Genomic DNA, 57,671 nt, shown 5'->3' with positions numbered 1-57,671 from the left:
ACATGAAGAGCACCACCCTTATGAAGGCGGGACTCGGTGCCATGCTGGCATTCGGCATCGCCGCGGCCCCGCTGGCGCTTCCGCCGGCACAGGCCGAACAAAATTCCGCACCGGCGAACCCCACCACGACGGCGGCCCTTGCGCCCACAGGCGCCCTGCCCGCCGCCGTCACCGCCCAAACCCACGTGATCATCAACGAGGCCTACCTCAACGGCGGCAGCGCGGGAGCCAGCTACAAGAACAAGTTCGTGGAGCTGTACAACCCCACGGATGCGGACGTCAGCCTCGACGGCTGGTCGCTGCAGTACCGTTCAGGAACCGGTCTGGCCGCCCCCAGCAACGTGGCACCGCTGGGCGGCACCATCAAGTCCAAGGGCTATTTCCTGGTCAACGGCGGTTCCAACGGAGCCAACGGCCGGGACCTGCCCGCCACCGACTACACCGGCACCACCATCAATCCGGCGGCCGGGGCAGGCACCGTGGTCCTCTCTGACCAGGCCGCGAAGCTGCCGGCGGACCTGCCCACCGGATCAGTGGTTGGCCGGGCCGGAATCGTTGACCTGCTCGGCTACGGCACGTCCAACACCTTTGAAACTGCCCCGTCAACGGCGGCGGGCGTCACTACGTCGTTGAACCGCACCGATGCGGCCGACTCGGACAGCAACTCCGCGGACTTCACCCGGGACGCCCCGACACCGACCGGCACCCAGGGCGGCGACGCACCGCCACCTACGGCAGCATCCCCAGCCGCCCGTTCCTGAACCTGGGGCTGTCCTCCAACATGTCCTACACCTACGACTCGGCACGGAAGCTGGGCGACCGCGTCACCTCCGTCACCATCAACGGCGTACTCCTTGATGCCAAGCGCTCCTACCGCGTGGGCACGTTCAGCTTCCTGGCCACCGGCGGTGACAACTTCAGGGTGTTCACCCAAGGCAGCAACACCAAGGACTCGGGCCACATTGACCGCGACGCCTGGATCAAGTACCTCGGCGAGCAGTCCGCCAAGGCCCCGATCGCCCCCAGCTTCGCACGCCGCGGCGTCGAAGTGGCCGGCAACCCGGCCAAGGTGGATGCCAAGGCAACCGTCAGTTTCCAGCTCAACAAGCTGGACCTGACCTCCCTGGGCAGCCCGAAGAACACGTCCGTCAAGGTCGAGTTCACCGACAGCAAGGGCAAGCGCACCGTGGTGGACACTGTGGGCGTGAGCAACGGCACAGCCAAGGTCGCGTTCAAGCTGCCGGCAGATGCCCGCACCAGCGGCACAATCACCGTCAAGGCCGCACCCAGCGGAACAACGGTGACGCTGCCGGTGCGCATCACGAACCCGAACGGGAACGGCGGCCACGGGAACCACAACGGCCACGGCGACCACGGGAACCACAACGGCCACAAGGGCCACTGCCGCATGGCGCCGCTGGCCTAGCAAGCCTGTCCCTGCCGACGGATTTGGTGCCAACCCGCCCCAGCCAACAGCGCTGGCGGCGGGTTGGCACCGTTTTTGTAGTGGACCGTTTTCCTGGTGGACAACCGCCGGCTTCAGGCCAAAATGTCCGCCGCGATGGCGTCGGCGTCCAGGACGGTACGGTAGCCGCTGCGGTATTCGGCGTTGGCCTGGGCGGCAATAGCGGTTCCCCACTGCACCGAGGAAAGCTGCAGCCCCAGCACGTACAGCCCTTCCACCGGCAGGCCGGCACCATCGAGGGGACGGTATGGCGGGGCCGAAACGTCCAGGCCGCTGGTGACGACCGGGCCGCCGTCGGACGCCAGCATGACGCGCGGCCGGACCAATCCGTCCGCCTGGAGGTTGTTCAGCAGCCGGGAGGCCGTGCCCTGGATACGGTTTGCAGGGGCCAGCGCCTCTACTAGGTGCCTGGCCTGCCAGGGCTCGTCCGCCACCCAGGGGGAACTGGCCGAAAAGATGCCGTGCTGGATCCTAAACACGGGGTCGGGGCCGGCAAAGTGGACCACGCCGGCACGCACCAGCGCGGCCAGCTGCTCCATGCGCAGGGCTGGCGGCCCGCTCGCAAGGCCCTCCACAAAGCCCTCGAACCAGCCGCGCAACTCGCCCAGCCAGGACTCCTGCGTGATGCCGCGGTCCGCGACGAGGGATTTGATGACCGCCCGCCCGGCGTTGAGGGCGCCAATGGCCATCTTCACGGGGTCGTCCTCCCCCCGGGCCGAGCCGGCGGCGTCGTCGGACAAATACGCCAGGACGGCCGCATCCAGCTCTTCCTGTGAGCCGAAGCGGTGACTCCCGCCGGGCCGCAGCGGGTGGCGCTGCAGCGGCCGGGCCAGCGCGGGCAGGTCCAGCGCCAGGCCCGCCGCCATATGGCTTCCTTCCAGCGACTTGAGCTGCTCCGCCCAGTCACGGGCGTCGGTACCGGCCCCGGAATGCAGCAGCGCGTCCAGCGCCGGCAGGAACCCCGGGGACACAGCGTCCGGGCGGGTCCGCGCCAGCGTGGTGTAGTAGGCCCAGAGCGCGTCCCGGTGCAGCAGCGGCCAAATATCGTGGTCAAAGCCGGCTGTGGCGCCCATGTCGCGGATCCTGGTGACGGCTTCCTCGCACAGAAACCGCAGCGCCACGCCGGCCGGGTAATAGCTCGCCAGCTCTGCCTTGGCCCGGTACGGGGTGCCGCGGCGCGACGCCCCGACAATCACCGGTTCACGGCCGCCGGCAAGGTACCTCAGCGCGTCGCCGGGCCCGCGCCCGGTCGCCTCAAAGCGGCCGCCCCGGCCTTCGGTCAGCTGCCCAAGCACGTCGAAAAAGTTCAGGCCCATGCCGCGCACCAGCACGGTTTCTCCTGCGGGAAGCTGGTCCCAGTCCACATCGTTGGGCACGGCCGGCGGAAGGTACGTCAGCCCGTGGCTGCGCGCCTCGTCCCGCAGTTCCCGCTGCGCCGGGCTCAGCCGCGACTCCACATGGCCCAGCGCCAGCACCACGCTGTCCGCGCGAAGGGTTTCCCCGTTGAGCAGTTCGACGCCGTACCCGCCCCTCTCATGGTCCCGCGCCACCCGCTTCGCCTCCCCCGCATGGAGGGTGACCTGGACGCCGTCGGGCAGCTTTTCCAGCAGCCGGGCGAAGCACCAGGACAGGTACCGGCCGTAAAGGGCGCGGCTGGGAAAGCCGGTGGCGGCGAGCGCGGCAAGTTCGGTGCGGTCGCCGCCGCTAAGGGTGTGGTCCGGTGTGGCGCGCATCGCTTCGCGCCACTGGTTGAAACTGCAGCCGGCCAGGGGCGCCGCGGCCACGCCCTGGTCGGGAATGAGCGTGGGAAAGAACGCCTGGGTGTTCATCAGGTACAGCCGGGACTGTTCCGTCCGCCAGACATGTCCGGGGCCGGGCGGGAACGGGTCCACGAGGTGGATGTGCAGGGGGCGCCGCGGCGCGGTGGCGTTTCGGGCGTCCCGGCCGGCGTCCGCCTCCGCCGCGTACCGGGCCAGCAGGCGTTCCATGACGGAGGTGCCGCGGGGCCCCGCACCCACGATGACCACTGCCTGCCCGCCGAAAATTTCCACTCCTTGAGCTTAACTGATGGCCCCGCGCCGGGTTGCCTAGGATTGGTGCATGAACCACACATCCCCAGACGCCCCAGACCAGCCCGACATCGCCGGGCAGCCCGACGACGAATTCCTCTGGCTCGAGGACATCCGCGGCCAGGATGCCATGGCCTGGGTCCGGGAGCGCAACGCCCGCACCGACGCCGCGCTGGTGACCCCGGCGTACACGGCGCTCGAGGCCTCCGTGCTGGAGGTGCTCGATTCCCGGGACCGCATTGCCATGGTCACCAAGCGCGGGGACTGGTACTACAACTTTTGGCGGGACGAGGCGAACCCGCGGGGGCTGTGGCGGCGCACGGACTGGGACAGCTACGCTTCCGGCACCCCGGACTGGCAGCTTCTCCTCGACGTTGACGCGCTGAGCGCGGCTGAGGGCGCGGAGTGGCTGTGGGCCGGTGCCTCGCTGCTGCGGCCCGCGGCCGGGGAGGAATACCGGCGCGCCATGGTCGCCCTGTCCCCGGACGGCGGCGACGCCGTCACCTACCGCGAATTTGACCTGCCAGCGCGCGGGTTTGTGCCCGGTGGCTTTGAACTTCCGACGGCGAAGACGAGCCTGACCTGGGTTGATGCGGACACACTGTACGTGGGCACCGACACGGGCGCCGGCTCCATGACGTCATCCTCCTACCCGGCAGCAGCCCGGGTGTTGCGCCGCGGCGAGACCCTGGCGGAACTGGCGGCGAAGGCGCCGCTGTACTCCGTGCCGCTGGACCACCTGAGCGGCGGTGTGTCCCATGACAGCACGCCCGGCTTTGAACGCGACCTGGCCTACGACGTCCTGGACTTCTTCAACTCCCGCAGCTACCTGCGGGTGGGCGACGACTGGGTGCACCTTGACGTCCCCGATGACATGAACGTCTCGCTGCACAGGGAGTGGCTGCTGCTGCGCCCGCGCACGGACTGGGCCGTCGGCGGTGTCTCCGGCGCGACGCATGCGGCCGGGACGCTGCTGGCCATTGGGCTGGACGCGTTCCTGGCCGGGGACCGCGGCGTGCGCACCATCTTTGCACCGACGCCCACGCAGTCCCTGCAGTCGTGGAGCTGGACGCGGGACTTCCTGCTGCTGAACCTGCTCGACGACGTCTCGTCCAAGATCCTGGTCCTGGACCCGTCCCGCGGCTGGGCTTCCGTTGAACTTGACGCCTGCCCGCCGCTGCACTCCGTGGACGCCCACGCCGTCGACGACGAGGACGAGGTGTGCGGCAACGACTACTGGCTCGTCGCCACCGGGTTCCTCACCCCGTCCACGGTGTACCGCGGCACCCTGGCCGGCGGGGCTGCCGCCCCTGGCGCCCACTCCCCCGGCACCGGCTCTGCGGACGGCGCGGGCTCTGCCAACGTCGCGGGCGGGCCGGCCTCGATGGTGCGGGCGTCGCCGTCGTTCTTCAACGAAGCGGGGTACACGGTGGAACAGCACTTTGCCGTGTCCGAGGACGGAACGCGCATCCCGTATTTCCAGGTGGGGCCCGGGGATCTGGTGTTCGACGGCGGCAACCCGACGCTGCTGGGCGGGTACGGCGGCTTTGAGATTTCGCGGACGCCGGCCTACAGCGGGGCCGTGGGGCGCACCTGGCTGGAGCGCCGGACGGTGGTTGACGGGGTGGAGCGCGGCGGCGTGTACGTGGTGGCGAACATCCGCGGCGGCGGCGAATACGGGCCGGGCTGGCACACTGCGGCACTTCAGGAAAACCGCCACCGGGCCTATGAAGACTTTGCCGCGGTGGCCCGCGACCTGGCGGCCCGCGGGGTGGCCCGGCCGGAACACCTGGGCTGCGCGGGCGGCAGCAACGGCGGGCTGCTGGTGGGCAATATGCTCACGCAATATCCCGAGCTGTTCGGGGCTGTTTCCTGCGGGGTGCCGCTGCTGGACATGCGCCGGTACACGAAGCTTTCCGCCGGGGCATCCTGGATTGCCGAATTCGGCGACCCGGATGTGCCCGAACAATGGGAGTTCATCAAAACGTTTTCCCCGTACCACCTGCTGCGCGGCGACCTCTCCTACCCGCCGGCCTTCATTTGGACCGCCACGTCCGACGACCGCGTGGGTCCGGTGCAGGCGCGAAAGATGGCGGCCCGGATGGAGGGGCTCGGGATTCCCGTCTGGTTCCACGAGGCCCTTGAAGGTGGCCACGCGGGTGCCGGAAACAATGCGCAGGCGGCGCGGCTCCACACGGCGTCGCACGAATTCCTGTGGCGGGCGCTGACGGGCGGACTGTAGAAAAAGGGCCCCGTCCGCCAGTCATTGTGCGCCGCCGTGCCCGTTTTGCTTTGTACCCCTTCCACTAGGTAAAGTTTGGGATGCTGGTCAGGGGCTTCTACCCTGGCCAGTGCTGGAGACGTGCCAGAGCGGCCGAATGGGCTTCACTGCTAATGAAGTGTGGGGCACAACTCCACCGGGGGTTCAAATCCCCCCGTCTCCGCATCACATAAAGGCACTCCCGAGGAATTCGGGGGTGCCTTTTTGGCGTCCCGCCCGGTGCCACCCGGTGCCACCCGGACAAACATCAGACCAATACAATTGACCCATGGCTGTTACAGACGAGGCGATCACCAAGATCAAGGACATGATCCTTTCCGGCGAACTGTCCGCGGGCGACAGGCTGCCGCCGGAGAAGGAACTGAGCGAAAAGCTGGGCCTGTCCCGCAGTTCCCTGCGCGAGGCCGTCAAGGCGCTGGAGATCATCCGGGTGCTGGATGTGCGGCGCGGCGACGGCACCTACGTGACCAGCCTGGAGCCCAAGCTGCTCACCGAGGCCATGACGTTCATCGTGGACCTGCACCAGGACAAGTCCATCCTGGACATCTTTGAAGTGCGGCGCATTCTTGAACCAGCAGCGGCCTCAATTGCCGCCGGGCGCATTTCGCTCGAACAGCTCGCCGCCCTCCGTGCCACTATGGAGGACATCAGTGAGGCGACGAGCGTTGAATCCCTCGTGGAGCACGATCTGGTGTTTCACGGACTGATCGCCGCCGCGGCCAACAACTCCTACCTGAGCAGCATTTTGGATGCGCTGTCCAGCAGCACCGTCCGGGCACGCATCTGGCGCGGCCTCACGCAGGAAAGGGCTGTGGATCGCACCCTGGCCGAACACAACTCCATCATCGAGGCACTGGAACGCGGCGACGCCGAGCTGGCCCGCGCCCTCCTCACAGTGCACATCAGCGGCGTGGAGAACTGGCTGCGCCAGGCTCTCTAGACTCCCCCTGACTCGGAAATTCAGCGGGAGTAAACCCGCTCTGCCGTTGCGTGCCAGAGCGCTGCAGCCTCGTCCAGACTGAGTGAACCGATGAGCGACGCCAGCACAGCCGTGGTCTCCGCGTAGGGTGCCCCGAGCAGGCTCACCGGCCAGTCGCCGCCGAACATGAGCCGGCTGGGCCCGAAGGCCTCCAGGGCAATGTCCCAGACCCGGGTCAGGGAACCAGCAGAGAATTCGACCCCACCACAGTGCAGTCCGGACACCTTCGCCACCGTATTTGGCAGGGCGGCCACCGCGCGCAGCTGCCGTTCCCAGGGGAACATTTCTCCCCCTGAACCCGCCCGCGGCGGCTTCCCCAGATGATCGACCACCACCGTCAGCTCCGGCAGCTCGGTGGCCAGTGCGGCAACCTGGCCGAGATGCCGTGGGAACGCATCCGGAACCTCAAAGGGGATCCCCTCGACAGCCAGCAGTCCCAGGGATTCGCGCACCGGCGCCAGCCCGAGCACGTCGGGCCGCTGGTCGTCATGGATCAGGGTCCGCACGCCGCAAAACTTAGTGTGCGCCCGCCACTTTTCCAGCATGGCGGCGGCGGCAGCGGGATCCTCCAGCGGCAGCCACCCCACCACCCCGGCAATCCACTCATGGGCGTTTCCATGGGCCAGCATGGCCTCCGTGTCCGCGGCGGTGTCATCCGCCTGTACCAAGATGGCGCGCTGGACGCCTGCCGCAGCCAGCGTTTCACGCGCCTCCTGCACCGAATACGTTCGGTACAGCTGACCGTGTTGCGGCCCCAGCCAGGGGTACCGCCCCTCCCCCACTTCCCACAGGTGCAGGTGGGAATCAAGGCGCACGACGCCGTCTCCCACCTGCGCCGTTTAGCCCGCCATGGCGGAGGCTGGCATGGTTGCGGCCAGCTCAACCATGGACGAGTTCCTTGGCGAGCAGCCCCCGGTCCACCAACGTGTCCCAAAGCCCGGCCGGGATGTCCGCCGCCATGCGCTGCGCTGTTTGGGCCATCTGTTCGGCGTTGGAGGCGCCCACAACAACCGTGCATACGGCAGGGTGGTTGAGCGCAAACTGCAAAGCGGCGGCCGGCAGTTCAACACCGAATTCGCCGCAACAGGCAGCCAGTGCCTGGGCCCTTGCCAGAATACCCGCAGGCGCAGGCACGTAATTGTAGTGGGCGTCGTCGGGGACCACGGGGCGTGCCAGCAGTCCGGAATTGTAGACCCCCCCGTTGGCCACGCCCACGCCCCGTTCGACGCAAAGAGGCAGCAATTCCGTGGCGGCAGGCTGCTCCAGGAGCGTGTACCTGCCCGCCAGCATGATCACGTCGAGGTCGGCCCCCAAAATGCAGTCACGCAGCGCATCGGCCGAGTTGGCCCCCACGCCAATGTCCCCCACGAGTCCTTCGGCACGGAGTTTTTCCAACGCCGGCAGCGCCTGGTTGATCCCGGCGGACAGGTCGTAGACATCGGGGTCGTGCAGGTACGCAATGTCGATCCGGTCCAGGCCCAGACGACAAAGCGACTCCTCAATGCTGCGGCGAATTCCGGCTTCGGTGGGGTCCCAGCGGCGCACGGTGTCTGCAGGCACGACAAAGCCCTCTCCGTCGCGGGCACCGGACGGGTTCTCCACGGGCTCCAGCATGCGGCCGACCTTGGTGGAAATGAAAAATTCCCCCCGCGGCTTTGTGGCCAAGAACGCACCCAGGCGACGCTCCGACAGACCCAGCCCGTAGTGGGGCGCGGTATCAAAGTACCTGATGCCCGCATTCCAGGCCGCTCCCAAGGTGGCGGCAGCAACGGCGTCGTCCATGGCGCGGTACAAGTTGCCGATGCCTGCGCCGCCAAACCCCAAACGGCCCAGCCGGCCACGCAGCGGAACGCCGACCCTCATGGCAGTTCCCACACTTTCGCCAGTCCCCTGTCAGTACCGGAATAGTCGTCCTCCACTTCGAGGAGTTCCGCCATGACGGCCTGCCATGCGATGTTCACCGGGTTGGCGGCGAGCTGCCTGCGCATGGCCTGGTATTCGGAGACCCTCACCACGTGGAAAAGCTCGCGGCCGCTGCGCCAGATATTCCAGCCGGTGACGCCGGCGGCGCGCAGGGCGTGGTCAAGCTCGCCGCTGATCCGTGCGTGGACGGCGTCGTAGTCAGCCTCTTTCCCCGGTTTCAGGCGGGTGTGCAGGGCGATGGTTTCGGACAAGCTACGCCCCCGGATTCAAAAAGAGTTCGATGACGGGAAGCGCGACGTCGGGGCGCCGCACGGGCAACTTCAAGGTCAGGGTCCCGGCGGGCTGCCCGCCTTGGGCGGTGTTGATGGCTGCCCGGTCGGGGCCAAGCTCCTGCATAGCCACCTCCGAGGCGTCGTTGAGCAGCTGGGCGTAGGCCACCTTGCCGGCCAGATCGGGCAGGTGCACGTACTCAAAGGGCCACGCAAAGAGGTGCAGGTAGAGATGATCGCCCCGTCGCGTATAACGGGCGTCCGCCGGCGGAGTCCAGTCCGCTTCTCCGGCGCCGTAGACGGCACGGGAGTGCAGGCGCATCCAATCACCAATTCCGCGCAGCGACTCGACGGCCCGGGGATCAAAATTGCCTCGTCCTGTGGGACCGACATTGAGCAGCAGGTTCCCGCCCTTCGAGACACCGTCAACCAGCATCCGCACCAGCAGGTCCACGGACTTATAGTCCAAGTTGTCGCGGTCATAGCCCCAGCTGCCGTTAAGAGTCTGGCAGGCCTCCCAAGGAACCTCCTCACCGTCCACCACCATGGGCCCCGACGGTTGATACTGCTCCGGAGTGACAAAGTCGCCAGGAATGTCCAGCCTGTCATTGACAATAATGCCGGGCTGAAGCTCACGGACCATCTCCAGCAATTCAACGGAGCCCCACGCGTCACTGCCCTTGCCGCCCCAGACGTCCTGGTGGTCCTCGGACACGTAGGAGAAGTCGAAGAACAGGTAGTCGATCTGCCCATAGTTGGTCAGCAGCTCCCGGACCTGGCCGTGCAGGTAGTCCCGGTATCGAGCCATGTCACGGCCCACATTGAGCTGCCCTGCGTCCGGGTTGTCGCGCTGCGGGTGGACACCGTCAATGGTGAAGTCGGGATGGTGCCAGTCGATCAACGAGTGGCAGAAGCCAACCTTCAACCCGGCGTCGCGCAAGGCGTCCACATACTGCCCCACCAGGTCTTGGCCGGAAGGTGTTTTCGTGGCCTTGAAGTCGGTCAGGGCGGAGTCCCAGAGACAGAACCCCTCGTGGTGCTTGGTGGTCAGGACAACATATTGCATGCCGGCATTCTTGGCTGCAAGCGCCCATTCACGCGGATCATACAGGTCCGGGTCGAAGTGGTCGAAGTACTTTTCGTAGTCTTCCCCGGCGATGCGTTCCCTGTTCATCACCCATTCGTGCCGGGCGGGCAGGGCATACAGCCCCCAGTGGACGAACATGCCAAATCGGGATTCAGTGAACCAGGGTGCGTGCGGAATCATGGGGTTTCTCCTCGTTGCAGAGCGGTTGTCATTGATTTGTTGTAGCTGGTTTCGGGCTGTTTAACGGCCGCCCAGGCCGCTGGTCACGATGCCTTTGACCAAGTGTTTTTGCAGCAGCACCAATAGCACAAAGGTCGGTGCCATAGAGATGACCGAAGCGGCCATCACCAAATGCCACTGGCTGCCCTGCTGGCCAAAGAACATCTGCAGGCCAAGCGGAATGGTGCCCAGGTCGTTAACATCGTTGATGACGATAAGTGGCCAAAGGAACGAATTCCAGTAGCTGATAAAACTGAAAACGGCCAGAACTGCCATCGTTGGCTTGGCCAGGGGCACCATGACCAGGAGGAATGTCTTGATGGTTCCGGCACCGTCCACCCTTGCGGCGTCGTCGAGCTCCTGTGGCACTCCCATGAAGAACTGCCGCAGCAGGAACGCACCCAACGCCGTGAATGCCCACGGAATGATCAGTGCCTGAAAGGTATTGACCCAGTCCATCTTCTGCATCATGACGAACATCGGCACCACCAGGACTTCCTGTGGGATCATCAGCGTCGCCAGAAAGACCATGAAGACAAGATTCCGTCCACGCCAGCGCTGCCGGGAGAATGCGTAACCGGACAAGGCGGCCACGATCAGGTTCACCGCGGTTCCAAGCACTGCCACCAAGAGGCCGTTACCCATGAATTTCAGGAACGGCATGTACGTCAGGGCCTCGGAGTAGTTGCTCCAGCGGATGGAGGAGCCGATCAGTGTTGGCGGGATGCTGAAGACGTCTGCCGGCGGCTTGAGTGATGTTGCCAGCATGTAAATCAGCGGCGAAAGGAAGGCCAGTGCGATCAGGCAGAGGATGCCATACCCTATGGCCTGTCGAATGCGGCCGGGCCCGGACCGGTGTCGCTTTGCCATTGGGCCCTGCGATGGCAGCTTGGGCCGTTCGCTCTTTCCGGGGGCGAGAGCCGTCGCTTCATGCGTCATAGTGCACCCACTTTTTCTGGCCGAGGAACTGGACCGCGGTGATGCCCAGGATGATCACGAACAGGACCCACGCGGCAGCTGACGCCATGCCCAGCTGGTGAAATTGGAACCCCTGGTTGTAGATAAAAAGGACGATGGTGGAGGTTGAGGTTCCCGGGCCGCCCTTGGTCATGATGAACGGTTGGGCAAAAACCTGAAACGACGTTATGAGCGTCATCATGGTGGCGAAAAAGATCGACGGCGAGATCATGGGCAGCTTGATCCGATAGAACACCGTCCAGGGCCGGGCCCCGTCCAGTTCCGCCGCCTCGGTGAGGCTCTCGGGCACAGCGTCCAGTGCTGAGGAAAAAATGAGCATGTTGTAGCCGAATCCCTGCCAAACGCTCATGACCACTATGGAAAACATGGCCCAATGTTCGTCGCCGAGAAAGTTTGGCGCGTGGATTCCCAGGGTTGACTGCATCAGTCCGTCAATGAGGCCGCCTGGCTGGTACAGCATCCGCCAGACCACCACGTTGGCCACGACCGGGGTAATGGCCGGAATGAAGAAGATGATCCGGAAGATGTGCCGTCCCTTGATCTTTGGTGTCAGCCAGGCTGCCAGCCCCAGCGACACCACCAGGTTCATCGGAACGTAGAGCACCACGAACAGTAGGGTGTTCAGCACCACCTGTCCAAAGATGGGGTCGGCCAAGAGGTGTTGATAGTTTCCGAGCCCCAGCCATTTCTGCTGGCCCATCATGGGCCAGTTGTGCAGGCTGATCCACAATGACGCCCCTATGGGCAGCAGTGTGAAGAGTGCCAGACCTACACCATGTGGCAGGGCGAAGAACGGCCCCCAAGCCGTCTGCCGGCCGAGCCCACCGGAATCCTTCCGAGCCGCCCGCCGCCTGACGGACACGGCCGGCCTTTTCTGCCCGTCGGGTTCTGGATCGGGCGCGTCGGACCTTTTCAGGCCCGGGCTTGCTTGAATCGCCATCTCTGACTACCTCTTCCACAAAGTCTCGTCGCGGCAGGACTCGCCATGCCGAATTCGTCTGCATCGGAACCACCCACCTACTGCGGAAGCTGGCTGGCGATGTCCTTCATGACTCCGGCAGCGGAATCCTGGCCGTTGAACGACTTCACCAGATACTGGTTGAACAGCTGACCCAGTTGATCGCTGTTGGGGCTGCTTGGCATCGGAACGGCGGTGGTCGAGGCAGCCTTGATGGTGGCGTCCGCACCGGGAATGGCGGCATGGTCAAACCAGTTGGCCTGCTCGGCGGTGCGCGCGGACAATGCCCGGCCCGCAGTGGCAAGTTCGCCGAGCATGCCGGGCCCGGTCATGGTTTCGAGCGCCTTAAAGGCCTGGTCCGGGGTCTTGCAGTTCTTGGAGATTCCCCAACCGCTGCCGGCACTAAATGTTGCCGTCCCGCCGGAGCCGGCCGGCAGCGTTACGATGCCCACATTGAACTTTGCCTTTGCCTTCGCGTCAAGGAGCGACCACGGGCCGTCAATGTTCATGGCGGTACTGCCCGCCAGGAACTCGTTGTTGCCAAATGATGAGTCCCCGCCGGCAATCGGTGCGGCCACCTTCTCAACATTTGTCAGGTCGGATACCCACTGCAGTCCTTTGGCGAACTGGGGATCCGAGGCGTTGATGGTGCCATCGGCGCCGACCACCCGGCCGCCGTTGTAGGCCAATACCTGAGATTCAATATTAAGGTCAGCGGAGTTCTGGGCGATGGCGTACTTGCCTGCTCCCGAGAGCTTTTTGGCATCAGCCAGAAACTCCTCGGTGGTCCAGCCTGGTTTGGGGTCGGCTAGCCCGGCAGCCTTGAACTTGTCCTTGTTGTAGAACATGACCATGGGACCGACGTCGTATGGCAGTCCGTACAGATTTCCGTCAGCCGAAAGCCCGGTAATCATCGATTTGTCAAAGTCCGCCAGATTGACATTGTTTTTCTTCACCAGGTCGTCGAGGGGCAACAGCCCGTCCTTCAAGGCTGTCGTGCGCAGGCTTTGGACTGCCACCAGGCACGGGGCCGAATTGGAACTGAGCTGGGTGCTCATTTTGGTGAAGTAGTCAGCGAACGTTGATCCCTGGAGGGTGATGTGGACGTCCGGGACCTTCGAGTTGACGGTGTCGGCAACCTTTTGCCATGCGTCCTGGTCAGCCGTCCCGCCGACCCACATGGCCCATGTCATGTCTGTCTTGCCACCGGCGTTCGACGGCTCACTGCCGCTGCCACAGCCTGTCACTCCGAGCAGTCCCAGGGCCAAAACTCCGGCCAACAACGCTTCTTTGCGCATAGTTCCTCCATACGGGTCGTTTATTGCTGATTTGATGAAATTTCAGGGGTGGGGCTTAGGCGCAAACCGCCTCGGCGGCCACGTGTCCGGACCAGACTGGCCCGTGCGGGAACCCGAAGGTTTCTATCACCCCTGGCAGCATTTCGCTGCCGCCGCCCGGGGCCAGCGGCGGCCAGTAGCAGCCATCGTGGACGTGTATCGGGGTGACGAAGTGCTCGTGCAGGTGGTCAACGAACTCGATCATGCGGTCATCCTTTTGTCCCGACACCGCCACAAAGTCGAACATGGACAGGTGCTGGACGGCCTCGCACAGGCCCACGCCGCCGGCATGAGGGCAAACGCGGACGCCGAACTTGGCAGCCAGGAGCAAGATGGCAACGTTCTCGTTGACCCCGGCCACGCGGGCGGCGTCAATCTGCAGCACCTGCAGTGCGTCTGCCTGGAGCATCTGCTTGAACATGACCCGGTTTTGCACGTGCTCGCCGGTGGCCACCGGGATCGGGGCAACACCGCGGGCGATCGCGGCATGCCCGAGAATGTCGTCCGGGCTGGTCGGTTCCTCAATCCACGCGATGTTGAAGGGGGCCAGGTGGGCCATCCATTCGATGGCCTCGGCCACGCCCCAACGCTGGTTCGCGTCAACGGCAATTCCGATGTTGGGCCCGACGGCGGTGCGCGCGGCACGCAGCCGGCGCACGTCGTTCTCGAGGTTGCCACCAACCTTGAGCTTGATCTGCTTGAATCCGTCGGCGACGGCCTCCCTGGCCAGTCGCGTCAGTTTCTTGTCCGAATAGCCCAGCCATCCCGGCGTCGTCGTGTAGGCCGGGTAGCCTTCGGCCAGCAGTGTTGAGGTGCGCTCCGCCCGGCCGGGGACGGCGTCGCGCAGAATCCGGAGTGCCTCATCGGGGCTCAGGGCGTCGCTGATGTAGCGGAAGTCCACCAGGTCCACGAGCTCTTCGGGTGTCATCTGGGCCAGAAGCTGCCACAGCGGCTGGCCGGCGCGCTTGGCCTTCAGGTCCCAGAGCGCGTTGATGACGGCTCCGATGGCCATGTGCATGATGCCCTTTTCCGGGCCCAGCCAGCGCAGTTGCGAATCGTTAATGAGCTCCCTGTAAGTGGCGCCCATGTCTGCCAGCAGACCTTCGGCGTTGCGGCCGAGGAGGTAGGGGGTCAGTGCTGTGATGGCAGCCGTCGCCACATCGTTGCCGCGACCGATGGTAAACACAAAACCGTGGCCTTCGAGGCCGTCACCGCTGTCCGTGACAACGCGCAGGTACGCCGCGGAGTAATCCGGGTCCGGGTTCATGGCGTCAGAGCCGTCCAACTGCCGCGACGTGGGAAAGCGGACGTCGCTCGTCTCCACCGCGATGACTGTACTCACAGGACTGCTCCTCAAAATTGTCACGGAACCAAAAAATCTAACGCAAGCTAAACATCTGATGTTTTGAATGTCAATAGAGCAATTAATGACGAAATTCCCCAAACATGTGAGTATTGTTGATTGAAAGCTCAGATGTTAAGGCCGGATCGAAGTGATTCGCACCGACCACGGACATCCCTGATTTCAAACTTACGAGGATTCATTTTCATGAAGATTGCACGTCTTGGCGGGCAGGGGCGGGAAGTCCCCGTTGTCATCGCCACCGGTTCCAACGGGGTGGAGCGCAGCTACGATGCCCGGCCCCTCACCCACGACATTGACGGAGCCTTCCTGGCCGGGGGCGGGATCGCGAGGCTGCGTGAGGCCGTCGTCCGCGGTGAACTCCCCGAGCTGGAAGGCGCGGGCGCCCTGCGGATCGGTTCCCCGCTGGCACGGCCCAACAACGTCGTGTGCATCGGCATGAACTACGCGGCGCACGCCGCCGAGTCCGGGGCCGCACCGCCCACCATTCCGGTGGTGTTTCTCAAGCCGAACAACACCGTGGCCGGCCCGTTCGATGCCTCTCCCATCCCGCCGCTGTCGGCCAGGTATGACTGGGAGGTGGAACTCGCTGTGGTCATTGGCCGCGACGTCAGCTACCTGTCCAGCGTTGGGGAAGCCGCCGGCGCCGTGGCCGGCTATGTCATTGCCAATGACCTTTCCGAGCGTGAGTACCAGATCCCGGGTGCTGCCGGGCAGTGGACCAAAGGCAAGTCCCTGCCCAAGTCCACACCGCTGGGTCCGTGGCTGGTGCCCGCCGACGAGGTCGACGCCGGTGCGCTGCAGCTGCGCAGCTGGGTCAATGGCCAGCCGCGCCAGGATTCCAACACCGTTGACCTGATTTTTGACGTCCCCACCGTCATCCACCACCTGAGCCAATATATGGTGCTCGAGGCCGGTGACGTCATTCTCACTGGCACCCCCGAGGGAGTCGCGCTCTCCGGCCGGTTCCCGTACCTCCAGGACGGCGACGTGGTGGAACTTGAAATTGCCGGTCTGGGCCGCCAGCGCCAGGAATTCTTCCGTGCCGGCGCTGGACCCACAAACACCGCAGCTACCGCCCGGGAGGCCTAAATGAGCCAGGAAATGACCAATCTCACCGCCATTGTCACCGGCGGCGCCTCCGGCATCGGCGCCGCGATCGCGGCCAGGCTCCAGGGCATGGGCGCCTCCGTGGCGGTCCTTGACCTGAACCCGGCCGGGCTGCCTGCCGGCCAGCTCGGCTTTGCCTGCGACGTCTCCGACGACGCCTCCGTCAAGGCCGCCATTGAAGGCACCGTGGCGGCGTTTGGCGGCGTGGACGTCGTGATCAACAACGCCGGCATTGGCGCCCAGGGCACCGTTGAGTCCAACGACGACGCCGAATGGCACCGGGTGTGGGACATCAACGTGGTCGGCATGGTCCGTGTGGCACGGGCCGCCCTGCCGCACCTGCGCAAATCTCCGGCCGCCGCCATCGTGAACACCTGCTCGATCGCAGCGACCGCCGGGCTCCCGCAACGCGCCCTGTATTCCGCCACAAAGGGCGCCGTGCTCTCTCTGACCCAGGCCATGGCCGCCGACCACCTGCGCGAGGGCGTGCGTGTCAACGCCGTGAACCCGGGCACGGCCGACACCCCGTGGATCCGGCGGCTCATGGACGCCTCCCCGGACCCTGCAGCCGAACGGGAAGCCCTGAACGCCCGCCAGCCGCATGGCCGCCTGGTCAGCGCGGAAGAAGTAGCCGGCGCCGTGGCCTACCTGGCCAGCCCGCTCTCCGGCTCTACCACCGGCACCTCCATCGCCGTCGACGGCGGCATGCAGGCCCTCCGCCTGCGCCCCGTCGGACTGTAGGCAACGCCGCGATGGCGCAGGCTGCCGGGCGGCGATGTATCCCCACGCAACATGGCGGCGGGGTTGGTGTTCACGTAGACCGCGTAAAGGAGACTGCAAGGCCGCCCGCGGCCGTCAGTCGAATAGTCCCCAAGCGCTCCCACTGCTCGCAAGCTCTCAGGGGGTCCCTCGCGGCAGTGGGCCCCTGCGGCGGGCCCTCACGCTCGCGGGCCCAGCCGAGTGAATGCTGGCTCCGCCGCCTTGGTTACCCGGCCTGGGCGAGCACCAGCGGGAGGACCTGGCCCACGCCGGCCTGGCGGAGGGCGCGGCCGGCCACGGTCAGGGTCCAGCGGCTGTCCACCAGGTCGTCAATGAGCAACACGGGTCCGCCGCCGTAGGACGCGATGGCGGCGGCCAGGTCCGGGCCCACACTGAACCTGTCCCACACCCCGGCCAGCCGGTACGCGCTGTTGCCGCCGCGTTCGCCCGTGGGACCGCCAAATTCCAGCGACAGCTGACCCAGATATGGCAGCTGGCCGATCTCGCACATGGCCTGCGCCAGCGAGCCCACCAGCTGCGGCTTGCTCCGCGACGGCATGGCCACCACGGCGACCGGACGCCCCTGGCCCGCCCAGCGTGCCTGCCCCCAGTCGCGCAGGACGGCGACCACGGCCTGCGCCATGGCCGGGTCGACGGGCGCGTCCGGGGCGCCGGCGGCAAACCTGGCCCGCAACGCATTGCCCCAGCCAAGGTCCGTCAGCCTGGCCAGCGCCCGCCCGGGTCCCACCTGCTCCTCCGGCTTGAGCTTGCCTTTGACCTGCACGCCGAGACTGTCCATGCCGGTGGGCCACAGGGTGCGCGGGTCAACGGGCAGCCCGGCATGGCTCAACGATTCGCTGGCCGCGGCCGCGGCGCCGGAGCCGATTTCCGTGGGGAACCAACGCCCGGCGCAGCCGTCACAGCGGCCGCACGGCGCGGCCGTGGAGTCGTCCAGCGCGGCGGCCAGGTACTCCATGCGACAGCCGGTCATCTGTTCATATTCAACCATCGAATCCTGCTCATCGACACGGGCCTGGGCAATGCGCTGGTACCGCTCGGCGTCGTAGGCCCAAGGCTGTCCGGTGGACTCCCACCCACCGGATACCCGCCGCACTGCCCCGTCCACGGCCAACACCTTCAGCAGCAGTTCCAGCGGCGTGCGGCGCAAGTCCACCCGGGCCTCCAGTGCAGGTGTGGACATGGGTCTGGCGGCCTCCCCCAAGGCCCCCAAAACAGCCATGGCCTTCTCCTGGGAAGGCATGGAGGCCGTGGCAAAGTACTGCCAGATGTCCTTGTCCTCGCTGCCGGGCAGCAGCAGGACATCGGCGTTCGCGCTGCCGCGGCCGGCACGGCCCACCTGCTGGTAGTACGCCACCGGGGACGACGGGGCTCCGAGGTGGACCACAAACCCCAGATCCGGTTTGTCGAAGCCCATGCCCAGGGCGCTCGTGGCCACCAGCGCCTTGACTTGGTTGTTCTTCAGCGCCTCCTCGAGTGATTCACGGTCCATGGGGTCGGTTCTGCCGGTGTAGGAGCGCACCACGTGCCCGGCCTCTGCCAGCAGGCGCGCCGTGTCCTCGGCGGCGGACACCGTCAAGGTATAGATGATGCCGCTGCCCGGCAGCTCGGCCAGGTGTGTGAGCAGCCAACCCAGGCGGTCCCTCGAATCCGACAGCCGCAGAACGCCCAGCCGCAGCGACTTGCGGGCCAGCGGGCCGCGGATGGTGAACACGCCGGTGCCCAACTGTTCCTCAATGTCCGCAACCACCCGCGAATTGGCGGTGGCCGTCGTCGCCAGCACAGGAACCGACGCGGGCAGCTGGGCAATCAAGTCCGCTATGCGGCGGTAGTCCGGGCGGAAGTCGTGGCCCCAGTCGGAAATGCAATGGGCTTCATCAATGACCAGCAGGCCGGTGCGCCGGATCAGGGTGGGCAGCTGGTTTTCACGAAACGACGGATTGGTGAGCCGCTCCGGGGACACGAGCAGCACATCCACCTCGTCGGCGGCCAACGCGGCAGAGACCAGGTCCCATTCGGTGGCATTGGCGGAGTTGATGGCCATGGCCCGCACACCGGCACGCTCGGCGGCCGCCACCTGGTCCCGCATCAGGGCAAGCAGCGGCGACACAATCAGCGTGGGGCCGGCGCCGCGGGCACGCAACAGCAGCGAAGCGACAAAGTACACGGCCGATTTCCCCCAGCCCGTGCGCTGAACCACCAGTGCGCGGCGCCCGGCGTCGACCAGCGCCTCGATCGCCTCAAACTGGCCGTCATGGAAATCCGCATCGGCACGCCCCACCAAATTGCGCAGAACCACCAACGCCTGATCGCGGGTGGATGCAGGATCCTGGACGGCAGGATCCGTGACGGCGGTGGGCTGCTGGAGCGGGGACTGGCTTGGTGTCATGTCCCCCAGTATTCCAGTGGGGGCCGGCACCCTGCCCAATCACGGGCACGTCGGCAGCGATCTGTGGACAACGCGAGACTGTGGACAACCAGCCCGGGCACTTTTCATGAGTCCCGCCGCTTCCCTGCGCCCCGGCATGGCGCCCGGTAGCATGGAGGCGTGACTACTGCAGAAAATGTACCCGTTGACCTGTCCATCTCGTTCAAGGCCTACGACGTGCGAGGCATTGTGGGCGAGACCATCACGGCCGACTCCGTCCGGGCCGTTGGCGCCGCGTTTGTAGACGTGCTGGGATTGAACGGCGAGACCGTTCTGGTGGGCGGGGACATGCGTCCTTCGTCCCCCGGTTTTTCACAGGCCTTTGCCGAAGGTGCTTCCGGGCGCGGGGCCCGTGTCCAGCTGCTGGGCCTGATCTCCACCGATGAGCTGTACTTTGCCTGCGGCGCCTTGAACGCAGCCGGCGCAGTGTTCACGGCAAGCCACAACCCGGCCGAATACAACGGCATGAAAATGGCCAAGGCCGGCGCCGTTCCCGTCTCCTCCGAGACCGGCCTGATGGACATCCGGGACCTGGCCCAAAAGTACCTGGCGGAGGGCATCCCCGCTGCCACCGGCGCCGGCACCATTGCGGCCACCGACGTGCTGAAAAAGTACTCGGAATACCTGCGCAACCTCGTTGACCTCTCCGGTTCCCGCCCGCTGAAGGTTGTGGTGGATGCCGGCAACGGCATGGCCGGCATGACCACCCCCGCCGTCCTCGGCGACACTCTTTTGCCGGGCCTGCCCTTCGAGATCGTTCCGCTCTACTTTGAACTGGACGGCACCTTCCCGAACCATCCGGCCAACCCGCTGGAGCCGGCCAACCTGCGCGATCTGCAGGCCGCCGTCGTTGCGCATGGCGCGGACATCGGCCTCGCGTTCGACGGCGACGCGGACCGCTGCTTTGTCATCGACGAGCTCGGCGCACCCGTTTCGCCGTCGGCCGTCACTGCGCTGGTGGCCCGCCGCGAGATCGCCCGCGCCCAGGCGGGAGGGGAGGAACACCCCGCCGTCATCCACAACCTGATCACCTCCCGCGCCGTGCCGGAACTGATCGCGCACGACGGCGGCCGCCCCGTCCGCACCCGCGTGGGCCACTCCTTCATCAAGGCCCGCATGGCCGAGGAAGGGGCCGTGTTTGGCGGCGAGCACTCCGCCCACTACTACTTCCGCGACTTCTTCAACGCGGACACCGGCATGCTGGCCGCCATGCACGTCCTGGCCGCCCTCGGCGAGCAGGAGGGCCCGTTGTCCGAGCTGGGCCGCGAATACGAGCCGTACGCCGCCAGCGGGGAAATCAACTCCCAGCTCGCCGACGTCCCGGCCGCCGTGGCCCGGGTGCGCGCCGCCTACACGCGCGACGACGTCACCATCGACGAGCTCGACGGGCTCACCTTCACCGCCGCCGACGGCACGTGGTGGTTCAACCTGCGCGCCTCCAACACCGAGCCGTTCCTACGTCTGAACGCCGAGGCCGTGGACGCCGTCACCATGGCGGACATCCGCGATGCCGTGCTGGAACTGGTCCGCCAGTAGCCCCGAATCCCAACAAATTTTCAGGAGCATTCAATGGATGAAAACACCGCTTCCGGGACACCCGGGACAGCCGATGGCGAAGCCGACAGGCTGGTCCAGGAAGACCTGAACAAGCTGATCGGCACCGCCCTGGGTGTTGCCGGCGACCAGATCGAGAGCCATGGCGCCTTCGTGCCCGTGGGTCTTGTGGTCAGCAACGACGGCGACATCAGTCTGGTGGCCGTCTCCCCCACCTCACCCAACGGTGGGGCCGGCGAGGCGGAAACCGAGCTGGACGCGGATGCGATGATCGCGGACCTCGTTGAGGCTCTCACGCAACAAAAGGGACAAAACCGGGCGGCCGCCGTCGTGTGCGACATTCATTTGCCGGACGATTCCACGGACGCCATCCACGTCATGGCCGAGCACAGCAGCGGCGTGAGCGTCTCCGCCGTGCGCCCATACCGGCAGACGCCCGGCGGGTGGGATTTTGGCAATCCCTTCCTGGAACCGGGCGAGAAACAAATCTGGGCCTAGCCGGTGCGGATCAACGCGTTTTCCGATGTGAGCCTGCGCGTGCTCATGGTGCTGTCCACGGAGCGGGAGCTGCTGACCACCCGCACCATTGCCGATGCCGTGGGCACGCCGTACAACCATGTCAGCAAGGCGGTCCTGAAGCTGCGCCAGATGGGCCTGGTGGAGGCTGTCCGCGGGCGGGCCGGCGGGGTCCGCATCTCGGATGCCGGCCTGGCCGCCACGGTGGGCGGCGTGCTGCGCATTCTGGACGACCGCCAGGACGTTGCCGACTGCCAGACCGACATGGGTGACTGCCCCCTGGCGCATGGGTGCGGCCTGCGCGGGGCACTCACCCTGGCCAGGGAGGCATTCTACGCTTCGCTGGACAATGTGACGGTCGCCAGCCTCGTCCGTGCGCCTTCCCCCGAGCCCGTCGAGGTGACCTTGCTCACGTCCCGGCTGGCCTGATCCGCGCCGTCCCGGCAATTTTTCTACGTCTTGTAGAAATGGATGGTTTTATTTAACTTAAATGTCGCATTTGAAATGCTACTTTGGGACTATCAGCCGCAATGCAGCCCAAGGAGTAACGATGCTTTCGGAAAAATCCCGCCCGTTGATAGAAGCCACACTGCCATTGGTGGGTTCCCGCCTGGGTGCCATCACGCCAAACTTTTACAGCCGCATGTTTGCCGCCCGCCCCGAGCTTTTGGACGGACTGTTCAGCCGCGCCAACCAAAACAACGGCGAGCAGCAAAAGGCGCTGGCCGGCTCCATCGCCGGTTTCGCCTCCGCCCTCGTGGCCAATCCTGATGTCATCCCGGAACAGATGCTCAGCCGCATCTCCCACAAGCACACCTCCCTCGGCATCACCGAGGACCAGTACGACATTGTGTACAAGTACCTGTTCGAGGCCATTGCCGAGGAGCTGGCCGACGTCATCACGGCCGAGATCGCCGAGGCCTGGACCGAGGTGTACTGGCTCATGGCCAACGCCATGATCAAGATTGAAAAGGGCCTCTACGCCCTGCAGGCCAATGACAAGATGTGGATGCCGTGGACCGTGGTGGAAAAGAACCCGGCCGGCACCGACTGCATAACATTTGTGCTTGAGCCCGCCGACGACACTCCCGTCACGGCCGGCCGGCCCGGCCAGTATGTCTCGGTGAAGGTGGCACTGCCGGACGGCCTGCTTCAGTGCCGCCAGTACTCCCTCTCCGCCGATGCCGCATCAACCACACACCGGGTGTTCACCACCAAGCGCGACGACGGCGGCGAGGTCTCGCCCGTCCTGCACCGGGACGTGTTGGTGGGGGACGTCGTCGAGCTTTCCAACCCCTATGGCGATGTCACGCTGGACGACAGCGACGGACCGGTCGTGTTTGCCACGGCAGGGATCGGCTGCACGCCGTCCGCATCGGCGCTGCGCTCCCTGGCCGCCAACGGTTCCGGCCGCGAAGTCATGGTCCTGCACGCCGAAAAGAACCTTGAGGCCTGGGCGCTGCGCGAGCAGATGACCGGTGACGTTGACGCCCTCGACGGCGCCGAACTGCAGCTGTGGCTGGAGGAACCCACAGAGGGATTCAACACCGGGTTCATGACCCTGTCGGGATTGGACCTACCGGCGGACGCCTCCATGTACGTGTGCGGGCCGCTGCCGTTCATGAAGGCCATCCGCAACCAGGCCATCGACGCCGGGATCCCGGCCGCGAAGATCCACTACGAGGTGTTTGGCCCCGATCTCTGGCTCGCCGGCGCGAACTAGCAACCCCAACTAAGACGCAGTAGTTGCTGAAAACGGAATCATTTTCAGCAACTACTGCGTCTTAGTTGTTTAATAGGCGGCGAAGCGGGCCTTCAGCTCGGCGAGCTGGCCGGCCATCTCAGCCGGGAGGGAATCACCAAAACGGGCGTACCATTCCTCGATGCCCTTCAGTTCCTCTTCCCATTCGGCAGGAACCACCCTTAGTGCCTCTTCAACGTCCGACGCCGCGACCTCCAAGCCGCTCAGGTCCAGGGAGGCGAGGGTGGGGACATACCCGATCGGCGTCTCGACCGCGTCTGCCGTGCCCTCGATGCGCTCGATGGCCCACTTGAGCACGCGGCTGTTCTCACCAAATCCGGGCCAGGCGAAGCCGCCGGTGGAGGTGCGGCGGAACCAGTTGACCAGGAAAATCTTGGGCAGCCGGGCCTGGTTGCCATTCGCCGAAAGGTCCAGCCAGTGCTTGAGGTAGTCCCCGGCGTCGTAGCCGATGAACGGCAGCATGGCCATGGGGTCCCGGCGCACGACGCCGACGGCGCCGGATGCTGCGGCGGTGGTCTCCGAGGACAGCGTGGAACCCATGAAGATGCCGTGGCTCCAGTCGCGGGCCTGCGTCACGAGCGGGATGGTGGTCTTGCGGCGCCCGCCAAACAGGATGGCGTTGATTTCCACACCCTCCGGGGAGAAATAGTCCTTTGAGAGCATGTCCACCTGGTCGATGGGCGTGCAGAAGCGGGAGTTGGGGTGCGCGGCGGGGTGGCCGGACGCGGGTGTCCAGCTGTTGCCCCGCCAATCCGTGAGGTGGGCGGGGACCTCGTCGGTCATGCCCTCCCACCACACGCCGCCGTCGTCGGTGAGCGCAACGTTGGTGAAGATGGAGTTGCCCTTGGAGATGGCCGCCATGGCGTTAGGGTTCGTGGACCAGCCGGTGCCGGGAGCCACGCCAAACAGCCCGGCCTCGGGGTTGACTGCCCGCAGCTCGCCCTCCTTGCCAAAGCGCATCCAGTTGATGTCATCGCCCAGTGTCTCGGCCTTCCAGCCCGGAATGGTCGGATCCAGGAGAGCCAGATTCGTCTTGCCGCAGGCCGACGGGAACGCCGCGGCCACATGGTAGGACTTGTTCTCCGGGCTGGTGAGCTTGAGGATGAGCATGTGCTCGGCCAGCCAGCCTTCGTCGCGGGCCATGACGGAGGCGATGCGCAGGGCAAAGCACTTTTTGCCCAGCAGCGCGTTGCCTCCGTAGCCGGAGCCGTAGGAGAAGATGGAGCGCTCTTCCGGGAAGTGCACAATCCACTTTTCATCGCTGCACGGCCAGGCAACATCCTTGTCGCCCGGTTCCAGCGGCGCACCGACGGAGTGGAGTGCCGGGACAAAGAACGCGTTGGTCAGTTCGATCTGGCGCAGCACGTCGGTGCCGATGCGGGCCATGATGCGCATGGAGGCGACCACGTAGGCGGAATCGGTGATTTCGACCCCGAACTTGGGGTCTTCGGCGTCGAGCGCGCCCATGACGAACGGGATGACGTACATGGTCCGTCCGCGCATGCTGCCGGCGAAACGGTCCTTCAGGATCGCCTTCATCTCCGCTGGATCCATCCAGTTGTTGGTGAAGCCGGCATCGTGCTTCTTTTCGGAGCAGATGAAGGTGCGGCCTTCAACGCGGGCAACATCCTTGGGATCTGAGAACGCCGCGAAGGAATTCGGGAACAGCTCCGGGTTCAGCCTGGTCAGCGTCCCGGCTTCCACCATTTCGTGCGTGAGCGCCGCATACTCTTGCTCGGACCCGTCAACCCAATGGATTTCCTCCGGCCCGGTGAGCTCCGCAATCTCAGCGACCCAGGCGGCGAGGCCGGGGTGGGTGGTCATTGCCTGCTCAACAGAATCCTGCACTGGCGCGTGGCCCATCTTGTATCCCTTCATTGGGTCAGTGGTGTGTCTAAATGCTATGGCCCGAAAATCGGTGTATTCGGGCATTGGACATGGGACCTACGGCCATGCCTCCTTCCTGCAATGCCTAGAATCCGGTGATTTAATGCTTTGCCGCCTGCGCGAGATGTGAGACAGATCACCTAGACCGGTATAGTGCCGGGGAGCACCGGACTTTCGATTTGTACACACAGCCGTGAACAGGTTAGAGTTATTCACGGCCCGAGGGTCGAAAGTAAAAGAAACTGAACATGCGTGCGTAGCTCAACGGATAGAGCATCTGACTACGGATCAGAAGGTTGGGGGTTCGAATCCCTTCGCGCGCACTTTGCAGGAATGAGTCCCGGGCTTCGGCTTGGGACTCATTTGTTTAAACACCCAGGCCGGAGTCAGCTGGTTGGGAGCCTGGCGGGTTGGCGGGCAAAGTACGGGCAAGGCCCAGAAGAGGTGCGGTTGATGGTTCCGCACCGGCGGCTCGGACGCTGACCCCTCAAGCTGGTGCCAGCGTCTGGGGCTGGTGTTAGCACCTGGGGCTGGTGTTAGCTTCCAGACCGGTAGTTGGAACGCCGTTTTTGGACCAGACACCAGCACACGTGTGCCCGAATCGCCACGACCCACTGGACGGGCGGATCCGTGCCACCGTCGCAGGCGGGCACCGCCGGGACCGGCAGGCACCGGAGACATAGGCTGGCTGGCGCCGCCGTCACGGGCAGATGCGTGCCGCCATCGTCATTCGCAGGGTGCCGCCGGGACCGGCAGGCGCCGGAGCCGGGCGGCATCTCCTTGCCAAGCAGGCAGCCCCCGCTCTCGGGGCAACGGGATGAACCGGTCTACCTCATGTTGGGAGCGCCGGCGGGCCAGCCGGGCTGGGCCCAGGCCGCCACCGGTTCAGCGTGGCGGGGCTGCCGGATAGGCGGGATCCGCCGTCTTGCCCATAACCGGCCCTGCCCCGAGTCGCGCCCGTAACCGGCCCTGCCAGGAGTCGCGCCCGTAACCGGCCCTGCCCCGACCCTGTGGGCGCCGAGGGACTGCCAAGCCTTGCTCCCCAGCCAGACCCTAACCTCGCACGACGCAGACGCGCCCGCGGGACCAAACTCGACAAAGGACGGGTCCACGCGTACGACTCGACACCGGACAGGCCCGCGCGCACGACTCGACACCGGACAGGCCCGCGTACGAGTCGTCAGTTCGCTTCCACGAACTCCTTGATCTTGTGGCGAATGCCGTCAAAGTGGCGGCTCAGGAGCTCCGAGGCGGTGACGGCGTCCTTGGCGGCGACCGCGTCGTAAATGGCACGGTGCTGGGTTGCAGTGTGGACCAGGTCGGTGGTGGTGATGCCGATTTCCAGGTGGATCTTGCGGTAGACCTTCCAGAAGACGCTCATCAGGTTCATTAGGAGGTCGTTGCCGAGGGGCTCGAAGAGGAGCCGGTGGAATTCGGCGTCGGCTTCGGTGAAGGTTTCACCGCGGCTGGCCAGCGTTTCCATCTTGGCCACCGCTTCCTCGATGTGGAGCAGCTGCCGGGCGGTGGTCTGGCCAATGCAGCCGCCAATCAGGCCGGACTCCAGTGCCTGGCGGATGTCCACCAGCTGCAGCGCCTCAAGCCCCTCGTGGCGCAGGGACAGGCGGCCGCGGAACGTCAGGCCGTCGGCCAGCGCGTCAAAATTGCTGGGGGCCACAAACATGCCGAAGCCGTGGCGGATTTCAATGACCCCGAGCGCCTGCAGGACCTTCAGCGATTCACGCAGCGTGTTGCGCCCAACGCCGAGGACCTCGGACAGTTCATTCTCCGTGGGCAGGGGGTCGCCGGCATCCAGGTCCCTGTCCAGGATGAGCTCCATGATGTCGGCCTGTAGGGCGCGCAGGCGCACTTGGGCACTGAAACGTGCACGCGGTACTACTGTGGAAGTGGCCAACGGAACTCCTAGTTTTTGGCGAGTGAAGTGTCGTTTCTCACGTTAGTAGGTGAAATCCGGCGATGGTGACTTAAAACATAGAATATCGGATGTCCCACCACTAGCCTACAGCGTGGCCCGAAAGGCCGACATCCAGCTGCGTCCCAGGCCACAGCACCCGTCCACTCGGGCCGGATCGAGGCCGACAGGGAAGGGCGCGGGACCGAACGGGAATGCAATGTCCTTCCGTTCGCACCGCGGGCCACCATCGGCGAATGCGGCCAGTCCGGCCAACACGGGAACAGCGCGGGACCAACTTGTTGCCAAAGCGAGACCAACATGGCACTTGACCAATTGCTGTGACGGCAATTACAGTTTCCTCATAAGCATCGGACGTCCTACATCCGATAACTAGCAAACGAAATGGTGAGTCAACCGAATGAGCAACTCTCTTCAGAACCTGCCTTTGAACCAGGCGTCGCGGCGCACGTTCCTCAAGGCCGCCGGCGTCCTTGGAACCGCAACCGCATTCACCGCCACGCTGGCAGCCTGCGGCGGCCCGTCGAAGTCGACGGCCAAGGGCGCAGCCAACACGGGCACAGTCAACAAGGACCTCTCCATTGAGGCCGGCATCTCCTACTCACTGTCAACCGGCTTCGACCCGATGAGTTCCTCGGGCGCAACGCCGCTGGCCGCCAACCTGCACATCTTCGAAGGCCTGGTGGAACTGCACCCGGCCACGCGCGAGCCCTACAACGCCCTTGCGGCCTCGGATCCCAAAAAGATTGACGATAAGACCTACCAGGTCACCATCCGCGACGGCGCCAAGTTCCACGATGGCTCCGCCGTCACCACCGACGACGTTGTCTATTCGTTCGAACGCGTGCTGGACCCCGCCAACGCGGCCCTGTTCGCCCAGTTCATCTTCTTCATCGACTCCGTGAAGAAGGTTGATGCCAAGACCGTCGAGTTCAAGCTCAACACCCCGTTTTCCGGCTTCGGCCCCCGCATCTCCGTCGTCAAGGTGGTCCCCAAGGCCCTGGCCGCGAAGGACCAGAAGGCCTTCGACGCCAACCCCGTGGGCACCGGACCGTACAAGTTCGTTTCCGCGGCCAAGGACGACAAGATCGTCTTCGCCCGCAACGACGCCTACAACGGCCCGAAGCCGGCACTGGCCAAGGACATGACCTGGTTCCTGCTCGCCGACGCCAGCGCCCGCGTGACAGCCATGCAATCCGGCCGCGTCCAGGCCATCGAGGACGTCCCCTACCTGGACGTTGACGCGCTCAAGAACAAGGTCGACGTCGAGTCCGTCCAGTCCTTCGGCCTGCTGTTCCTGATGTTCAACCTGTCCAAGGCCCCCTTTGACAAGAAGGAAGTCCGCCAGGCCCTGCACTACGCCCTGGACAAGGAATCCATCATCAAGACGGCCATGCTCGGCAACGCCACCGCCGCCTCGTCGTACTTCCAGCCGACGCACCCGGCCTACCAGAAGGCGTCCACCGTCTACGGCTTCGACGCCGCGAAGGCCAAGTCGCTCCTCGCCTCCGCCGGCGTGACGAACCTGAAGCTGACGCTGACCACCACGGACACCGCATGGGTCAAGGACGTCGCTCCGCTGATCAAGAAGAACTGGGACGCCATCGGCGTCAACACCACGCTGGAGTCGCTGGCTTCGGCCGCCGTGTACGCCCCGGACAAGGTCGGCGGACTGAAGTACGACGTCGTTGCCGCCCCCGGCGATCCCTCCGTCTTCGGCAACGACGCGGACATCCTGCTGAGCTGGTTCTTCCGCGGCGACACCTGGGCCAAGAACCGCTTCGCCTGGAGCGGCTCGGCAGAATACAAGGAGGTCCAGACCAAGCTCAACGCCGCCGTCGCCGCCTCCGACGCCGATGCCAAGGTCCTGTACAAGGAAATCGTTGACATCATCGCCGACGCCGTCCCCCTGTACCCGATCTTCCACCGCAAGCTCCCCACCGCCTGGGACGGCAAGAAGCTCAAGGGCTTCCAACCGCTGCCCACCACCGGAGTGGCATTCATCGGCGTGGGCCGGACCTCCTAGGTCCAGACACGCATCACAGACCAGGAGGGGCTGTGGCCTTCCGGCCACGGCCCCTCCCGTCTCACACCATCTTTACTATGACGCAGCACACAGTGCCCACTGGACCGGTGCACACTGACGCCGTGTTGAAATTCGAACCGGAGTAAGTACATTGGCAAACTTTTTGCGACTGCTTGGCCGCAGGCTCGCAGCGCTTCCGTTGATGATCCTGGGTGTCACCCTGCTGGTCTTCGTGGTGCTGCAGTTCGCTCCCGGCGACCGTGCCGTTGCCGCACTGGGTGAAGGGGCCACACCCGCGGCCCTGGCGCAGTACCGCGCGGCCAACGGCTTCAACGACCCCCTCTTCATTCAATATTTCCGCTACCTGGGGCACCTGATCACCGGCAACTTTGGATCCACGCTGCCGCCAGCCAAGCCCATCACCGAAGTCATTGCCAGCGCCTTCCCCGTCACCTTGGAGCTCACGTTCCTGGGCGTGTTAATCGCGGTTGTCATTTCCCTTGTCTTTGGCGTTCTTGCGGCCCTATACCGGGACACCTGGGTGGACCAGCTCATCCGGGTCTTCTCCGTGGCAGCCATCGCCACCCCCTCCTTCTGGCTGGGCATCCTGCTCATCCAGTGGTTTGCGCTGGGCGACAACTCCTGGTTCCCGTCCGGCGGGCTGGCCGACCCCTCCGAGGGCTTCTCCGGCTGGCTCAGCTCCATGGCCCTGCCCGCGCTGGCACTGGCCATCCCAGTATCAGCCTCCCTGATCCGCGTGGTCCGCACCTCCATGGTGGAGGAACTGGACCGCGACTACGTGCGCACGGCGATCGGCAACGGCGTCCCGTACCGCACGGTGGTTTCCCGCAACGTCCTCCGCAACGCCCTGGTCACCCCGGTGACCGTGCTGGGACTTCGCATCGGGTACCTGCTCGGCGGCGCCGTCGTGATTGAAATGATCTTCTCGCTGCCCGGCATGGGCCAGCAAATCCTCAACGGCATCACCAACTCAGACACGAACCTGGTCCAGGGCGTGGTCCTGGTCATTGCCGTGACATTCGTGATCGTGAACATCTTCGTTGACCTGCTCTACCTGCTCATCAACCCCCGAATCAGGACGGTCTAAGCCATGCGCAGCAAACTTGCCGAACGGCTAAGCGCACCGGGCCTGCGGTTCAAGGCCCTCACGCTGGGGTCCAAGCTGGCCCTGCTCTTTCTGCTTTTCATTGTCATCGTGGCCATATTGGCTCCCTGGATTGCCCCGCACAACCCGCTCGAGACCGGCGACCCCGCGCAGGCGCCGGACGGCACCCACTGGTTTGGCACCGACAGGATCGGCCGGGACGTCCTCTCCCGCCTGCTCTACGGAGCCCAGGCATCGCTGATGATCGGCATCGGTTCGGTGGTTCTGGCCATCGCGCTGGGCGCCACGCTCGGCGCCGTGGCGGCGACGTCGTCCAAGACGGTCAATGAGATCATCATGCGCGTCATGGACGTCCTGATGGCCTTCCCCGGCATCGCCCTGGCCGCCGTGCTGCTGACCGCGTTCGGCAACTCGGTCCCCACCATCATCCTTGCGATCGCCATCATCTACACGCCCCAGCTTGCCCGGGTGGTGCGTGCCAACGTGCTGGCCCAGTACGGCGAGGACTATGTCAGGGCCGAACGCGTCATCGGCGCCGGCCGCACATACATCATGCTCAAGCACATTGTGCGCAACACCGCCGCCCCCGTGCTGGTGTTCGCGACGGTCATGGTGGCCGACGCCATCATCCTGGAAGCCTCGCTGTCCTTCCTGGGCGCCGGCATCCAGGACCCCGATCCCAGCTGGGGTAACGTCATCTCCTACGGCCGCAACCTGGTGCTCTCCGGCGGCTGGTGGGCAACCACCTTCGCCGGCCTGGTCATCCTGCTGACGGTGCTGGCTCTGAACATCCTGGCCGAGGGCCTGACCGACGCCATGGTGAATCCCCGCCTGCGCAAGGCCGCGCCGGTGAAGGACGACGACGGTTCCGCCGCGGCCGCGCTGGCGCTCGCCAAGGCCGATGCCGCCGCCCGCGCAGCCATCGAGGACCCGTTCGCCGCCCTGGACAAGGAACTGCTGCTGCTGCAGGCCGTGGAAACCCGGCGCACCGACCGCCTCCCCCAGGTGGCCCCGGACGCCCGGGTGATCCTGGAAGTCAAGGACCTTTCCATCCGCTTCCCGGGCCGCTACGACGAGACCCCCATCGTGGACAAGGTCTCCTTCACCGTCCGCGAAGGCGAAACCATGGGCCTGGTGGGCGAGTCCGGCTGCGGGAAGTCCATCACGTCACTGGCTATCATGGGACTGCTGCCCAAGACGGCCGAGGTCACCGGCTCCATCAAGTTTGACGGCCTCGAGCTGCTGGACCCCGCCACGAAGCACAGCTCCGCCAAGGCCTACACCGGCCTGCGCGGGGAGCAGATCGCCATGGTCTACCAGGATGCGCTCAGCTCACTGAACCCGTCCATGCTGATCAAGGAGCAGATGTTGCAGCTGACGCGCCGCAACGGCCGCAAGACCCCGGCGGAACTGCTGGAACTGGTCAAGCTGGATCCTGTGCGCACGCTGCGGAGCTACCCGCACGAACTGTCCGGCGGCCAGCGCCAGCGCGTGCTGATCGCCATGGCGCTCTCCCGCTCGCCCAAGATCGTGGTGGCCGACGAGCCCACCACAGCCCTGGACGTCACGGTGCAAAAGCAGGTCGTGGACCTGTTGAACGAGCTGCGCGAACAACTGGGCTTCGCCATGGTGTTCGTCAGCCACGACCTGGCCCTGGTGGCCTCGCTGGCCCACAAGATCACGGTCATGTATGCCGGCCAGGTGGTGGAATCCTCGCAGGCTTCGGAGCTGCTGGCCTACCCCACGCACGAATACACCCGTGGATTGCTCGGCGCCGTACTCTCCATCGAGTCCGATGCCGTCCGGCTCCACCAGATTCCCGGCACGGTCCCGTCCCCGCGCGAATTTGCCTCGGGTGACCGTTTTGCCAGCCGCTCGCAGCGTCCCGATGCCGACCCGGAGCAGCAGCTGTCCTTCGTGCCGATTACCCGTGACGGCGTCAAAACGGAGCACTACTGGGCCAGCCACAAGCGCGAGGACGCCCTGGCCGGCGCCGCCTCCGCCCGCGTTGGCGAAACGGAAGGTTCAAAATGAGCAAGCACGCAACGGCTCCGGCCGCCAACACCCCGGTCATTGAGCTGAAGGACCTGCACGTCCACCACCGCACGCGTTCCGGCGGACTGTTCAAGCCCAGCTACGTCAAGGCCGTCAACGGCGTGGACTTCACCATCAGCCGCGGCGAAACCGTGGGCATTGTGGGCGAGTCCGGCTGCGGCAAGTCCACGCTGGCGTCCGTGCTGGTGGGGTTGCAGACACCTACCTCTGGCCAGGTGCTTTTCCATGGCAAGCCCGCCATCAAGCGCAACGCCGCCATGCGCAAGGAGTTTGGGCGTTCCGTCGCTGTGGTCTTCCAAGACCCCTCGACGGCGCTGAACCCGCGCATGACCATCCAGGACATCCTGCTTGACCCGCTGGTTATTCACGGCATTGGCAATGGCGCATCGCGTCTGGCCAAGGTGCGCGAACTGCTCTCGCTAGTTGGCCTGCCGCAGTCGGCAGCCGAGGTCACGCCGTCGCAGGTTTCCGGTGGACAGCGGCAGCGCGTGGCCATCGCCCGTGCCCTGGCGCTGGGCCCGGACATCATGGTGGCCGACGAGCCGACCTCTGCGCTGGACGTCTCCGTCCGCGCCCAGGTGCTGAACCTGCTCTCGGATCTGAAAAAGGAACTGAACCTGGGCATGGTGTTCATCAGCCACGACATCCAGACGGTCCGCTACGTGTCCGACCGGATCTGTGTCATGTACTACGGCGAGATCGTCGAGCAGGGTCCGGCGGAGCAGATCTTCGATCACCCCACCAACGACTACACCAAGAAGCTGCTCGGCGCCGCGCCGTCGCTTCTGCATATCTAGCGCTTCTGCGTGTCAGGCATTCCCCCAGTTTCCCCCTATTAATCAACAGCAATTTTGGAGTAATTCTCGTGACTACTGTCGCTTCCCGTTTCCAGGGCGTCATCCCGCCCGTCGTCACCCCCCGCACGGCCGACGGCGCCATCGACGTCCCCTCGCTGGAGAACGTCACCCGCCACCTGCTCAACGGCGGTGTCACCGGCCTGTTCGTCAACGGCTCCTCCGGCGAGGTCACCCACCTGACCAACGACGAGCGCGACACCGTTCTGCGCACCATCGTGGGCGTCAATGCCGGCCAGGTGCCCGTGCTGGCAGGCGCCGTGGAACAGACCACCAACCGCGTCATCGAGGAAGCGGCCCGCGCCGTGTCCCTCGGCGCCGACGGCATCGTGGCCACCAGCCAGTACTACGCCATCAGCAACGCCGAGGAGAACGGCCGCCACTTCCGCGCCGTCGCCGCCTCCGTGGATGTCCCGGTCTTCGCCTACGACGTTCCCGTGCGCACCCACTTCAAGCTGCCCACCGGCCTTCTCGTCGAGCTGGGCCGCGAAGGCATCATTGCCGGCGTGAAGGACTCCTCCGGCGACGACGTCTCCTTCCGCCAGCTGGTCCTGGCGGCCAGGGACATCCCGAACTTTGACATCTTCACCGGCCACGAAGTGGTTGTTGACGGCGCCCTGCTGGGCGGCGCGCAGGGTGTTGTGCCGGGCCTGGGCAACGTGGATCCGGCAGCCTACCGTCGCCTGTTCGACCTGTCCGTGGCCGGCGACTGGGCCGGTGCCGCCGCCGAGCAGGACCGCATCGCCGACGTCTTCAACATCGTGTACACCCCGAAGGCCGGCCGGGTCTCCGGCAACGCCGCGGGCCTGGGCGCGTTCAAGACGGCCCTGATGCTCATGGGCATCATCAAGACCAACGTCATGAGCACCCCCATGCTCGCCTTGGACGAGGACGAGACCGCAGCCATCAAGGTCATCCTGGCACGCACAGGCTTGATCTAATCCCCACCCGCTCCCGACGCTCGCAAGCTCGCGCTGGGTCCCTCGCGGGCGTAGGCCCATCCACGCCCTCCCCCAACCGAATCCGCTGGCGCGAATTCGGTTGGGGGCCCTCGGGCGCGTGGGCCCTCGGGCCCTCGGGCGCGTGGGCCCAAAGGAACAGGTGGGGAGCTCTCGTTTTTGTTTGATTCCTTCTTTAAAGGACATTTTTCATGCGGTACGTAGTTGGAGTAGACCTGGGCGGGACCAAGACGGCGGCCGGCGTGGTGGCCGAGGACGGCTCCGTGCTGCTGCGAGGGGAGATCCCCACGAAGAACCGGGACGGCGGCGCGGCCATCCTGAACGCCACGGCAGTGCTGGTGCGCTTCCTCATGGACCGTGCCGCCGAGCAAGGCGCAACCGTTGACGCCGTGGGCGTCGGATCGGCCGGCGTCATCAACGCCGCCGAGGGAACCGTCATCTCGGCCACCGATGCGATCCTGGACTGGGCCGGAACCCACATCGCGGCGGGGTTTCAGGAGCGGCTGGGACTGCCTGCCGCCGTCGTCAACGACGTCCACGCCCACGCCCTGGGCGAGGCATGGCTCGGTGCCGGCGCCGGCACCGCCACATCCCTCATGGTGGCGTTTGGCACCGGCGTGGGCGGCAGCTTTGTGGTGGACGGACAGCCGCTGCTGGGCCACCACTTTGTGGGCGGGCACGTGGGGCACTTCGCCTCGCCCTACGCCTACCACGACGGCGCCGCCATCCCCTGTTCCTGCGGGCACGCCGGCCACGTCGAGGCGATAGCGTCCGGCCCCGCCATCCACGCCTCCTACCTGCGCTTTGGCGGATCGGCCGAGGTACCGGACACGCGCGCCGTGTTTGATGCCGCCCGCGGCGGCGACGCCGCAGCCCTGAAGGCGGTCGGGGTTGGCGCCGGTGCCGCAGGACAGGCGGTGGGCGGGCTGGTCAATATCCTCGATCCCCAGGTAGTGGTCATTTCCGGCGGACTGGCCGATGCCGGCCCGCTCTGGTGGAATGGCATGGAGCGTGCGCTGCGGGCCGAGCTGCTGGCACCCCTGGCGGGCGTTTCCGTGGTCCGTGCCGCGTTGGGGAACACGGCCGCCGTGGTGGGCGCAGCCTCCCTGGTCCTTACGTAAAAAGTCCCATCCCTTGGCAGGAGCCACAATGACACTGAATCTGATTGATCTCAATTCCCTCGCCGGCCAGCTGGTGGTTTCCGCCCAGGCCTACCCGGGCGAGCCCATGCGGGATCCGCGCACCATGGCCCAGGTTGCGGCGTCGGCCGTCGTTGGCGGAGCGGCCGCCATCCGTGTCCAGGGCATTGCGGACATCCAGTTCACCCGCGCCGCCGTCGAGGTGCCCGTGATTGGCCTTTGGAAGGACGGCCACGACGGCGTTTTCATCACGCCCACGCTGCAGCACGCACTCTCCTGCGCCAGTGCCGGCGCGCACATTGTGGCCATTGACGGCACCCGCCGGCCCCGGCCGGACGGCCTGTCGCTCGCTGAGACCATTGCGGGCGTCCACGCCGAATCCAACGCCCTCGTCATGGCGGACTGCGGCTCCCTCGACGACGCCGTTGCCGCCGCAGCAGCCGGTGCGGACCTCATTGGCACCACCCTGGCCGGCTATACCGGCGAGCGTCCCAAGACCGACGGCCCGGATTTGGAGCTCATTGCCCAGATCTCCGGCGCCAGCCTGGGCAGGCCGCTCATTGCCGAGGGCCGCATCCACTCCCCCGCACAGGCCCGCCAGGCGCTCGACGCCGGCGCGTTCGCCGTGGTGGTAGGCACCGCCATCACACACCCTGCCTCGATCACCGGCTGGTTCAAGGACGCCCTGCGCGCCTGATACGGGGAAGGCACAGCTGTGGATGCCTGGCCCCGGCCGCATCGAATGTAAAGATAAGGCGTCCGCGCAGCCGCGTCCCCGCACCCGCCCAGGCCGTAGCTGAACTCTCGGTCGGAATCCGGGCGTTGGGCACGGCGGGGCACGGATGGGACGGGCCTGGACATGTGGAAAGCTTGCTTGTGGGCTGAAAGACAATTTTTGCACTGACCAGTCAGTTCTGATAACTTTGTCAAGCTATTCCCACTGCCAAAGGAGCACCCCTTGCTCACCGCCAACCAGTTGCACATCGACGGACGCCACCATACGCTGCTGCCGCCTACCACGGTGGAAGCGCAAAGGGCCCAGGTGCTGCTAATCCAGGCTGATGGGCAGGAGCGCCGCACGGCCCTGTCGCTGGCCTTGACGGGGCGGATGAAGCCGAGCACGGGAACCGTCGTTCTGGGCCACGACCCTTCCATGGCGACCTTGCGCAAGCGCAGCGCCATCGTCGACTCCCCCGAGGTCAACGCCCCCGAGAACCACCTGAGCGTCCGATCCCTGGTGTCCGAGGATCTGGCGCTGGTGCCGCTGAAGTTCCGCGACCGCACCCGTCCCACGGCCTGGCTGGTTAAGCGGGGCTTCCGCGACATCCTGGAGAAGTGGGTCGAGGAAGTCGAACCCAACCGGCTGTTGCACCTTCAGTTGGAACTCGCACTGGCCAACCAGTTTGTTGACTTGCTGGTGGTTGATTCCCCGGACCGCCACACCGCCGACACCAACGCCTGGCTGCCACTCCTCGAGCGGACCGCCGCCGGCAAAATTGGCCTCGTCCCCGATGCCAATGCCAATGCGGGCACACTGCCCCGAACGCTCATAGTCATTGCCGTGGTCGGCCGGCTTCCCGACGGCTGGACAGGTCCAGCGACGGTGGCCGGTGCAGCGACGGTGGCCGGTGCAGCGGCGGAGGTTGTCGAACCTCTCGATCACGCCGGGGACGGCACAGCTGATGCGCCCGAGCGCGGTGCCACCGCACCGGGCACTCGGGACGCGCCCGACACCGAACCCCCTGAGGCTGAGCCGGCCAAAACCGCCGAAGCCCCTGTGGGTGAGTCCACCGAAATTCCTTTGACTGACGCCTCCGAAACCCCGGAACCCCCGGCCACCGCAGAAGCTGGCGGCCATTCCCCCGGATCCCGGCATGCTCGACCACCGGAGGCGCCCGGGCCCAACGAGTCCCCGGATACCGCTGGCGCTGGCGGCGCTGGCGTTGGCGTTGGCGGTGAATCCGCTGGATCGCGGCCTGCCCTACCACCGGTGCCGGCAGCCGAAGAAGCAAGGAAAGTGACCGGCGTCGCGCCTGTCGATGCAGGCGAGGTCCCCACCACCGAAGGCAAGGAAAAGCAATGACCGTGTTCCGACTGGCGCTGTCCGAGCTCAAGCGCATGACCGGTGGAATGCTGCCGAAGCTGACCATCGTGGCCCTGGTGATGGTGCCCTTGCTCTACGGGGCCGTCTACCTGTATGCCAACTGGGATCCCTATGGCAACCTCGACCAGCTCACGGCGGCCGTTGTGGTGGAGGACCAGGGCGCCGTGACCAAGGACGGCAAGGAGCTCCATGCCGGCCAGGACGTGGCCAAGAACCTGGTGGAGGGCAAAAAGTTCGGCTGGCAGCAGGTGGATTCCCCGGCAGAGGCCGCCGCCGGGGTGAAAGCCGGAACTTATGCGTTTGCCCTGACCATCCCCAAGGACTTTTCGAAGAATCTGGCCTCGCCGGAGAACTTCAACTCCGCCACGCAGGCCATGATGAGCGTGACCACCAACGACGCCAACAACTACCTGCTGACCTCCATCGTGGACAAGGTGGGCACCCAGGTGCATGATTCAGTGGCAAAGGAGGTGGGTGAGCAGACCGCCAATTCGCTGCTGACGGGGTACGGGACCATCCACGCCCAGCTGGTCAAGGCCGCGGACGGGGCACAGCAGCTGGCCGACGGCGCCGCCACGCTGGATACGGGCGTCGCCACCCTCAAGACGGGCACCGGCAATCTCGTGACCGGTGCGGATTCCCTCGTGGCCGGGCAGGAGAAACTGTTGTCCGGGAGCAACCAGCTGGTGGCCGGAAGCGCCGCGCTGAACAACGGACTGGGCCAATTGGAATCCCAGACCGCAACCCTTCCGGCGGACACGAGGAAGCTCTCCGACGGCGCTGCCGCCGTGGCGGCTGGAAACGCCACACTCAACACCAAGGTCCAGGGCGCCATCGGCACCGCCGACCAGCTGGACAAGGCCGGCAGGGCGGATGTCCAGTCCACCCTCGACACCCTGGTTGCCGACGGCGTGCTCACCAAGGACCAGGCAGCAAAGATCACCGCTTCCCTGAAGTCGGCCGCCTCCAGCGGGGCTGTCACGGGCCTGAAGGACAAGCTCGCCACGGACGCCGCGGACATCCAGAAGCTGGCGTCCGGCTCCCAGGCGGTGGCCGACGGCGCCAACAAGCTGGCCGGGGCGACGCCGGCCCTCACCTCGGCCGTTTCGCAGGCCCACGCGGGGGCCGGCTCACTGTCCACCGGCGCCGCAACGCTCGCGGCCGGGCAGGGCTCTGCCCTGGACGGTGCCACGCAGCTGGCCGCCGGGGCCAGAAAGCTGGACACCGGCGCCGCCAGCCTCAAAGACGGCTCGGGCAAGCTGGCCGCCGGGGCCAAAGACCTGGCAACCCAGTTGCGAAGCGGCGCCGGCTCCGTCCCGGACCCCAACGACAAGGAGAAGCAAAACGCCGCCGGCGTCATTGCCGACCCCATCCGCGTCGATTCAATCTCGCAGGCCAAGGCCGCCAACTACGGCTCCGGGCTGGCCCCGTTCTTCCTGGTTCTGGCCCTGTGGATCGGCGCGTTCATGCTGGTCCAGGCCATGCGCCCGCTGACCTTGCGCGCGCTGGCGTCCAACGCGCCCTCCTGGAAGGTTGCGATCGGCGGCTGGCTGCCGTTTGCCGCTGTCTCGACGGTGCAGGCCCTGCTGCTGTACGGCGTCGTGGTCCTGGGGCTGGGGCTAAACCCGACGTATCCGTGGCTGACGCTGGGGCTGCTGCTGCTCGCCTCGGTCGCCTTCACAGCGCTCATCCAGGGCATCGTGGCCTTAATGGGCACGCCCGGAAAGTTTGTGGTGCTGATCCTGCTGGTACTCCAGCTGGTGTCCTCCGGCGGCACGTTCCCCTGGCAGACCACGCCGGAGCCCCTGCACCTCATGCACCAAATCCTGCCCATGGGCCATGTGGTGGAGGGCATGCGGCACCTCATTTACGGCGCCGAGCTGGCGCCGCTGATTCCGATCGTGCTGGGGCTGCTCGGCTACACGGCGCTGGGCCTGGTGTTTGCCTGGGCGGCCGTGCGTAAGCACAAGACCTGGACGCTGAAGACGCTCGTGCCGGAAATCGCGGTCTAGGCCGCCCGACGGGGCGGACTACCGGGGCACCACAAAATGGGTGACGCGGGCGTCCTGGCCGTCCAGCGTGGCCCAGTCGCCGCCGTGTTCAAGCACCGTGAACGCGCTGGTGGGGTAGCCGTTGGCCATGTTCATATAGGCGTCCTGGTCTGAATCCCGCGAGGCGAGCGTGAGTGCCAGTTCCTGGATGCCGGGCATGTGGCTGATCACCATGAGCGTCGTGACGGTTTCCGGGACGTGGTTGACCACGGACAGCATCCGGTGGGGGCTGGCGGCATACAGCCCGTATTCCAGCTTCGGCGTGGGGGCCTTGTCGCCGAGCTGCTGGCACACCCAGGTGCAGGTCTGCCGGGTGCGCAGGGCAGAGGAACACAGGATGAAGTCGGGCACAATGCCGTTTTCCAGCAACCACTTTCCGGCCAGTGGCGCCTCGTTGTGGCCGCGCTGGGCCAGGGGCCGCTCATGGTCCTCCACGCCGACAGGGAACGCCGCCTTGGCGTGGCGCATCAGGATCAGCCGCTTGATGTGGTGTTCACTCATGCTGACAGTTTAGTAAGGGAATCCCAAGGCACGACGACGGCCGGGGCCCACACCGGCAGGGCTCCCTGCCCGAGCTGCGAGGCGAGGGCACCGGTGGGGAGCAACGTGGGGTGCGTGGCCGGCGTCGGACAGGCTAGATGGAGTATTCGGGGGCGGCCCAGACAACCACTTCGGGATGTTCGTAGAAGCGATAGCCTTCGCCGCGGACGGTGCGCACGGTGTTGGCCAGGCGGCCCAGCTTGGATCGCAGGCGGCGGATGTGGACGTCGATGGTGCGTTCGTTCGGGACCTCATCGGCGTTGCCCCAGAGCCCGTCGAGGAGTTCGTCGCGGCCCACGGTGCGGGTGCCGTTTTCCACGAGGTAGTTCAGGAGCTCAAATTCCTTGAATGTGAGGTTGAGCGTTTCGCCGTCCAGGTGAACTTCACGGCGGGCCAGATCGATGAGAACCCCGGTGGGGCGCTGTTCCGCAGCAACGGGGGCGCGGACTGGTTCCTGGCGCTGACGGCTGGCCGCGGTGGGGTCGCCGAAAGTGGAGCGGACCACGTCCAGCGGGCTGCCCACCGCGTCCGATGGCGCAATCGCCACTGCCGCGTAGCTCTGGGCCTGCGGGACCAGGGACTGAGCGTAGGCGCGGATGTCCTGGGCCAGCTTGGCAAGTGACGTTCCGGCAGCGGCAGCCGTGTCCTCGTCAACGCCCACGTACAGCACGAACCCGCGGGCCACGTTGTCGGGGCTGACGCCGCGGAGCGTGTCGCTGCCGGCGATGACGGGGATGGGTGCCGTCATGGGCGCTGATTCGGCGGCGGGGACGGCGCGCAGCCGTGGGGCGGCAACGTCGCCCTCGCGGCGGTATGCCGCCGGGTTGCCGTAGGACGGGTAGTCCAGGCCGGCGGGATGGGGCAGCGGATTTTGCGATGAGCTGCGGGCAACGGCCTTGGCGGCGTTGCGAACGGAGATGTGGACGTATCCGGATGCGACAGACATTGAACTACCTAGGTGTATGGCCGTATGCTACGGCGCGAATGCTTTCCTCGGGTTCTGGGAGCCAGAACTGGATGCCCGGTTACGGGCTGGCCGGGTTGGCCGAAACTGCCTAGAACAAGGGTGTGGGCCAGGCCTACATTCGACAACGGCACAGGTGCCGTCCGCTTGCGGAGTACGGTGCGGTGGCTGCGGCTGCAGGGTTCACTGAGTGGGTGTTCACAGTGCCAGTGTCCTACGTAACAAATGAAACTCGCAAGTAACAATGGGGACAAACGTCCACATTCTGAGATAACAAGGCGCTTTGTGATCAAACTTACAATGTCTATTTCGTCTCGCTTTTACCACCTAATGCGGTTGACGCTGAATATAGTCATTCATAATCGAAGCATCGGGATGAATAATTCGATGACCTAGCGGATATAGATGAATTAGTTCACAACCGTTTTCCCCGGTCAGGTAACGAGCCCAAAATCAGTCCGGCAGCGTCCAGCTTCTGTCCGGTTATTGATGTTATGGACGGGTGGGGCGGCTCCTGCGCTCCCGAGCGTACAGCCATGGCGGGCTGTGAGCGGTGGAGGCCGCCACAGCCCTACCCTGGACGGATTACCGTCTCACCGAGGCCGCCACCACTGCGCCAAGCGGCCATCCGGAGTGGGCCGGCAGCAGCTGCGCGAGCCGCATGGAGCTACCTGCCCGCCGCGTGGGCCACGGCGAAGGGGCGCAGGCTGCGGACCTGGTCCCTGAGGCGGACGTGGTTGCGGCGGTTCATCATGACCAGTGCGACCAGCCCCGAGACGACCGCGACCACGGCCCCGATCCCCAGGGACCATCGCGCGCCAAATTCTGTGGCAATCCAGCCCACCAGGGGCGCGCCGATCGGGGTTCCCCCCTGCAGGACCACCATGTACACGGCCAGCACGCGCCCGCGCATGGCCGAATCGGTGGTCAGCTGCACGGTGGTGTTGCAGGCGTTCATGAAGGTCAGCGAGGCCAGCCCGACCGGAACCAGTGCCAGCGCATAGAGCGCGTAGCTGGGCATGAACGCGGCAACGGCAACGGTGGCGCCGAACGCCAGTGCGCCGCCCACAATATAGAGCATCCGCATCTTCTTGCGCCGCGCGGCCAGCAGTGCCGCGGCCAGGGTGCCAACGGCCATGACGGATCCCAGGATCCCGTATTCGCCCGGGCCCAGGTGGAAAACCGTCGTCGCCATCAGCGCGTTGGTGATTTGGAAGTTCATGCCGAATGTTCCCACCATGAACACCAGGCCCATGATCATCATTAGGTCGGGGCGCTGCCTGATGTAGCGGAAACCTTCGCGGATCTGTCCCTTGCCGCGAGGCACGCGCACCACCGGCTGAAGTTCGGAGACACGCATGCGCCACAGGGAGAAGATCACGGCCACAAAGCTGGCGGCGTTGATCAGGAACGCCGGGCCGGTGCCAAACAGGGCAATCACCAGTCCGGCGACGCCGGGACCCGCCAGGCGCGCCAGGTTAAAGGAGGCGCTGTTAAGGGCGACGGCGTTGGGCACGTCCTCCTTGGCGACGACTTCGGAGACGAACGCCTGCCGTGACGGCGCGTCAAAGGCGCTGGCAACACCGAGCAGGAGTGCCAGGACGTAGACGTGCCACAGTTCCACGGTGTGGGTGACCACCAGCAGGCCCAGGACCAGGGCGCAGATTCCCATGGCCGTTTGCGTGCACAGCAGCAGCCTGCGCTTGTTGACCCGGTCGCCCAGCAGCCCGGCAAAGGGGCCAAGGAAGACGATGGGCAAGAATTGCAGTCCGGTCGTGATGCCGGCGGCAGTTCCGGAGTGGTTGGTCAGGATGGTCAGCACCAGCCAGTCCTGGGCCACGCGCTGCATCCAGGTGCCGATGTTGGACACCAGCGCCCCGGTCACCCAGAGGCGGTAGTTGAACACCTTGAGCGCTCGAAACATGGAATTCACGTGGCGCTCATCTCCTGGAGGATGCGGGCCGCTTCATGAAGCGTGGCGCGTTCTTCGGGCGTCAGCGCTGCGACCCGCTTGGCGAGCCACTGTGTCCGCCGTGACCGGGCGCGCTGCAGCACGGCGGTGCCCGCCTCCGTGACGTGGACCAGCACCTGCCTCCGGTCCTGCGGGTTGTCCCCGCGGGTCACATAGCCGGCCGTTTCCAGTCCGTTGACGATCCGGGTCATCGAGGGCGCCTGGATTTGTTCACGTTCGGCCAGCTCCCCCACTGTCAGGGGTCCGTTGAGGATGCCGGCCAGGACGGAATACTGGCCTGGGCTGATGTCGCGGGAGGCTGCCTCGGCCCGCAGGCGGCGGGAGGTGCGCATGACCGCCACGCGGAGCTCGGCGGCAAGCAGGCCCGCCCCGGCGGGGCGTTTTGCCGGAGTCGGAGAGGTTTTGGCCGGGGCGCCCATGGACGCCGCCGCGGCTTTCGGGCCAGCACCCTTCGGTCCCGCACTCTTGGCCGATGCATTCCTGGCGGGCGCCTTGGGTCCAGGCGGGGCGGCGGAAGGAGGGGCCGGCGTCGTGCTGGCGGGCACGGTGCCCGTGGGAGTTTGAGTCATTTTTTGTATCAACCTGGTGCAATAAGTTCCGTATATTCTGATACTTAGCATAAGTCATTAGCATTGCTAAGTAAATGTTGGCCTGCCCACAGCCGTTACCAAAATGTGACAATCGTGCCCGGGTTCTGTAATGTGGGGTGGGTGCCCGCCGAGCCAATCACGGTTCCTTGGCGCAAATGGACGGTTCGCCGAGCTCTGCCGCCGCCCATTTCCCGTTCACACAGATGGCAGAGACGGGGGACCCAATTTTTGCGGGCCTCTTCCCATGGAAGTCCTTGGGGTTAAGCCGAAAGTGCATGCAGCCGCTGCTGTCTGCCGCCCGGCCGGATGCTCCCATCCGTTCCCGACAGCTCACCTCGGAGGCGTGGAGAGGCCCTACCCCATGTCTTCAGCACCCCAGCACGGCCGACGCCGCGCCGAACCCGCACGCAAGCCGTCCCGCCGCGAGGCCCTCGCGGCCGACGCCTCCGTCTCAATTACCCGCGGTCCCGCCCGCCGCATGGCCGTGGTTGCCGTTGCCGCCGCTCTGCTGGCCGGCGGAGGCCTGGCCCAGGCGGCCACCAACAGCGCACAGGGCGGGGTTTCGGCGGCGAGCCTGGTTTCCGGGGCTGAGGCCACCGCTTCCCCGTCGGCCATTTCCGCCCCTTCGGACATCGCGGTCAGCTTTTCCCGCATCGATGTCAGCTCCGCAGCGAAGGCGAAGGCCAAGGCCCCTGCCGTAAAGAGCGAGGCCGACGCCGTGACCCCGGTTGCGAGCCCCGCCAAGGCCGCCGCTCCCGTGCTGGTTGACGATCCCGCCGCCGCACAGGCGTATGCCGCAGGCCAGCTGGCCACCAAGGGCTGGGGCGCGGACCAGATGAGCTGCCTGAGCCAGCTGTGGACGCGCGAATCCAGCTGGCTGACCTCGGCGGAAAACGCCTCCAGCGGCGCGTACGGTGTTGCCCAGTCGCTGCCGGCTGAAAAAATGGCCAGCGCCGGCGCGGACTACCGCACCAACTACAAGACGCAGATCCGCTGGGGACTGTCGTACATTGATGGCCGCTACGGCACCCCGTGCGGCGCCTGGGCCCACTCGGAAGCCGTCGGCTGGTACTGATCGGCAGGCCATCCCCAGCCCTCTTAACGTGAATTAACGTGAAAACGGGGCCAACCCGCGAGACCGGTGCTCTAAAACCACCGCCCTCGCGGGTTGGCCCCGTTTTCGTCGAATCTTCTAGTCAACGACCCCGTAGAGGCGGTCTCCGGCGTCGCCGAGGCCCGGCACAATGTAGGCGTTTTCATCCAGGCCCTCGTCGATGGCGGCGAGGACCACGTGGACGTTGTCGCGGTTGCCGTGGGCGGCCTCGAGCTTGGCCAGGCCCTCGGGGGCGGCAAGCAGGCAGATGCAGGTGATGTCCGCGGCGCCACGGTCGAAGAGGAACCGGAACGCCTCGATCAGCGTGCCGCCGGTGGCCAGCATGGGGTCCAGCACATACACCTGGCGGCCGGTCAGGTCCTCGGGCAGGCGTTCGGCGTAGGTGATCGCCTCGAGAGTTTCCTCGTTGCGGGCCATGCCCAGGAATCCCACCTCGGCGGTGGGCAGCAGGCGGGTCATGCCCTCGAGCATGCCCAGCCCGGCACGCAGGATCGGCACCACCAGCGGGGTCGGCTTGACCAGCCCCGTGCCAACGGTGGGACCCACCGGGGTTTCGATGTTGACGGGCTCGACGCGGACTTCGCGGGTGGCCTCGTAGGCGAGCAGCGTGACCAATTCCTCCGTCAGCATGCGAAAAATCGGGGACGGAGTGTTCTTGTCCCGCAGGACGGTCAACTTGTGGGCAATCAGCGGATGATCCGCAACCAGTACGCGCATAGATAAAAGCTACCATTGAGCCGTGTCCCCCAAATCGAATTCCCGCCAAATCGAGACCCCCGCCACGGCACGGCATGCCGGGTGGATGGGCATTGCCCTGGCGGAGGCACGGCGCGCCCTGGAGACCGGGGACGTGCCCATTGGCGCCGTCGTTCTGGGGCCCGACGGCGGCGTGCTGGGTTTGGGGCGCAACGAACGTGAGGCGCACGGGGACCCGACGGCGCACGCGGAGATGGTGGCCATCCGGGAAGCGGCGCAAAAACTGGGGTCGTGGCGGCTTGAGGGCTGCACCCTGGTGGTCACGCTGGAGCCCTGCACCATGTGTGCCGGGGCCATTGTGCTGGCGCGGGTGCCGAAGGTGGTTTTCGGCGCCTGGGATGAAAAGGCCGGTGCGGCCGGCTCAGTGTTCGACGTGCTCCGCGAACGCCGGCTCAACCACTGGGTTGAAGTATTTCCCGGCGTCCGGCAGGAAGAGTGCGCCGTGCTGCTGACGGACTTCTTCGGCGGCCACCGCTAACGGGATTTAGGGTTCAATCAAGAATTTCTGCACGCTGGGCGCGCACGACACCCGCTCGATCGCTGGCGCCGTGGCACTCCGTCCCACCCGGTTGTTCCGTCCGGTGTCGTCGCACCAGTCGAGATTGTACGGGTAGGCTTCCACGGCAGCCGGGCCGGGAGCTGCGGCGGCCGGGATGTGCAGCTCGACGCTGAACCCACCCTGGTCGTTCATCGGGGCAAGCTCCTTTACGATCTCCACTCCATTGCTGTCCCGCAGGGTCACCTGGACTTGTGCCGTTTTGCCGTAGCGGGGGTTGCAGGTGGCATCGCTGGCAGCCACCGTGACGGTGGCGCCAGCCGTGGCCGTGGTCGCCGAAACTGAAAACGGCGGGGGCAGGCATGGCTGCGACATCGGCGAAGACGAACATCCGCCCAGCCCGGCGCCGGCCAGCACTATAACGAGCACTGCCGCCCTGTTCCCCGTCCCCACCGCTCAACCCGCCGCCTGGTTGAGCGCGTCGATGCGCTTTTGCCGGCTCGACGGCGAGTCCAGGCTGAAGCTGCGGAAGTCGCCCAGGTCCTCGCGGATGAAGGCCTCGACCTCGGCAATCCGGTGGGTGACCGCGGGCGTGGGCGCGTCGAACAGCCAGTGGGCGATGCGTTCCTCGCCCGGATCGTACTGCCACAGGCCGATGATGCGGCCGCGGTCCACGATGGGGTGGTCCGGGAGGTCGGCCTGCAGCGCCAACTTGGCGCTGAGCAGCTGACGGTCCCCGTCCCCGTCGGCAAAGTGGTCCGCGGCGTTGCGCCGGAGCAGAAACAGCGAATCCGTGCCGGCCAGCAGCTGGATCTGTTCCTCCTTGGGCACAGTGAAGTTTTCCCGTGCGTCGGCGTCCACGGGGAGCATCCACAGCCCGCCCACCTCAAGGGCACCGGCGCCGGCGAGCGCCGCCTTGGTCTGTGCCACGGTGAATGAGGTGAACCACTGCGTCTGCCTCAGTGTGGCTCCCCCGGTCCAGCCGAGGTGGCGCTCCATCAGCCTGGCGCGGGTTTGCTCGGGTGTCAGCGGCGACGCCTCAAGCCCCCACGCCGTGTAGGCGTAGCGCTGCTGGTCCAGCCGGCCGTTGACGGGAACCCGCCGGATACGCCCGTCCGCCTGCAGCAACCCCAGCGCAGCGGGCAGCGTGGTGGAGGCGCCCTTCTTCTTGCCGGCCTCACCTAAGCTACGCACGGCATCGCCGAGTTTGTCCTTGAGTTGTTTGGGATCCAGCGCTTGAGGCTGGTCCGGGCCATGTTCGACGCCGGAGCCCAGGACCGTGAGCACCGCATCTTCCAGCGCGGCCACCTCTGCCCGGGGGACATCAAGCTTGTCCAGGACCTTTGCCTGCGCCTCTGCCGCACCTTGCCCAAGTGCCAGCGCCCACGCGAAATCGTCCGCGCCCAGCACATAGGTGCAGCCGCGCGCCGTCGGAAGTTCATGGATGCGCAAGGCGGCCACGTCGGCGTCGGCCTGTTCCCGGCGGATGCCGGCGCGGGAGAAGAGCGTCAGGTAGGGGTTGGCGCCGCCCACGGAGCGGGCCCACCCCGCTTTGCCGAGGACCTGATCGGCGGTTTGCCCCGCGAGCGATCCGTCCAGGCCTTGTTTGTGCCAGCTCCAGGCACGCTGCGTTGCCCTGTCCATGTCCATATCCTGCCCCATTCACTGCCCGCATGTGCCCTGCATTTTTGAACTGGCCGCTCCACCCGGTAGGATCTTTCGAGTTGGTGACGTGTCCGAGCGGCCGAAGGTGCAACACTCGAAATGTTGTTCAGGTGAGAGCCTGACGTGGGTTCAAATCCCACCGTCACCGCCAGTGAAAACCCCCGGGTTACCGGGGGTTTTCGTCATTTCAAGAGTTGCGTGGTGCATTTATGGTGCAGATTTCGTATGCACCACCGTAAAGTTCCGCGCCAGGTCCCGCGTGGTGCGTCCGCGCTCCATCTCGTCGTCAAGCCTCAACATCGAACGATCGCAGACCGCCGCGAAGCAGCGCCCACCAACATCTGCGCATCTTGGTAGGAACGCGGCGAACGCCCCGTACTCCCGAGGTGGCCGCGTAGCGTGGATATCTTTGGAACCCGCGGTACTGCTCGTCGCCAGGAGCCGCAGTGATCATAAACCGGTTTCAACAGCAGGTTTCCCGTCTGCCTGCACTCGCTCAGCCTGATGATAATGGTGCGTCGGTAGGCCCGGACCGTCCCGGATAAGATCACAAGGAGGTAGTGCGATCCCGGCCTGCCATGTGAGGAGTAACAACGTGTGTGAACCGTGGTCGTCTGCCGACGGCAATTCAGCCTGCCCCAGCGGCAAGCGCATAATCACCAAGAGTCCGGCGACACACGATCGGTTCACATTCACGAAGGAAACACATTCATGGTGAAGCTCAACTTGAAAGCCGTCGAGGAGCGCGTTGCGCCGATCGGGGGCCGTGAATCCTACGATCGAGAGTTCATTTTCAGCCTGCTGCTGGCCTACGGCAAGCCCCAGGGCAACGTGACCAGGTTGCGCAATGGTTCGCTCAACGTTGCCCAGGACCCGTCCACTGAGGTGGCGCAGAAAAACGTCGTCTACTTCAAGGAGACTACCGGTGATCCTCTCGCGGTCATCGACGACCTTAAGACTTCACCGCTAGTCGTCCGGTACAACACCCGCTTCGTGATCGTCACCAACTACACGGAACTGCTGGCCATCGACACGAAGACAGGCGAGAACCTGCTGATCCCGATCCGGGACATCAATCAGTACTTCACGTTTTTCCTCCCCTGGGCCGGCATGGAAAAAGCGCAATACGTTGCCGAGGCGCATGCTGACGTCAAAGCCGCCGAACGAATGGGCAAACTGTTCGACGAGCTCCTGTCGGCGAACCCTGGAATGCTCGACATGGCGCACGGACGCCATGCGCTCAATGTATTCTTCACCCGGCTCCTGTTCTGCTTCTTCGCCGAGGATACCGGCATCTTTGACAAGAGCGGGTACACCAACGCTGTCGGCTCGCATACTCAGCCTGACGGCTCTGACGTCGCTGAGTTCCTCACTGAGGTCTTCAGGGCGCTCGATACTGAAAACGTCGGAGAGAAACCCGTGCACCTGGCACGGTTCCCGTACGTCAACGGCCGACTGTTCACTGTGACGTCCGAGCATGTGGTGCCTCAGTTTACGAAAAAAGCTCGTGACCTGCTCATCGAGTTGGGCACGCTGGACTGGAGCGACATCAACCCGGACATTTTCGGCTCGATGTTCCAGGCCATTGTCACCCCGGGCAAGCGCAGCGATCTGGGCCAGCACTACACATCGGTGCCGAACATCCTCAAGACCATCGAGCCGTTGTTCCTGGATGGTTTGAAGGAACAACTTGACGCTGGGTTCGACTCCGTCAAGAGGCTTGAAGCGCTGCTGGAACGAATAAGTGCGATCAAAGTGTTCGACCCGGCCTGTGGGTCCGGCAATTTCCTCATCATTGCCTACAAGGAACTGCGCCGGCTGGAGCACGCAATCCTTGACCGCCTGTTTGAGATCGATCCGAAGCACCAGATGCTGTACGCCGAGTCGAAGATCAGCATCGAACACTTCTACGGATTGGAGATCGACGACTTTGCCGTGGAGGTCGCGATCCTCTCCCTTTGGATTGCCAAGCACCAGATGAACGCTGAGTTCAAGGAGAAGTTCAATCTCGCCATCCCGCTGATCCCGCTGAAGGAGACAGGTCAAATTCAGGCGGGCAACGCGATCACGGCGGATTGGGAGGCTGTCTGTCCGTACGATCGCGTTTCCGAGATTTACGTATTGGGAAACCCGCCATATTTGGGCAGTCGCAATCAATCGGCCGACCAGAAGAAAGATCTTGCGACGGTCACGGAGAAGTATAAGAGTCTCGACTATGTATCCGCATGGCTAATCAAGGGTGCCGACTATATTCGTGGCACAGCTACGAAGTTGGCGTTCGTCACGACAAATTCCATCACACAAGGCGAGCAAGTCGGGATTCTCTGGCCGCAGGTCTTCGGTTCTGAACTTGAGATTGGTTACGCATACACCTCGTTCAGGTGGTCTAATCACGCCAAAAATGCCGCAGGCGTCACCTGTGTCGTGATCGGACTTCGCAACATCTCCTCCGAACCCAACTACATCTTCAGCGACGAGATCCGACTTGATGCCAAACGGATCAACCCCTACCTTGCGGATGGCCCAGATATATGGCTCGGCCGCCGAAGCGCTCCCTTGTCTGCGGACCTACCGCGACTTGGCTATGGATCAATGCCGAATGACGGCGGGAATCTGATACTGAGTGACCGGGAAAGAGACGATTTGATCGCCGACCACCCGGAAATCGAAAGATATGTTAAAGGTTTTTGTGGCGCTGCTGAATTTATAAACGGGAAAACGAGATGGTGTCTTGTGATTCCAGATAAAGATATGGATTCTGCATCGAAGGTAGATGTTATCAAACGTCGACTCGAAGGCGTCACGTCTCACCGTCTGAAGAGCACTGAGAAGTCAACCAAGGCATTGGCTGACTATCCAAATCGATTTTATTACTTCGCCCACAAACCTTCAGATTCGATCATCGTTCCTAGTATCTCGTCCGAGCGCCGCCCCTATGTGCCAATTGGCTATGTTGATTCCACCGTAGTTGGATCCAACAAAACCTTGGTCATGTATGAAGCTGAGCCATGGGTCTTTTCGATCCTAACGTCTCAAACACACATGGTGTGGATGCGCGCTGTTGGTGGACGAATGCGTGAGGACTACCAATACTCAAACACGATCGTCTACAACAACTTTCCTGTACCCCCGCTCACTCGTTCAGCGAAGGAACGGCTCGCGCTTGTGGCCCTACGCGTACTCGATGTGCGCGAGTACCACTGTGAGAAAACCCTCGCTGAGTTGTATGACCCCGATTACATGCCGGCCGACCTGCGACAAGCCCATGCCGAGATCGACTCCTTGGTGGATTCCATCTACTCCAAGCGCGGCTACGAAACTGATGAGCAGAGATTGTCGGACCTCTTTGCTTTGTATGAGGAAATGACAGCAGCAGAATCCGCAAAGGGGAGCAAGAAGAAGTGAGCAAACCCATAAACGTCGTTGACGTGACCTATGCGCGTACGGGAGCGTCGGTACATACCGATGCAATGGGCATGCGAGAGATGCAACAGCGCGTCTTCGCCAAGCGAGATGCCCGGCACTTGCTCGTCAAGGCCCCGCCGGCGTCAGGCAAGTCGCGTGCGCTTATGTTCGTGGCCCTCGACAAGCTCTATAACCAGGGCCGCAAGAAGGTCATCGTCGCTGTCCCAGAACGCTCGATCGGGGCGTCCTTTGCCTCGACGAAGCTCACTTCGCAGGGATTCTTTGCTGACTGGGAAATCAAGGACGAGCACAGCCTCTGCGACCCCGGTTCCTCGCAAGGCAAGGTTGGAGCATTTATCAAGTTCCTTGACGGCCCTGATGCTGTGCTCGTGTGCACACATGCGACCCTGCGGTTCGCCTTTGAGAAGCTCGCGCCGGAGGCGTTCAACGGTACGGTGTTGGCGATCGATGAGTTCCACCATGTCTCCGCTGATACTGAGGCCAACCGACTCGGGGCGCTCCTGCGTGACGTCATGAACGGCTCTGACGTGCACATCGTTGCAATGACCGGCTCATACTTTCGCGGCGACTCTGTGCCAGTTCTATCCGCGGAGGACGAGGCGCAGTTCACTCCGGTCGCGTTCAATTACTATGACCAGCTCAATGGCTACGAGTACCTGCACTCGCTCGGCATCGGACACCACTTCTATCAAGGCCGCTATACCGATGCCATCGGCGAGGTCTTGGACTTGGACAAGAAGACGATCGTGCACATTCCGAACGTCAACTCCGGTGAGTCCACCAAGGACAAGATCGAAGAAGTCGGGTTCATCATCGACGCCATCGGCCATGTCGAAAGCACCGACCCGGTGACCGGGATCATCAGCATTCGCCACAAGGACACAGGTGAGATTCTTCGGGTCGCCGATCTCGTGGACGACACGGATCAGAAGAAACGCGCTGACACGCTCCACTATCTCACCGGTGTCGCATCCAAGGAGCGGGAAGCTGTGGACATCATCATCGCCCTGGGCATGGCAAAGGAAGGCTTCGACTGGCCCTTTGCCGAGCACGCCCTGACCGTCGGGTACCGTGCCTCGCTGACGGAGGTTATCCAGATCATTGGCCGCGTCACCCGCGACAGCCCAGGCAAGGAGCATGCCCAGTTCACCAATCTGATTGCCGAGCCAGACGCCTCTCAGGGCGAGGTGAAGGTCTCGGTCAACAACATGCTGAAGGCCATCACGGCATCGTTGCTGATGGAGCAGGTGCTCGCACAGAACTTCACCTTCAAAACAAAGAAGTTCGATGGTGACGACGCGAAGATCCCCGGTCAGCTGAAGATTAAGGGCTTCAAGGAGCCCTCGACGGAGCGTGTCAAGCAGATCGTCGAGACGGACCTGAACGACCTGAAAGCTACGATCTTGCAGGACGACACGTTCGCTCGCGCAGCAGCGGGCTCGATTGACGCAGAGACCGCCAACAAGGTCCTGATCCCAAAGATCATCCGCGAAAAGTACCCGGACCTCACCGACTCACAGGTCGAAGAGGTGCGACAGCAAGTCGTCGTGGACTCGGTGATCAAGAATGGTGAGGTTCGCGAAGTCGGAGACAAACGGTTCATCAAGATGGCCGAGAGATTCGTCAACATCGACGAGCTCACCATCAACCTCATCGACTCGGTGAACCCCTTCCAGCGCGCCTTCGAGGTCATGTCCAAATCGGTGACTCCCTCAGTACTCCGGATCATCCAGGACCAGATCACAGCCACACGCGTCGAGTTCACCGAGGAAGAGGCGCTAGCACTAGTCCCCCGGATCAAGAACTGGATCAAGGTCAACGGCCGGCGGCCAGACGCGCGGGCAGAGGATCCGGCCGAGAAACGGTACGCGGACGCGCTGCTGTGGCTCCAGCGGGCTAAGCAGAAGCTCGAAGCCCAAAAGCGCGCGACTGAAATGGTGACGGGAGAATGAACGAGAACGACGACATCCTCGATGCGGTACCTACCTCCCTGCAGGACTTCATCGACAACGACCTCGACGGGCTACTCGACGCGCCCGAGAAGCCCAAGAAGGTCACCTCGTCCGATCGACTCGAGCGTGCGTTCCTGGAGGTCGTGGAGTTCCGCCGGGCGCACGAGCGCCTGCCGAGCTCGGCGACGCGGGAGATTGCCGAGCGGAAGCTCGGCGCCCGGCTCGATGGCATACTCGCCAACGAGGAGAAGATCGCGGCGCTCAGACACCTCGACACCGAGTATGAACTGCTGGCCGTAGAGGCAGCTCCCGAGTCGCTCGACGATCTTCTCGAGAGCGATGACCTGGACGATCTACTGGGCGACGAAAGCGGTATCCTCGACGTGTCGGATCTGCCCGTGATCAAGCGTCCCGAGTCTCCGGACTCGGTCGCTCAGCGGGTGAAGGCCGAGGACTTCGAGAGGTTTGAACACCTCTTTAAAGCCAAGCACGCGGAGCTGGCCGATGGCACGTTCCAGCTGACCACGTTCACGGGTCTGGACCTGATCCGCGAGGGTGTGTTCTTCGTCCTCGCTGGCGTCATGTGCTTCGTCGCCGAAGTCGGTGAAGACGTGGACCTCGTCGTCGGCGGCAAGCCTAGGCAGAAGCAGCGCCTGCGGGTCGTATTCGAGAACGGCACCGAATCGAGGATGTACAAGCAGAGCCTGATGACTCGAATGTACGAGCAGCAGGGACAAGTTCTGGCGCGCACGGGCATCGACACAAGCGAAGTCCTAGATGGTGACGTGGAGAGCGGTCACATCTACGTGCTCGAGTCCTTGAGCGATGACCCGCAAATCGCCGGGCTCAAGGAACTCCACAAAATCGGGTTCTCGACCACCAAGGTCGAGAACCGCATCAAAAACGCGGCGAATTCTCCGACCTACCTGATGGCACCTGTGAAGGTGCTGGCGGACTACCAGCTCTACAACGTGCGTGCGTCATGGCTGGAGCACCTCTTGCACCGAGTTTTCGCCGAGGTGCGTCTGGACCTGACGCAGGTCGACCGGAAGGGACGCGACTACGACCCCTCGGAGTGGTTCGTGGTGCCACTGGAAACCATCAACAAGGCCGTCGCAATGATCATGTCCGGCGAGATCACCGACTATGTTTACGACGCCGAACTCAAAAGGCTCATCGAACGTTAACTAAATGAAATAGCAACCGAGCCATCCAGCTGGGTCTCAACGCTGCGTGGTCTCCCGTCCGTGCCCAAGCCATAGCTGACTACGAGCCCCAGGTTTGGGTCTTGATGAGTTCGACCACGGTTTCGACATCACCTCCGTCGCGGAGCCACGCGATCGGCGTCTTGCGGCCCTCAGCGATGAGGCCCTTCTGGGGTGCATTCATGTAGCCGTGGATGATAGTTGAAGGCCACTGGGGATCGATGACTTCAATGATTTTTGACACCCCGGGAAGAATCCTTCCAGGAAGGATTATTCCCAGAGGGATCGATTCGAATTGCCAAGAGGGGAGGCGGGTAAGGCCTAACACCTCGACAGCGTAGAGACGTCCGTCGGCGACCGCTTTCAGAACGTCCTTTTCGTTCCAGCCCAAATGGCCTGCAGTGGCGTTCAGTGAAAAAGTATTGCGAAGATGCAAGTAGTCGCCCTCGGTCATCACGAGCTGCACCTCGATCTTCCCTCTGGGAGATCGGGCGTCATGCTTCCCTGAAACTACGAAAGCGCCAGTTTCAATCAAGTAGGACACCTGCTCAGCAGTCAACTCGTGACCTGCGAGACGGGCCTCTATCGCAAATAGCATTTTAGTCAGCGCTTCAATGAGCGCGGGGTCGCCGGCCAAATTAGCCGCGGCGTCCGTGAGTTCGCGAAGAGCGTCCGTCTGATTCGATAGCTGTGCATCAGGGGTCATAGTGGCACTTTACGGTGCACCGGGTGCTGAGAAAATCCCCGGTCCGCCGGGAGATTTTGTCCCAAAAAAGCTTTCGACTGGTAGACGAGTGGATCTCGCAAATTTATCTTCCGGAAGATCTCCAGCGCGAGTAGCGTCACAGAAGGTAATAATCTCCTGACGCCGACCTTTGCAAACGGCAAAGTTAGAGGAATCCGTGTCACGCAGTGTAGCTATCGTTGACGAAGGCCTCAGCTGCGCCGATGACGGCACGGGAGCGCTGCTGCTGGATGCAGAGCACCGGTAGTTCCTCGCCCAAGCGCGGGTTTGCACCCATCAACCACGCCAAAGCGACGTGCTTGCCCTCAACCATTTCGAGCGTTCTCCACACCCTGTATCCGAGGCGCAATCGCGCCTCAACCTCGGGGCGAGGTTCCGGACCGTCAGGCTTGGCCCATTTGAAGGGGGACGTCCGGTCTTTCACCCCGGCCATGGTCTGCACGACCGAGGCACCCACGTTTCCGTTCAGCTCTCGCACCAGGTCGTGAATATTCATCCTGGTGGCATCGAAGTGGATCCCGTTTCGAATAGTTGCTTCCATAGGCTGATACTGTCAGATCCAGCCACCTTGGGCAACTTGAAAACAACTGAAAAACAACTGAAAAACAACAATTTAGCGACTGAACAATGCAGTCAGAGCTGCCTGAAGGTGAAGCCAGCCGTCGAATGTAGCCGGCGAATCCGGACCACGTGAATGGCTACCACTACCGGTAAGCGAAACCGGCAGGAAGTCCGGTGAAAAGTTGACGCACTTCCCAGGAAGACCTAACCGGCCGATGTGCAAATGCGTTTCATCCATTGAAACGGTCATCGATCATTGCCTGGGCGGCCTTCATGACCTTCTTGGACTCCAGATTGCTGATGGCTTCGATGGGCGAGCTTTCATCCAGCCATGGATTTGCGCCGATGAACCAAAGACGGCCCACGTGCTCACCTTCATTTGTGGACACGGCGATCCATGCCCGGTGCGCCAGCAGCAGTCTCTGCACTGCGTCGGGTCTTGGCTCTGGGCCGGTGTCCCTGGCCCACTTGTAGCTGATCCTCGGATCTTTGCTGCCCGTGAGTGCCGCAACGAGGGTTGCACCGAGTCCGCTATTGAGCTGCCTCACGATTTCGCGGATCCCGAGGCGTGCAGTCCCTGCGAATCCAGAGTTCTGACTGGGTGAGATGATCGTGCCCTTACCTTTGAGGCCATTGTTTCAATTCCCGACTCTATGCGATTCGACACGGTTAGGCCACAGAAAAGCCACGGCAAGACCAAACCCCAGCCCTCCTTCAGCCCTCCATACGGTGTCCAATGGCACGCCGCATGAAGTGGGACTGCGGCTGCACCTACGTTCGGCTGCTCCACCCCTTGGGGAAAACCTCGTTGAGGGCTTCGAGGCGCCACGGGAGTATTGTCCCTTCCGCCCGGGTTTGGTGCTGATTGTGAAGCCAGACGCCGAGGACGCGCTCGTGCTCGCTGGCGTGGGTCCGCCACCGCGGCACCCGTCCGTTGGTGGCGACGAAGTCCTTGAGCTAGCCGAAACGTGCCCGCCAGTTCTCATCCAGCAGGGCCTGGCGGGGTGAGGCATCCCACCCGGGGAGGTCGCCCATGAGAATTCTTTTGGCGGTGGAGAGCTCCCCGCGGTTCGCGGCGAGTTGTTGCACGGTGATCCATCCAGCCAAGGACTGTTCAGCGATGATGCTGCTGTTTGTGTCGGGGAGCCGCCCATGGTCGTCGACGAAGTCGACTGCTTCGGCGTGCCTGCGCCGCCAGCCAGTGGTTGGCCGGTCGTTCCCGCGCGCAGCCAGAGCGGTCTCGTGCATGGTGCGCAGGTCTGGCTGGTACTTGTCACGGACCTGCAGGTGGAGGCGGACGGTGGTGTCGTGCTGGTGGCACCAGGTGGCGATCTCCCGCACGGTCAGCCCGGCAGCTTACATCATGTCCCACTCCGGATGCCTCGACACGTCCCAGCCCACCATGGGCTCACGCTAGCCCTCCGGGCACGGCTTGCACCAGCCCCACGGGCCGGATTGTGGACAACCGTCACCAGCGGAAAGGCGGGAACAACCAAACCGTCGCCCGCCCGAGGTGAACCGGGACGGGCATCAACTCGTCGACGAAAATATAGGCAGCCCAGACTAGATCAAAAATCCTGTGAGCCTGAACGGGCTACCATCGGGGGTGGGGGTGGCTTACACCCATAATCGTGTAGATGGAGGGACTAAGTTGGACAACAAGGAAGTCATCGCAATCCAGAGGCGGCTCGACGAGGCCTGTGAATCGGCGCCGGAAACGGACGTCGAGTTTTGGTTTGCGCGGAACCTGCAAGAGGTTCTTGGGTATAGCCGGTGGGAAGCGTTTGCGCAAGTCGTTGGCAAGGCGATCGAGTCCTGCCGAACGGTTGGTATATCCGAAGACGAGCATTTTCGTCAAGTGACGAAAAAGGTCCCCCTTGGATCAGGCGCGCAGCGCGAAATTGAGGACTTCATGCTGTCTCGGTACGCGTGCTACCTCATCGCTCAGAACGGAGATCCGAAAAAGTCAGCAATTGCCTATGCACAAAGCTATTTCGCGTTGCAAACTCGCAAGCAGGAGCTCATCGAGGAGCGAATGCGCCAGGCAGAACGTTTGGAGACACGTGAGCAGCTCAAATCGTCCGAGAAGGCGCTCTCTGCGGTTTTTGTCGATCGTGGCCTAGATGGGCCCTCCATTGCAAGAGTCCGATCTGTCGGGGACAAAGCATTTTTCGGTGGCAGGACTACGCAGCAAATGAAGGACCACTACGGGATCACCGCGAGTCGGCCGCTGGCTGACTTCTTGCCGAGCCTGACGATTTCCGCAAAGAGCTTGATCAACGAAATGTCGAAGGTGAACATCGAGCGTGAAGGTCACCAAGGGGAGGTAGCTATCTCCCGCGAACACGTGGACAACAGCACTAGTGTACGTTCGATGCTTGCCGGTCGAGGTATCAAACCCGAAGACCTAGCTGCTGAAGAAGACATCGCGAAAGTAGGGCGTCGACTCAGGAAGGGCGAGAAGGAACTCCCGAAGAGG

The 57,671-nt window shown here is 64.4% G+C and carries 48 protein-coding genes, 3 tRNA genes and 1 riboswitch (1 of these 52 running past the window's edge); of the genes, 28 read left to right on the top strand and 23 right to left on the bottom strand.

The genetic code is table 11. The features are described from left to right. Positions 1-2: 2 nt before the first annotated feature. Positions 3-761: a lamin tail domain-containing protein gene (locus CVV68_RS01880; RefSeq protein ID WP_245933268.1), complete on the top strand. Its 759-nt coding sequence runs from the start codon at positions 3-5 to the stop codon at positions 759-761. Further along, a complete protein-coding gene (locus CVV68_RS01875; protein WP_306415675.1) occupies positions 740-1,426 on the top strand; it encodes a 5'-nucleotidase C-terminal domain-containing protein in 687 nt (228 codons plus the stop codon). The genes CVV68_RS01880 and CVV68_RS01875 overlap by 22 nt, the downstream gene beginning before the upstream one ends. Before the next feature lie 113 nt (positions 1,427-1,539). On the opposite strand, the gene CVV68_RS01870 is transcribed toward CVV68_RS01875, so the two are convergent. After that, a complete protein-coding gene (locus CVV68_RS01870) occupies positions 1,540-3,516 on the bottom strand; it encodes an FAD/NAD(P)-binding protein (protein WP_245933267.1) in 1,977 nt (658 codons plus the stop codon). A gap of 49 nt (positions 3,517-3,565) precedes the next feature. Between CVV68_RS01870 and CVV68_RS01865 the strand changes: the two genes are divergently transcribed. The 3 genes from CVV68_RS01865 to CVV68_RS01855 all read left to right on the top strand — a co-directional run bounded on the left by CVV68_RS01865 (position 3,566) and on the right by CVV68_RS01855 (position 6,755). After that, complete coding sequence (locus tag CVV68_RS01865; protein ID WP_110499294.1) at positions 3,566-5,776, top strand: prolyl oligopeptidase family serine peptidase; 2,211 nt, start codon at positions 3,566-3,568, stop codon at positions 5,774-5,776. A 114-nt stretch (positions 5,777-5,890) separates the two neighbouring features. Then, positions 5,891-5,978 (top strand) — tRNA-Ser (locus tag CVV68_RS01860). 105 nt (positions 5,979-6,083) lie between these two features. Beyond that, positions 6,084-6,755, top strand: a complete 672-nt coding sequence (locus tag CVV68_RS01855; protein WP_110499293.1) for a FadR/GntR family transcriptional regulator — start codon at positions 6,084-6,086, stop codon at positions 6,753-6,755. 20 nt (positions 6,756-6,775) lie between these two features. Here the strand turns inward: CVV68_RS01855 and CVV68_RS01850 are convergent, their stop codons facing one another. The 8 genes from CVV68_RS01850 to CVV68_RS01815 form a co-directional block, all read right to left on the bottom strand. Next, positions 6,776-7,609 (bottom strand): amidohydrolase family protein, encoded by an 834-nt coding sequence (locus tag CVV68_RS01850; RefSeq protein WP_170133053.1) that lies wholly within the window; start codon positions 7,607-7,609, stop codon positions 6,776-6,778. A gap of 64 nt (positions 7,610-7,673) precedes the next feature. Continuing rightward, entirely contained in the window at positions 7,674-8,657 is a 984-nt protein-coding gene (locus CVV68_RS01845; RefSeq protein WP_110499291.1) for an aldo/keto reductase, read from the bottom strand. After that, positions 8,654-8,968, bottom strand: coding sequence for an L-rhamnose mutarotase (locus CVV68_RS01840; protein ID WP_211320687.1), 315 nt, complete (start codon positions 8,966-8,968; stop codon positions 8,654-8,656). Before CVV68_RS01840 ends, CVV68_RS01845 begins: the two co-directional genes overlap by 4 nt. Position 8,969: 1 nt before the next feature. Further along, entirely contained in the window at positions 8,970-10,253 is a 1,284-nt protein-coding gene (locus tag CVV68_RS01835) for an alpha-L-fucosidase (RefSeq protein WP_110499290.1), read from the bottom strand. A 60-nt stretch (positions 10,254-10,313) separates the two neighbouring features. Beyond that, positions 10,314-11,162, bottom strand: coding sequence for a carbohydrate ABC transporter permease (locus tag CVV68_RS01830; RefSeq protein ID WP_110499289.1), 849 nt, complete (start codon positions 11,160-11,162; stop codon positions 10,314-10,316). Between the two features lie 58 nt (positions 11,163-11,220). Beyond that, positions 11,221-12,210 carry a carbohydrate ABC transporter permease gene (locus CVV68_RS01825; protein ID WP_110499288.1) on the bottom strand — a complete coding sequence of 330 codons (990 nt, stop codon included), beginning with the start codon at positions 12,208-12,210 and terminating at the stop codon, positions 11,221-11,223. A 77-nt stretch (positions 12,211-12,287) separates the two neighbouring features. Further along, a complete protein-coding gene (locus tag CVV68_RS01820) occupies positions 12,288-13,526 on the bottom strand; it encodes an ABC transporter substrate-binding protein (RefSeq protein ID WP_110499287.1) in 1,239 nt (412 codons plus the stop codon). A gap of 55 nt (positions 13,527-13,581) precedes the next feature. Further along, entirely contained in the window at positions 13,582-14,907 is a 1,326-nt protein-coding gene (locus CVV68_RS01815; protein ID WP_110499286.1) for an L-fuconate dehydratase, read from the bottom strand. A gap of 207 nt (positions 14,908-15,114) precedes the next feature. On the opposite strand from CVV68_RS01815, the gene CVV68_RS01810 reads away from it, so the two are divergent. After that, positions 15,115-16,020 carry a fumarylacetoacetate hydrolase family protein gene (locus tag CVV68_RS01810; RefSeq protein ID WP_211320686.1) on the top strand — a complete coding sequence of 302 codons (906 nt, stop codon included), beginning with the start codon at positions 15,115-15,117 and terminating at the stop codon, positions 16,018-16,020. Beyond that, entirely contained in the window at positions 16,021-16,779 is a 759-nt protein-coding gene (locus tag CVV68_RS01805; protein ID WP_110499285.1) for an SDR family NAD(P)-dependent oxidoreductase, read from the top strand. It begins immediately after the preceding gene. Positions 16,780-17,023: 244 nt separating this feature from the next. On the opposite strand, the gene CVV68_RS01800 is transcribed toward CVV68_RS01805, so the two are convergent. After that, a complete protein-coding gene (locus CVV68_RS01800) occupies positions 17,024-19,204 on the bottom strand; it encodes a RecQ family ATP-dependent DNA helicase (protein ID WP_110499284.1) in 2,181 nt (726 codons plus the stop codon). A 159-nt stretch (positions 19,205-19,363) separates the two neighbouring features. Here CVV68_RS01800 and CVV68_RS01795 point away from each other — a divergent pair, with 159 nt between their 5' ends. The 4 genes from CVV68_RS01795 to CVV68_RS01780 all read left to right on the top strand — a co-directional run bounded on the left by CVV68_RS01795 (position 19,364) and on the right by CVV68_RS01780 (position 23,036). Then, complete coding sequence (locus CVV68_RS01795) at positions 19,364-20,779, top strand: phosphomannomutase/phosphoglucomutase (protein ID WP_110499283.1); 1,416 nt, start codon at positions 19,364-19,366, stop codon at positions 20,777-20,779. A 33-nt stretch (positions 20,780-20,812) separates the two neighbouring features. Continuing rightward, positions 20,813-21,295 (top strand): hypothetical protein, encoded by a 483-nt coding sequence (locus tag CVV68_RS01790; protein ID WP_110499282.1) that lies wholly within the window; start codon positions 20,813-20,815, stop codon positions 21,293-21,295. Positions 21,296-21,298: 3 nt separating this feature from the next. Beyond that, positions 21,299-21,742, top strand: a complete 444-nt coding sequence (locus tag CVV68_RS01785) for an RrF2 family transcriptional regulator (RefSeq protein ID WP_110499281.1) — start codon at positions 21,299-21,301, stop codon at positions 21,740-21,742. 121 nt (positions 21,743-21,863) lie between these two features. Then, entirely contained in the window at positions 21,864-23,036 is a 1,173-nt protein-coding gene (locus CVV68_RS01780; RefSeq protein ID WP_110499280.1) for a globin domain-containing protein, read from the top strand. A 69-nt stretch (positions 23,037-23,105) separates the two neighbouring features. Here the strand turns inward: CVV68_RS01780 and CVV68_RS01775 are convergent, their stop codons facing one another. Then, the gene (locus CVV68_RS01775; RefSeq protein ID WP_110499279.1) at positions 23,106-24,938 is read right to left on the bottom strand and encodes a phosphoenolpyruvate carboxykinase (GTP); all 1,833 of its coding nucleotides are present in this window, start codon (positions 24,936-24,938) and stop codon (positions 23,106-23,108) included. Positions 24,939-25,212: 274 nt separating this feature from the next. On the opposite strand from CVV68_RS01775, the gene CVV68_RS01770 reads away from it, so the two are divergent. Next, positions 25,213-25,285, top strand: a tRNA-Arg gene (locus CVV68_RS01770). 857 nt (positions 25,286-26,142) lie between these two features. Here the strand turns inward: CVV68_RS01770 and CVV68_RS01765 are convergent. Then, positions 26,143-26,874 (bottom strand): FadR/GntR family transcriptional regulator, encoded by a 732-nt coding sequence (locus tag CVV68_RS01765; RefSeq protein WP_110499278.1) that lies wholly within the window; start codon positions 26,872-26,874, stop codon positions 26,143-26,145. Between the two features lie 418 nt (positions 26,875-27,292). Here CVV68_RS01765 and CVV68_RS01760 point away from each other — a divergent pair, with 418 nt between their 5' ends. The 9 genes from CVV68_RS01760 to CVV68_RS01720 all read left to right on the top strand — a co-directional run bounded on the left by CVV68_RS01760 (position 27,293) and on the right by CVV68_RS01720 (position 39,167). Next, positions 27,293-28,918, top strand: a complete 1,626-nt coding sequence (locus CVV68_RS01760; RefSeq protein ID WP_110499277.1) for an ABC transporter substrate-binding protein — start codon at positions 27,293-27,295, stop codon at positions 28,916-28,918. Positions 28,919-29,069: 151 nt separating this feature from the next. Beyond that, on the top strand, positions 29,070-30,026 hold the full coding sequence (locus CVV68_RS01755; protein WP_110499276.1) for an ABC transporter permease: 957 nt from the start codon (positions 29,070-29,072) through the stop codon (positions 30,024-30,026). Positions 30,027-30,029: 3 nt separating this feature from the next. Then, positions 30,030-32,078 (top strand): dipeptide/oligopeptide/nickel ABC transporter permease/ATP-binding protein, encoded by a 2,049-nt coding sequence (locus CVV68_RS01750; protein ID WP_110499275.1) that lies wholly within the window; start codon positions 30,030-30,032, stop codon positions 32,076-32,078. Further along, positions 32,075-32,896, top strand: a complete 822-nt coding sequence (locus CVV68_RS01745) for an ATP-binding cassette domain-containing protein (protein ID WP_110499274.1) — start codon at positions 32,075-32,077, stop codon at positions 32,894-32,896. Before CVV68_RS01750 ends, CVV68_RS01745 begins: the two co-directional genes overlap by 4 nt. A gap of 68 nt (positions 32,897-32,964) precedes the next feature. Continuing rightward, positions 32,965-33,894: a dihydrodipicolinate synthase family protein gene (locus CVV68_RS01740; RefSeq protein ID WP_110499273.1), complete on the top strand. Its 930-nt coding sequence runs from the start codon at positions 32,965-32,967 to the stop codon at positions 33,892-33,894. A gap of 209 nt (positions 33,895-34,103) precedes the next feature. After that, a complete protein-coding gene (locus tag CVV68_RS01735) occupies positions 34,104-35,033 on the top strand; it encodes an ROK family protein (protein ID WP_110499272.1) in 930 nt (309 codons plus the stop codon). A gap of 28 nt (positions 35,034-35,061) precedes the next feature. Beyond that, the gene (locus CVV68_RS01730; protein ID WP_110499271.1) at positions 35,062-35,748 is read left to right on the top strand and encodes an N-acetylmannosamine-6-phosphate 2-epimerase; all 687 of its coding nucleotides are present in this window, start codon (positions 35,062-35,064) and stop codon (positions 35,746-35,748) included. Between the two features lie 261 nt (positions 35,749-36,009). Next, positions 36,010-37,134 (top strand): hypothetical protein, encoded by a 1,125-nt coding sequence (locus CVV68_RS01725; protein WP_110499270.1) that lies wholly within the window; start codon positions 36,010-36,012, stop codon positions 37,132-37,134. Next, positions 37,131-39,167, top strand: coding sequence for a YhgE/Pip domain-containing protein (locus tag CVV68_RS01720; RefSeq protein ID WP_110499269.1), 2,037 nt, complete (start codon positions 37,131-37,133; stop codon positions 39,165-39,167). Before CVV68_RS01725 ends, CVV68_RS01720 begins: the two co-directional genes overlap by 4 nt. Before the next feature lie 18 nt (positions 39,168-39,185). On the opposite strand, the gene CVV68_RS01715 is transcribed toward CVV68_RS01720, so the two are convergent. The 4 genes from CVV68_RS01715 to CVV68_RS01700 all read right to left on the bottom strand — a co-directional run bounded on the left by CVV68_RS01715 (position 39,186) and on the right by CVV68_RS01700 (position 43,251). Continuing rightward, entirely contained in the window at positions 39,186-39,707 is a 522-nt protein-coding gene (locus CVV68_RS01715) for a SixA phosphatase family protein (protein WP_110499268.1), read from the bottom strand. Positions 39,708-39,840: 133 nt separating this feature from the next. After that, positions 39,841-40,692, bottom strand: a complete 852-nt coding sequence (locus tag CVV68_RS01710) for a winged helix-turn-helix domain-containing protein (protein WP_110499267.1) — start codon at positions 40,690-40,692, stop codon at positions 39,841-39,843. Positions 40,693-41,377: 685 nt separating this feature from the next. Then, complete coding sequence (locus CVV68_RS01705; protein WP_110499350.1) at positions 41,378-42,634, bottom strand: MFS transporter; 1,257 nt, start codon at positions 42,632-42,634, stop codon at positions 41,378-41,380. A gap of 5 nt (positions 42,635-42,639) precedes the next feature. After that, complete coding sequence (locus CVV68_RS01700; protein WP_306415673.1) at positions 42,640-43,251, bottom strand: MarR family winged helix-turn-helix transcriptional regulator; 612 nt, start codon at positions 43,249-43,251, stop codon at positions 42,640-42,642. A gap of 192 nt (positions 43,252-43,443) precedes the next feature. Beyond that, positions 43,444-43,628, top strand: a riboswitch (cyclic di-AMP (ydaO/yuaA leader). Between the two features lie 5 nt (positions 43,629-43,633). Here CVV68_RS01700 and CVV68_RS01695 point away from each other — a divergent pair. Further along, positions 43,634-44,347 carry an aggregation-promoting factor C-terminal-like domain-containing protein gene (locus tag CVV68_RS01695; RefSeq protein ID WP_110499265.1) on the top strand — a complete coding sequence of 238 codons (714 nt, stop codon included), beginning with the start codon at positions 43,634-43,636 and terminating at the stop codon, positions 44,345-44,347. Between the two features lie 117 nt (positions 44,348-44,464). Here the strand turns inward: CVV68_RS01695 and upp are convergent, their stop codons facing one another. Further along, positions 44,465-45,103 carry a uracil phosphoribosyltransferase gene (gene upp, locus CVV68_RS01690; RefSeq protein ID WP_110499264.1) on the bottom strand — a complete coding sequence of 213 codons (639 nt, stop codon included), beginning with the start codon at positions 45,101-45,103 and terminating at the stop codon, positions 44,465-44,467. A 22-nt stretch (positions 45,104-45,125) separates the two neighbouring features. Here upp and tadA point away from each other — a divergent pair, with 22 nt between their 5' ends. After that, positions 45,126-45,620 (top strand): tRNA adenosine(34) deaminase TadA, encoded by a 495-nt coding sequence (tadA, locus tag CVV68_RS01685; protein ID WP_281268259.1) that lies wholly within the window; start codon positions 45,126-45,128, stop codon positions 45,618-45,620. A gap of 6 nt (positions 45,621-45,626) precedes the next feature. Here the strand turns inward: tadA and CVV68_RS01680 are convergent, their stop codons facing one another. Together CVV68_RS01680 and CVV68_RS01675 are read right to left on the bottom strand one after the other, a co-directional pair. Further along, positions 45,627-46,013 (bottom strand): hypothetical protein, encoded by a 387-nt coding sequence (locus CVV68_RS01680; RefSeq protein ID WP_110499263.1) that lies wholly within the window; start codon positions 46,011-46,013, stop codon positions 45,627-45,629. Positions 46,014-46,094: 81 nt separating this feature from the next. Then, positions 46,095-47,282 carry a DNA glycosylase AlkZ-like family protein gene (locus CVV68_RS01675; RefSeq protein WP_245933266.1) on the bottom strand — a complete coding sequence of 396 codons (1,188 nt, stop codon included), beginning with the start codon at positions 47,280-47,282 and terminating at the stop codon, positions 46,095-46,097. A gap of 82 nt (positions 47,283-47,364) precedes the next feature. Here CVV68_RS01675 and CVV68_RS01670 point away from each other — a divergent pair. The 4 genes from CVV68_RS01670 to CVV68_RS01655 all read left to right on the top strand — a co-directional run bounded on the left by CVV68_RS01670 (position 47,365) and on the right by CVV68_RS01655 (position 53,868). After that, positions 47,365-47,454: transfer RNA gene (locus tag CVV68_RS01670), tRNA-Ser, on the top strand. Between the two features lie 560 nt (positions 47,455-48,014). Beyond that, complete coding sequence (locus tag CVV68_RS01665; protein ID WP_110499261.1) at positions 48,015-50,708, top strand: DNA methyltransferase; 2,694 nt, start codon at positions 48,015-48,017, stop codon at positions 50,706-50,708. Then, a complete protein-coding gene (locus CVV68_RS01660) occupies positions 50,705-52,681 on the top strand; it encodes a DEAD/DEAH box helicase (protein WP_110499260.1) in 1,977 nt (658 codons plus the stop codon). The genes CVV68_RS01665 and CVV68_RS01660 overlap by 4 nt, the downstream gene beginning before the upstream one ends. Next, positions 52,678-53,868: a GIY-YIG nuclease family protein gene (locus tag CVV68_RS01655; protein ID WP_110499259.1), complete on the top strand. Its 1,191-nt coding sequence runs from the start codon at positions 52,678-52,680 to the stop codon at positions 53,866-53,868. The genes CVV68_RS01660 and CVV68_RS01655 overlap by 4 nt, the downstream gene beginning before the upstream one ends. Positions 53,869-53,947: 79 nt before the next feature. Here CVV68_RS01655 and CVV68_RS01650 read toward each other — a convergent pair whose 3' ends face one another. The 4 genes from CVV68_RS01650 to CVV68_RS01635 form a co-directional block, all read right to left on the bottom strand. After that, the gene (locus tag CVV68_RS01650; protein ID WP_110499258.1) at positions 53,948-54,592 is read right to left on the bottom strand and encodes a hypothetical protein; all 645 of its coding nucleotides are present in this window, start codon (positions 54,590-54,592) and stop codon (positions 53,948-53,950) included. A 199-nt stretch (positions 54,593-54,791) separates the two neighbouring features. Then, positions 54,792-55,172, bottom strand: coding sequence for a hypothetical protein (locus CVV68_RS01645; RefSeq protein WP_110499257.1), 381 nt, complete (start codon positions 55,170-55,172; stop codon positions 54,792-54,794). 250 nt (positions 55,173-55,422) lie between these two features. Next, positions 55,423-55,740, bottom strand: coding sequence for a hypothetical protein (locus CVV68_RS01640; RefSeq protein ID WP_245933265.1), 318 nt, complete (start codon positions 55,738-55,740; stop codon positions 55,423-55,425). Positions 55,741-56,149: 409 nt separating this feature from the next. After that, positions 56,150-56,533, bottom strand: a complete 384-nt coding sequence (locus CVV68_RS01635; protein ID WP_110499255.1) for a hypothetical protein — start codon at positions 56,531-56,533, stop codon at positions 56,150-56,152. Between the two features lie 310 nt (positions 56,534-56,843). Here CVV68_RS01635 and dinD point away from each other — a divergent pair, with 310 nt between their 5' ends. Continuing rightward, a protein-coding gene (gene dinD, locus CVV68_RS01630; protein WP_110499254.1) for a DNA damage-inducible protein D crosses the window boundary here: on the top strand, positions 56,844-57,671 show its 5' portion. It continues 24 nt past the right edge of the window; only the first 828 of its 852 coding nucleotides appear in the window; its start codon is at positions 56,844-56,846; its stop codon lies beyond the right edge, outside the window.

Origin of the sequence: Arthrobacter livingstonensis (assembly GCF_003219815.1) — a bacterium.
Taxonomy (GTDB): Bacteria; Actinomycetota; Actinomycetes; order Actinomycetales; family Micrococcaceae; genus Specibacter; species Specibacter livingstonensis.
The sequence above is the reverse complement of the archived record's forward strand: the minus strand, read 5'-3'. Positions and strand labels throughout refer to the sequence as shown.

Coding starts and splice junctions, on each gene's coding strand:
- CVV68_RS01805 (WP_110499285.1), top strand. CDS start 16,021: ATGAGCCAGGAAATGACCAATCTCACCGCCATTGTCACCGGCGGCGCC.
- CVV68_RS01865 (WP_110499294.1), top strand. CDS start 3,566: ATGAACCACACATCCCCAGACGCCCCAGACCAGCCCGACATCGCCGGG.
- CVV68_RS01810 (WP_211320686.1), top strand. CDS start 15,115: ATGAAGATTGCACGTCTTGGCGGGCAGGGGCGGGAAGTCCCCGTTGTC.
- CVV68_RS01790 (WP_110499282.1), top strand. CDS start 20,813: ATGGATGAAAACACCGCTTCCGGGACACCCGGGACAGCCGATGGCGAA.
- CVV68_RS01835 (WP_110499290.1), bottom strand. CDS start 10,253: ATGATTCCGCACGCACCCTGGTTCACTGAATCCCGATTTGGCATGTTC.
- CVV68_RS01700 (WP_306415673.1), bottom strand. CDS start 43,251: ATGACTCAAACTCCCACGGGCACCGTGCCCGCCAGCACGACGCCGGCC.
- CVV68_RS01705 (WP_110499350.1), bottom strand. CDS start 42,634: ATGTTTCGAGCGCTCAAGGTGTTCAACTACCGCCTCTGGGTGACCGGG.
- CVV68_RS01730 (WP_110499271.1), top strand. CDS start 35,062: ATGACACTGAATCTGATTGATCTCAATTCCCTCGCCGGCCAGCTGGTG.
- CVV68_RS01655 (WP_110499259.1), top strand. CDS start 52,678: ATGAACGAGAACGACGACATCCTCGATGCGGTACCTACCTCCCTGCAG.
- CVV68_RS01750 (WP_110499275.1), top strand. CDS start 30,030: ATGCGCAGCAAACTTGCCGAACGGCTAAGCGCACCGGGCCTGCGGTTC.
- CVV68_RS01650 (WP_110499258.1), bottom strand. CDS start 54,592: ATGACCCCTGATGCACAGCTATCGAATCAGACGGACGCTCTTCGCGAA.
- CVV68_RS01645 (WP_110499257.1), bottom strand. CDS start 55,172: ATGGAAGCAACTATTCGAAACGGGATCCACTTCGATGCCACCAGGATG.
- CVV68_RS01880 (WP_245933268.1), top strand. CDS start 3: ATGAAGAGCACCACCCTTATGAAGGCGGGACTCGGTGCCATGCTGGCA.
- CVV68_RS01780 (WP_110499280.1), top strand. CDS start 21,864: ATGCTTTCGGAAAAATCCCGCCCGTTGATAGAAGCCACACTGCCATTG.
- CVV68_RS01675 (WP_245933266.1), bottom strand. CDS start 47,282: ATGGACAGGGCAACGCAGCGTGCCTGGAGCTGGCACAAACAAGGCCTG.
- CVV68_RS01665 (WP_110499261.1), top strand. CDS start 48,015: ATGGTGAAGCTCAACTTGAAAGCCGTCGAGGAGCGCGTTGCGCCGATC.
- CVV68_RS01800 (WP_110499284.1), bottom strand. CDS start 19,204: ATGACACCAAGCCAGTCCCCGCTCCAGCAGCCCACCGCCGTCACGGAT.
- CVV68_RS01745 (WP_110499274.1), top strand. CDS start 32,075: ATGAGCAAGCACGCAACGGCTCCGGCCGCCAACACCCCGGTCATTGAG.
- CVV68_RS01775 (WP_110499279.1), bottom strand. CDS start 24,938: ATGGGCCACGCGCCAGTGCAGGATTCTGTTGAGCAGGCAATGACCACC.
- upp (WP_110499264.1), bottom strand. CDS start 45,103: ATGCGCGTACTGGTTGCGGATCATCCGCTGATTGCCCACAAGTTGACC.
- CVV68_RS01710 (WP_110499267.1), bottom strand. CDS start 40,692: ATGTCTGTCGCATCCGGATACGTCCACATCTCCGTTCGCAACGCCGCC.
- CVV68_RS01825 (WP_110499288.1), bottom strand. CDS start 12,210: ATGGCGATTCAAGCAAGCCCGGGCCTGAAAAGGTCCGACGCGCCCGAT.
- CVV68_RS01735 (WP_110499272.1), top strand. CDS start 34,104: ATGCGGTACGTAGTTGGAGTAGACCTGGGCGGGACCAAGACGGCGGCC.
- CVV68_RS01680 (WP_110499263.1), bottom strand. CDS start 46,013: ATGTCGCAGCCATGCCTGCCCCCGCCGTTTTCAGTTTCGGCGACCACG.
- CVV68_RS01720 (WP_110499269.1), top strand. CDS start 37,131: ATGACCGTGTTCCGACTGGCGCTGTCCGAGCTCAAGCGCATGACCGGT.
- CVV68_RS01855 (WP_110499293.1), top strand. CDS start 6,084: ATGGCTGTTACAGACGAGGCGATCACCAAGATCAAGGACATGATCCTT.
- CVV68_RS01760 (WP_110499277.1), top strand. CDS start 27,293: ATGAGCAACTCTCTTCAGAACCTGCCTTTGAACCAGGCGTCGCGGCGC.
- CVV68_RS01845 (WP_110499291.1), bottom strand. CDS start 8,657: ATGAGGGTCGGCGTTCCGCTGCGTGGCCGGCTGGGCCGTTTGGGGTTT.
- CVV68_RS01830 (WP_110499289.1), bottom strand. CDS start 11,162: ATGGCAAAGCGACACCGGTCCGGGCCCGGCCGCATTCGACAGGCCATA.
- CVV68_RS01820 (WP_110499287.1), bottom strand. CDS start 13,526: ATGCGCAAAGAAGCGTTGTTGGCCGGAGTTTTGGCCCTGGGACTGCTC.
- CVV68_RS01715 (WP_110499268.1), bottom strand. CDS start 39,707: ATGAGTGAACACCACATCAAGCGGCTGATCCTGATGCGCCACGCCAAG.
- CVV68_RS01695 (WP_110499265.1), top strand. CDS start 43,634: ATGTCTTCAGCACCCCAGCACGGCCGACGCCGCGCCGAACCCGCACGC.